This is a genomic window from Paenibacillus sp. R14(2021) (genome assembly GCF_019431355.1).
Taxonomy (GTDB): Bacteria; Bacillota; Bacilli; order Paenibacillales; family Paenibacillaceae; genus Paenibacillus_Z.
The window spans coordinates 3,030,172-3,087,265 of sequence record NZ_CP080269.1 but is presented as its reverse complement, the minus strand read 5'-3'; the positions used below and the strand labels follow the sequence as shown (position 1 = coordinate 3,087,265).

Sequence of the window (57,094 nt, the reverse complement as noted above, 5' to 3'; positions counted from 1 at the left end):
TAACGCATTCATTTCATGAATGAAACGGGGGAGCGACAATGAAGTTGACGTTAGAAACCGCATTGTGCGAACAATTTCGCATTCGATATCCGATTTTCCTCGCTGGTATGGCGGGAGGGCCGTCGACGCCTGAGCTGACGGCTGCAGTATCCGAAGCCGGCGGATTGGGAACACTCGGCGCTGCCTATATGGAGCCGGAAGCGATTCGCGCTGCGATCTTACGAATCCGTGAATTGACCGCTTCGCCTTTTGGCGTCAACCTATTCGTCGTGCGAGCGGACGATGATTATACGGGGATCCGGGACGTGCAGCGCGAACTCGATAAAGTTCGCGACCGACTCGGCATCCCGCGCGCGGCGGAAAGCAACGTAACGTCGCCGAACTTGTTTCATCAGCAAATCGCCGTTCTGCTTGAAGAGAAAGTGCCGGTTATCAGCACGGCTTTCGGCGTGCTGCCCGAGCCTTACATGAGTGAGGCCAAGTCGGCGGGTCTTCTAGTGGTCACGATGGTTACCACCGTCAAGGAAGCACAGCTTGCGGAGCAAGCGGGCTCTGATGCGGTAGTTGCCCAAGGCAGCGAGGCCGGCGGTCATCGGGGGACATTCGACATTGACGAACAACCGATGGGCGCCAATATCGGGACGATGGCATTGGTTCCGCAAATCGTGGACAAACTATCGATTCCGGTCCTTGCGGCTGGAGGCATCATGGACGGTCGAGGACTGGCGGCATCGCTAGCGCTTGGCGCGCAGGGCGTGCAGCTCGGAACTCGCTTCTTGACGGCGGCGGAATCAGGGACGAATCCGGCTTATCGGAAGGCGCTCCTTGCGAGCGACGAACAAAGCACGGTGCTCACGAAGGCCTTCTCGGGAAGACCGGCTCGCGGCATCGAGAATGCGTTCATTCGCGAATGGAATGCAAGCGGGATCGCTCCGCTCGCATTTCCAACGCAGAATACGGCTACGCGCGATATCCGCAATGCGGCCGCCAAGCAGCAGCTTGATGGGTATCTGTCGTTGTGGGCAGGGCAAGGAACACGAATGCTGACCGACGGTCAGCCAGCAGGCGAGATCGTAGCAGAAGTTTTGGAACAGGCTGCGTCAATCATCCATTAGGGGGAATGAGCGATGGATACTTTCAAAGCAGTTGTGGTTGATAAACAAGGCGACTCATTCTCGCTTGGGCTGCGGGAGTTAAGCATGACTGACCTGCCCATGGGAGATGTGACCGTACGTGTCGCATATTCCAGTATCAATTACAAGGATGGTCTTGCTGCGACCCCATCCGGCCGTGTTGTTCGGGCCTACCCAATCATTCCGGGCGTTGACTTGGCTGGAACGGTGATCGCATCTGCAGATTCGCGTTGGCGTGAAGGCGACGAGGTTTTTGCTACCGGCTGGGGCATGGGAACCGATGTCTTCGGCGGCTACAGTGAATATGCACGTGTATCCGGTGATTGGCTGACGGCACGGCCGTCTGGCTTGTCGCTGCGCGAAGCGATGATTGTCGGCACGGCTGGGTTCACGGCAGCGCTCTCGATCCATCGACTTGAAGCGAGCGGCTTGACGGTTGATTCCGGCAAAGTGCTCGTGCTTGGCGCAACCGGCGGCGTCGGCAGTCATGCCGTGGCCATGCTCGCTCGGGCCGGTTACGAGGTAACGGCCAGCACCGGCAAAGCTTCCGAGCATGCGTATCTCCGAAGCCTCGGCGCGAAGGAGATCATCGGTCGTGAAGCACTGCTTCCGGCGGAAGGCGACCGTAAACCGATGCGCTCGGAGCAGTGGGCGGCAGCCGTGGATCCTGTCGGCGGAGCATCGCTGGCCTATGTACTCAGCACGCTCCGATACGGCGGTTCGGTTGCATTAAGCGGCGTGACCGGCGGCGGCGAATTCCCAGCAACCGTGTATCCCTTTATTCTCCGAGGCGTCAATTTGCTAGGAATCGACTCCGTATACGCCTCGCCTCAGCTGCGTGAACAGCTATGGCTGCGAATCGGCTCCGATTGGAAGCCGCCGCAGCTCGAAGCAATGGTGTCGTCCGAGATTTCGTTGGAACAGCTGCCGGGTGCGCTTCCTGCTATTCTCAGCGGCGGCGTCCGCGGCAGAACCATTGTGCGTATTTCCCGTTAGCTGAGGGGCTTGCAGTGTCCGCTTCGTTTTATACACATTGGCTCTGTATCTAAATGCTTACTAAAACAAACAACATTGGAGTGATAATACATGAAAACATTGATTATTGTTACGCATCCTAACCTTACGGCTTCCCGCATCAACAAGGCTTGGCTGGAGGAGCTGCGCAAGCATTCCGAGCTTACGATTCACGAGTTGGCACAGTCATATCCGGATGAAGTCATTGACGTGGCAAGGGAACAGAAGCTGATCGAAGCGCATGACCGCATTATTTTGCAATTCCCGATGTTCTGGTACAGCACGCCTTCGCTGCTAAAAAAATGGTTCGACAACGTGCTTGAATACGGGTGGGCTTACGGTCCTGACACAACGGTCATGCCTGGCAAAGAGTTCGGCGTCGCTGTCTCCACCTACGGATCGACGGCATCGTATCAACCCGGCGGAGCTAATCGTTTCACGCTGCAAGAAATTTTGCGTCCGATCGAAGCAACCATTTATTTCATGGGCGCAACTTACTTGCCTCATTTCACGCTAAACGATGCTCCGAACGTAACGGACGAGCAGCTCGAGCAAAGCAAAAAGGCGTATGTCGCTTATATAAAATCCGAGTCCAAATAAATAACAGGGGGAATAAGTTTTATGAAGATCACAGGTAAAGTATATGTCGTTACTGGCGGGAGCAGCGGGATCGGTAAAGCAACTGCAATCGAGCTCGTGAAACAAGGCGCAAATGTCGTCATTAACAGCCGGACCGAGCAATCGCTCGCTGCAGCAGCGAAAGAAATTGATCCAACTGGCGCGCACGTACATTATGTAGCCGGCGACGCTTCGGATCCAGAGGTTGCAAAGCGTCTCATTGACGAAACCGTGAAACGGTTCGGACGTATCGATACGCTCGTTAACAACGCCGGTATTTTCATTGCTAAACCGTTCACGGGCTATACGCAGGAAGAGTTCACGACGTATCTGTCTACCAACGTCATCGGGTTCTTCCATGTCACGCAGCAAGCAATGAAGGAGATGGAAAAGCAAGGCTCGGGCCACGTGGTCAGCATTACGACAAGCTTGGTCGATAACCCAAGCGTTGAAGTGCCTTCCGTGCTTGCTTCGTTGACCAAAGGCGGCTTGAACGGTGCAACCAAATCGCTGGCAATCGAGTATGCCGCGCGGGGTATCCGCGTGAACGCCGTATCGCCGGGCACGATCAAAACGCCGATGCATCCGGAAGAGACGCATGCGGCACTAGCTGTCATGCACCCAATGATGCGCATGGGCGAGATGCATGAAATCGTGGATGCAATCTTGTATCTTGATGGCGCGCAATTCGTAACCGGCGAAATTCTTCATGTAGACGGCGGACAAGCTGCCGGACATTAATCGAAACGTAGAGGAGGCAAAGCTATGCCAGTCGTAACCATTCAAGTTACCCGTGAGGGTACTGTTCCAAGCCGCGACTCAGTTACGGCTGAAGAGAAGGCCGAGCTGATCAAAGGCGTAAGCGAGCTTCTGCTCAAGGTGCTGAATAAGCCGATGGAATCGACTTTCGTCATTATCGAGGAAGTCGATACGGACAATTGGGGCTGGGGCGGACTGCCTGCCCTTGAATTCCGGAAGCAGCGCGCTGCGAAATCCGAGTAAAGCAAAGCTGCGATTGTGAACTGTCCTTCGATAAAACAAACCCAGTGCCTAACGGCACTGGGTTTGTTGCATAACTACTTATTGATGCTTACATCAAGCCAATGATGAGTCCGCTGAGCAGGTATGATGTCAGGTGATACCCGATGGTGATGAAATAGAGCGAAAGCTTACGGCCTTCGAACAGGTAGTTCATGCCGATCTTGACGGCGATGGCAAGTCCGATGATCAAGCCGAGCAACAAACCGGAAGAGACACTCTGTCCGCCATCAACGGTCATCAAGAGCCCGAGCAGGAACACGCCGATCAGTGCCGTCGCCGCAGTCAGTACGTAGGTCATTGCACCGCCGGACATGTCCGCCATGTTCAGGCCAACCTGCTTCGCCCAAGCTTTGCCGAATAACACCGGCGAATACCATAGAAAGCCGAGTACCATCGTGACCACCGTCGCGACCAAGATACCCCAATAATGAATAGCTCCGAAATCCAGCATGTTTCGCCCCCGAGATTATATTTTATATTTGCCTTTTAATCGAAGTCTATCATAAGCTTGAAGGAGTGACTACGATAATTGCGCAATACGCGTGCAGGAGGCGATTTCCATGCAAGTAACGACACTCACCAAGCAAGGCGTTGGCAAATGGAACGAGGATGCGCTCGTACGCGGCGGGGATGGCCGCCTCTTCGGCGTGATCGACGGCGCGACTTCGCTGGCGGCTTATCGCGGCCCTGGCGGCGAGACCGGCGGATATTTGGCGGCGCAGCTTGCTGCCGGGGCTTGTGAAGCGCAAGGGGACCGGAGCTTACTGGAGCTGTTGACGGATGCCAATGCGAAGCTTCGGTCCGCCATGGAAGGCGCAGGCATCGCCTTAGATCAGCCGGAAGCGCTATGGAGCGCTTGCGCGGTGCTGGTGCGCATAAGCGACAAGTGGATTGAATACGCGCAGCTTGGCGACTGCATGCTGGCCGTTTATTACGTCGACGGCACCATTCGCGTCGTTACGCATGATCAATTGGCGCATGTCGATGATCGAAGCAAGGCTGTTTGGACGGCAGGCATCGCCGCCGGTCTGATGACTGCAGAGCAATTATGGGCGCATGTGCGCCCGCAAATTATCGCCGGCCGAGCCATTGCGAACCGGCCGGGCGGATACGGCGTACTGAACGGCGACCCCGGCTTCGCGGATTTCGTGGAGTTCGGGCGCATAAGCAGCTCCGGCGTCGCTGCGCTGCTGTTGTTCTCGGACGGTCTCTACATCCCGAAGCCTGCCGGGGAATCGGACAAGGACAGCGCTGCCGATATCGCGGCTCGGGTCCGGGATATGGGCTTGGACAGCTACGCGGCATGGCTGACAGCGCTGGAAGAGTCGGACCCGGACTGCACGCGGTATCCGAGAATGAAAAAGTCCGATGATAAAACAGCAATATGGCTCGATTTGACGGTCTAGAAGCCGTGCTCGGCCGCATAACGGCCCCAGTGCGGCCGTCTCCCGTCGGCATCAGCGAACCCGTATTCCTTGGACAAGTCCCAGGAGGTCAGCGCCTTGCCGCGTATGCAGTGAATGCGACCAGAACGGCTCGCCCCAGACGGTCAGCGGATCGCCGCCCCAAATATCGTTCACCAAGATGTCCAGCTGTCCATCCTGTTCAGCGGCGACCCGTTCAAACAGCGCCTTCACTTCATTCTCGACGGCATAGTCGGTTCGCACGGCAATGCCAAGTCCCCCCGCGGCCGTGACGAGCCGCGCCGTTTCCTCGATCGTTTCGCTGCGTCCCATGTCGGACAAGCTGCCCTCCGTGCTTCTCCCCGTTACGTATACCGTTGCACCTGCCGTACCTAGCTGTACGGCAATTCCGCGTCCAGCCCCTCGCGTCGCTCCGGCGACGACGGCAATTTTTCCTTCTAATGGTTTCCTCACGATTCATGTGTCTCCCTTCTTGTTTGGATGTAACACCCTCACGTCCTTCAGTGTATCCTCAATCCACTGACAACTACTGACATGGAAGGGAAATCATCATTTACGATTTTTAAACAGAACATTAACTTCACGTGCACAATACTTTTATAAACTTGTACCTACACGTGTTGCGACATTTTCCAACAAAATCCGCTACGTTGCAGCATTTACATAGTAGAACAGGGAGTGTGTTTATTCAGTGAGTAAGAAGAAGGTTCAAAAGCTGGCACTCGGCGCGTTGATCGGCAGTTTGCTGGCAGGCCTGATCACGCCTTACGGCGCAGGCGTCGCGAACGCAGACGTGTCGGTAGAGGCGCTTGATTTCTCGAAGGTGCCCAAGTTGTTAATAACGGAGCTTGTGCCGGATAGCACGAATGTATCTGGTGTATCGTCTGATGCATATGAGTTCGTAGAAGTGTATAACAATTCTACCGTCCCTGTTTCCCTTGACGGGAACAGTTTAGTTTATCATTACAATGATAACAGTAAGCCGGATGCTGCATGGCCATTAACGCGCTCGACCGATCATCCTGTCATTCCGCCTAAGCAAGCCATCGTCCTGTGGATTATGAATGCGGATAATACTGCTTATTCGGCGAGCCAATTCAATACGATCTACAGCACAACGCTCACGGAAGGGACCAACTTATTCCGCGTCAACGGCGGCGGCGGTATGGCAAATGATGCTACACGTGAGCTGTTTCTTAAAGATAGTAGTGGAAATAAATTATCATCTGCAAGTTATGATTCGGTCGCTAATACAGGCTATTCGAATCCCAATAAAGGGATGTTCTATTCTTACCCAACCGACGGAAGCGCGAATAGCACCTTGGTTACGGACGGTATTTACGCCGCAGGCGTCCACGCCGCTACGCCAGGCACTGTCGAAAGCATTTTCATGCCGACCCTGGCATTCGATGAGCTTCCGCAGCCTGCGCTCGGGATCAATCATACGCCTGTAACGGATGTCAACGAAGGCAGCGACGTAGCCCTGAACGCTACGGTATCCGCGTCGAACGGCGCAGATCTAACAAAGGCTGCCGCAACGCTCTTCTATAAATCGGATTCGGAGAATGCGTTCACTTCCGTTCCTATGACGATTAATGCAGGTAACTCCACATCGGAGCTATCCGTTTTCGAAGGGTCCATTCCGAAGGAGAAGCTGCTGGACAGCAAACTGGAATATTATATTGAGGCAACTGACGGCACGACGACCAAAGACACGGCGCACTATACGGTCAATGTTCACTTCAGCGTGCCGCAGCCTGCCATTGCGATCGACCATACGCCTGTGAAGGACGGTATCGACGACAGCAATCTGGAGATGATCGCGTCGGTATCCGCATCGAACGGAGCGGACCTATCCAAGGCTACGGCCAGCATCTACTACAAACTGGATTCGGAATCAACCTACACGGCAGTTCCGATGACGTTGAACCCGGACAAATCGACGCCGGAGAAATCCGCCTTCGAAGGCGCCATCCCGAAAGATAGATTGCTGCAGAAGAAGCTGCAATACTATATCGAAGCGACCGACGGTACGACCAAGAAGGATACGGACGTCTATAACGTCGATATTCGCCCGAGTTTAAACTATAACTACGTGCCAACGATCCTGATCACGGAGCTGAATCCAAATTCTGCGAATAAGCTGGATCCGGTCGGAAATTCCCTTGACGGATATGAGTTTATCGAGGTCTACAACAACTCGGATCGCACAATCAACCTGAAGGATTACAAGCTGATTTATCTGTATACGAACCAAACGAAGGAGACGCAGTGGGAGACAGGCGATGTCGTCATCCCTTCCCAGAAATCCGCGGTTCTTTGGATAGGCAATGCCGCGAGCAAGCTCTTGACGGCGGCGGACTTTAATAATCATTTCGGTACGAGCCTGACGATGGGGCAGGATCTGGTTCAGATCGCAAACGACGGCATGGCGAACGGCGGCGCGCGCAGTATCGTTATTCGTAATGGCGCTAACCAAGAGATCGTCTCGGCGCACTACGAAGCGCAAGTAAGCAGCATCGAGGACAAGCCTCTGCTCTACAAATATCCGGATGACGGTACGACGGCTATGCTGCTCGATTCGTTCGGCACGCAGGCGGCAACCCCTGGTATCATCGTTAAGAATCAAGTGCCTAAGATGCCGGCTTCGCTTCCGGGCGAAGGGCAGAACGAGAAACCTGTTATCAACCACACGCCGGTCACGCATGCAGAACCTAACGTGAATCTGCAGATTACCGCGGAAATCACGAACAAGGAAAGCGACGAGGGAATGGTTGATCCCGTAACGGCAAACGTTTTTTACAAAACGGCTTCGCAGACCGCATTCACGGCTGCGCCGATGAACGTGACCACGGGGCATACGTACTTGGCTGATATTCCGAGGCAAGAGCTGAAGGAAGCCACGCTGCAATATTACATCGAAGTCAAGGATGCTAAGAATACAGTCGTTTCGGATACGTACACAGTCAGTGTCAACGTGCCGGATTTCGACACGCAGAAGGTCCCGCAGCTTCTAGTAACTGAAGCAGTTCCCAATACGGTGAACGTTGGCAGCGCGGACGGCTACGAATATGTAGAGCTTTACAATAACACCGATAAAGCTATCAATCTGAAAGATTACAAGCTGTATTACCGTTATACGGACTCCGGTCCCGATGCGGACATCGTTTGGCCGACGGACAGCGAAAGCATGATGATCGGCTCAGGCAAGACGATCGTGTTCTGGATTATCAACAGCGCGAACACTGCGAAGACAGTAGTAGACTTCAACAACACTTACCAGACGAATCTGGTAGAAGGTCAGGATATTTTCAAAATGTATGCGGACGGTATGGCGAATACCAGCAAACGCGGTATCGTGATCGGCACCAATACGCATGTGGATATTTCGTCTGCATACTACGACGGGTCGCAGACGAACGAAACCAAAGACAGCAAAGCGATTGTTTATGGCTTCCCGACCAACGGAAGCACAACGATGATCAAGCAGAGCGCAGGTATCGAAACACCAACGCCAGGCAGCGTAACCCAAGCTCAAGTGCCATCTGTACCGGTAATCGTTGCGGATGACCAAACAGCGCCGACCATCACTGACCTGACTGGCGTGACTAACATCGACCAGTCCAAGGATCTGGCGATCGAAGGCGATGCACAGGACAGCCAAGGCATTAAATCGGTTAAACTGTTCTACAAATCCAACAAGGATGCGAACTATGCAAACCGCTACCTGTATCGGGATTATAACGATTTTATGTACCACTTCAAGCTCTACTCGCCCGACCTGATCGGCAAAGCGTCGATTCAATACTATTACGTGATTTCGGATGGCACCCATGAAGTGACTTCCGCTACGTATACGGTCGCGATTACAGGCGGCGGAGATCGTTCCAATCTGCGATTGAACCTGAAAGACGGCGATATCATCGGCGGAACGAAGGTCATTAAAGGTACAGCCGAATCTGCAGTTCCGGATACGCTGACGCTCGGCATTGACGGACAAGCATTGACCGGCAATACGTACCATGCCCTGGAGAAGGACGCATCGTTTGCGTTCGAGGCGAATGCCGTCAACTACTACTTCAAGAACGGCGTTACGATGGGTCAAGAAATTTTGCATATTTTCATGGATCCGATTAATACGTATCAAACGTTGACCATTCCGATTACGGCCAATCGGTTGAAGCTTGGCGGAAACGTCATTTCGATCCGGGCAGGTACGAAATCCTCGCCATTCGATGACCGTCCGGAAGAGAACAAAGACGATTTCACGGTTAAAAATGTCCGTCTCGTTTTTGCCGACGGTACTGTAGTGTACGATCCGAAGTACAGCAATCCGGTAACGGAGCTTAAAATGGGCGACAGCGCGGGTAAAAACCCAGTAGTCGATTTTAACTTTAATTTACCGGCGAGCGCGCTGAATTCCAACGCGTACGACTGGAACACAGCGACAATGGCAGACGGTCCGCATCAAGTGACTGTCAGCAGCGCGGCGTTTGGCCAAGTGAAAGCCAATATCAAGGTCGATAATACGGCTCCTGCCGTTACGCCATCGATCGAGAACGGCAAAACGTACCGCGGCGCATTTACGCTCGATGCACAGGTGACGGATGCTATTGCAGGCTTAAAATCGTCCGAGGCTTCCCTGGACGGCAAAGTAATCAAGCTGCCTTATGCAACGTCTTCATCGAAATTGAGCCCAGGTTCGCATATTTTTACGATCAAGGCAGAGGATAACGTCGGCAACGTAACGGAGCAGAATCTGTCGTTTACCGTACCGAACGAGAATCCGGTTAAACCGGAGCTGGTTACCCCAGGCAACGAAGCAAACGATGCAGCTCCGAATCTTTCCGTTAACGTACAGGATCCAACGGAAGATCCGATGAACGTTAGTTTCTATAAAGGATATCTGTTCGACAGCAGTCACCGTACAGGATTTACGGCTTATAAGAATGCAACGGACACCGAGCCGCCGAAGATACTGAAGCCGGATGGTGAAACGGCATTGGATCAGGACGAATATAACCTGGTCGGCAAGGCAGACGGTCAATATTTAAACAATGATTCCGACGAGAAATTCCCGTACCACCGTTTCGAAGTGAAGCTGGACCGGACGGTGAAAGAGACGGATAAAGTGGAAATCGATTGGCAGGGCAAATCGCTCGAAGGACGTCAGGTCACGATGTACGCTTGGAGTCCTGCGGCGGGCAACTGGAAGAAGCTCGACGAGAAGCTTGCGGGCAATGAAGCATTCAGCCTGACGGCGGAAGTACCGGCTGGTGATTTCGCCGTCGATGGAACCATTCACGTTATCGTGCAGGATCAATTGCCGGTTAAGCAGGATGATTACGACTTCAGCTTCGTCTGGATGTCGGACACGCAGTACTATTCCGAAAGCTATCCGGAAATCTACCAAGGCAACGTGAAGTGGATCGTCGATCACAAAGACGATATGAAGATTAAATATGTTATCCACACCGGTGATATCGTCGATGAAGCGGATAAAGAGTACCAATGGAAAGAAGCAAGCAAAGACATGAAGGTGCTTGAAGATGGCAACGTGCCTTACGGCGTTCTCGCTGGTAACCATGACGTTTCCCATCAATATGCCGATTATACGAAGTTCGATGAGTATTTCGGCGAAGACCGCTTCAAAAATCAACCCACTTACGGCGGTTCGCATGAGAACAATCGCGGTCACTATGACCTGATCTCTGCCGGCGGTAATGATTTCATCATTATTTATATGGGCTGGGATATCCGCGACGAGGATATTCAATGGATGGACGATGTTGTAAAAGCGTACCCGGACCGCAAGGCGATTCTCGATTTCCATGAGTATTTGCTCGTGTCCGCGAACCGGGCGCCGATCTCCGAGAAAATCCATGAGAAAGTCGTTGTGCCGAATAAGAACGTCATTGCCGTGCTTTGCGGTCATTATCACGATGCCGAGAAGCTGGTAGACAAGATCGACGATAACGGAGACGGTGTTCCGGACCGCAACGTGTATCAGCTGCTGGCTGACTATCAAGGTGCGGAGAAGGGCGGCCTCGGTTACATCCGACTGCTTCAGTTCGATGTGAAGAATAACAAGATTCACGTGAAGACGTACTCACCGTACTTGGATGACTACAATTACTATGATCCGACTACGTACCCGGGTAAGGACGAATTTGATCTTGACGTTGATTTGCAGCCGATGCACAAGCAGGTTGCGACGGATTACTTCGGCGTGAAAGTGTACACCAGTGAATTGATTGGCAAGCAGGACAATGTAGTCAGCGGCTCCTCGGCGTCAGCGAAGTGGAGCGGATTGTCGCAAGGTAAGTATTATCAATGGTATGCCGTAGCTGAGGATGCATTCAGCGGCTATACCCGTTCCGATATTTGGGGGTTCACGGCAGGCAGCGACGATAGCGGCAATGGCGGCAATGGCGGCAATGGCGGCAACGGCGGCAATGGCGGCAATGGATCGCCAACGGCACCAACAGACCCGGGCAAACCGACGGACCCAGTTACACCAACCGATCCGGGCAAACCGACGGACCCAGGTAAGCCAGTTCCTCCGGCCACAACGCCGTTCAAGGACGTGGACAAGCATTACGATTGGGCTAAGGATGCAATCGGTATACTATCTGCCGAAGGCATCATTAACGGCACCTCCGAGAAAACGTTCGAGCCGGCCAAGAACATGACGAGAGCCGACTTTATGGTCATGCTGGTCCGTCTGCTGGATCTCAAATCAACAGGCAGCACCAGCAGCAACTTCAGCGATGTCAAAGCATCGGATTACTACTATGAATCGCTCGCCATTATGAAACAGCTTGGCATTGCCACAGGCGTAGGCGGCAATAAGTTTAATCCGAAGGCGAGCATCTCGAGACAAGAGATCATGGTGCTTCTGCAGCGGGCGCTGCAAGCGACCGGCAAGCTGAAGCTGAGCGGCTCCGATGCCGATCTTGACGGGTTTAAGGATACCTCTAAGCTGGCCGAATACGCGAAGGACGCTGCGGCGGCCATGGTCAATGCAGGCATCGTTCAAGGCAGCGATGACGCGCTGAACCCGGCGGGCAAAGCGACAAGAGCGGAAACCGCGCAGATGATCTACCGCGTTTACCTGCTGCTGCAGCAGCAAGGAAGCAACTAATGATGTATGAAGCGAGGCGCCCGGTTCACTAAGCGGCGTATTTCGCCCATGAAGATGGAAGGAGCCGTTCCTGGTCACCGCTGGTGATTTGGGACGGCTCCTTTTTGATTGGCAGACACTGTCATTACTCGTTATACTGGACAGAAACAATCAATAAGGTGGGTTACGATTTATGTGGTTTGTATTATTCATTCTTGCCATTGCGGGATTCGAAGGATTGTCCATTCTGGTGTCCCGCGATGACCTCAAGCGATTCGACGCTTCCATCATCGGCATGGTGCAGGGCTTGGAAAACGATTCGCTCACGCATACAGCCAAATTTCTGAGCAAGATCGGTACTTCATCGGTCGTCATCCCGCTGCTGCTGATCGTCTCTGCGGTCTTGTTTATCGTGCTGAAGCACCGCAGGGAGCTTGTGCTGCTGATCGGCGGGATGCTAGGCTCTACACTCCTGAACCACCTGCTGAAGGCGATATACAAACGCGCCCGCCCGGACATTCACCGCATCGTGGAGGAGCAGGGGTTCAGCTATCCGAGCGGCCATTCCATGGCGGCGTTCACGTTTTACTTTCTCCTCACTTACTTGCTGTGGCGGCATCTGCCGAACCGGGGATGGCGCGCCGTGCTGCTGCTGTTCAGCGCGGGCATGATCGTGAGTATCGGACTAAGCCGAATCTACCTCGGCGTGCATTACCCGTCGGACATTCTTGCCGGCTATTGGGTCAGCGCCTGTTGGGTGGCCCTGTGCATCCGCTTGTTCCGTTATTGGAGGCGTGCGCGCAACTAGGCATATGGACCCTTTGACGCATTGTAAGCAGCTGCCTCTATCGTATACGATTAAGAGTAATAATGATTATTCTGGTCATAGGGAGAGGGCTGTTATGAAACGTTGGATTGGACTCGCCATCGCGCTTGTCGTCGTTTTTGCATCTCTGGCAGGAACGGCGTCTGCAGCAACTGGAAGCACCGAGATTAAAGTAAAGCTGAACGGGGAATGGGTGATTTTCCCTACGCCGCCCGTGCTGCTGAATGGCAAGACATACGTGGAATTCCGTACGCTCTTCACGAAGCTTGGTTACAGCATCGATTACGATGCCGCAACCAAAACCATTAAAGCCGCGTCCGACGCGCGCAGCATTCAGATGACGCCGACTGGCACGTCCGCGCTCGTTAACGGCACGAAAGTACCGGTAAACGGCGAAATGAAGCTGCTGAATGGCCGTACTTTGGTCGGCGTTCGCTTCATCGCGACGCTGTCCGACAAGAAAGTCGCTTGGGACGGCGCCAAGAAACTGGTGACGATCGAGGACAAAGGGCCGACAGCGCAGCAGCAGGCGGAACTGTTTGCTGTCATCAAAGGACTCGGAGCCGCCGAGGATAAGCAGGATGCGGATGCCTTCATGGCGCTGTTCCATTCGCAGTCTCCGATTCGCGATGCGCTGAGCGCGACGATTCACAGCGAATTCGCGAAGCTTCACACTCACACCGATTACATGGAAATGTCGGTCGACGAATATTCGGCGACGCAAGCGGTTGTCTACGCCGTGGAAGACACGAAGAAAATCAGCGGCACAGGCTTCTATCCTAACGTGGAGAACGAAATCATCTACACGCTCCGCAAGGAAGCAAGCGGCCAATGGGCCATCTACGACGTGGAGCAGCTTTCGGTAGAAGCGCTTGACGAGGATAGCCTGTGGGCGCAGGAAGTGCAAGCGCCGGATGCGGACAAAACCGCGATCAACGCGATTCTGGGTGCCCAGAACGCAGCGCTGACTGCGAACGACAAGGAAGCGTTCAAAGCGACGTATGTGACGTCTGCACCCGGCCTGGACGATGAATTCGCTTCGTGGGAGGATTTCTTCAGCGATGATACATCCGTCTTCTCTTCGAAGGTGACGCGCACGGCCATCGTCGAGCTGAACGAAGACAGTGCCACGCTATTGGCCGACGAAGTGTTCACCATTACCTCCAAGGATGATCCGACCGATACGTCCTCGTTCCGGTCGCTGACCGCTTATAAGCTGCAGAAGCAGGATGGCAAATGGCTGTTTGCGCCAGGCGCAGCCGAGCTTGCCGGCAATGAGGTCGAAGACGGGAAATAACAAGGGAAGCCTGCTCGTGTCCTTCATGGACGCGGGCAGGTTTTTTTATATACAGGACGATGCACTCGCCGTTCATGCATGCAAGAACGGCGAGTGCTGCCAGGTGGGTAGCATTTCCTGCGGAATCCGGCTTATTTTCACATGGTGTTCATAATGGCCTGCTAGACTACAGGTGAACATGACATTTCACACAAGCTAGGGGGGCGAAAGCATGAAGCCGTGGACCGAGTTCGAGGAAGCCGTTACGCCGCATTTGAAGCAAGTGCGGGCTTATTGCGGGTATCTCACGTCTTCACAATGGGAGGCGGAGGATTTGCTGCAGGAAGCGCTGCTTCGGGCGTTCAAGCATTACCGGGATACGGGGAACCTGCGACACCCTCGATCGCTGCTCTATAAGATCGCCCGCAACGTGCATATCGATGCGCACCGCAGGCGGCGCGGCATCACCGTGCCACTTGACGAAGCGCTCACACAGCCGCATTATGACGCCGACTATGCCTCCGTGCGGGGGCTGCTCGAATGGGTCACGGAGCATCTATCGGAACGGGAGATGGAGATGCTGCTGCTGGCGGAGGTCTTCGACTACACCTACCAGGACATTGCGGATTCGCTGCAATGCACCGTTCCAGCGGTCAAAATGGTACTGCACCGCTGTAAATCCGCACTGCGCAAACGAGCGGTTCCATCCGAGCCGCCAAGTTCCCGCAGCCGTGCCGTGAAGCGCAAGAGTGCGCAGCTGTCGTATTTCCTTGATCGCTGGACATCGGCCTTAATGACCGGTGAATTGTAAATGGAGAGGGCTCCTTTGATGCCAAAGGAGCCCTGTTTTTATAGCTGTGCGCGGATTAAGTAGTTCCTTATGACTATTTATGAGCGTTGTAAATCAATTCCATAGGACAATAGCTGTACGATCATGGTATTGTATATGCATACAGTAAAGATTTTCCTTGGAAATTATAAAAAGTACAACTTTTGGCGGAGGCGCTATGCGACAATTTATAGGAAAAATCGTAAAACATGATGTAGTAAATGCATTTGGCGTAACCGTGCTTCCGGCTGGCATCGTCCTTCGGGAAGAGCATGTCGAGCTTCTTGAGAAGCATAACGTTGATTTCATTTCCATCGAGCGAGATATCATCGAACATACGCCGCCTCAGGCCAAGACGCCGCGCGCCGCTGTCAGCCAAGTCGTGGAACGCGCGAAAGCGCTGTATGAATCGATCCGGGAATCGGGCGAAATTCCGATGAAGGAATTGCAGACGGAAGTCATTCCGGCGGTTCAAAGCGTCGCGAAGCATCCTAATATTTTTGAACTGTTTGAAGCGGTTAAGGCGCAGGGAGATTATACGTACCAGCATAATATTGGCGTGGGCGTACTCTCGACGATGATCGGCAAATGGCTGGGCATGGATGGGGAAGAATTGACAGCGCTTACGCTTGCTGCCACTTTGCATGACGTCGGGAAGGTAAAGGTCCCGCCCGAAATCATTAATAAACCCGGCAAGCTGACGGACGAGGAATTTGAAATCGTGAAGAAGCACGCCATCTACGGCTACGAGCTATTGAAGCGGACGCCGGATATCAGCTACCGCGCCGCGCTCGTTGCCCTGCAGCATCACGAGCGCGAGGATGGACGAGGGTACCCGCTTGGACTTGCTTCCGACGCCATCGACATGTTCAGTAAAATCGTGGCCGTCGCGGATATATTCCACGCCATGTCTTCCGACCGGCCGTACCATAAAGCACTGCCGTTCTACGAAGTCGTCCGCCAGCTGCGCGACGGGTATTTCGGTCAGCTGGATCCGCATATCGTATCCGTGTTTCTGGACAACATCACGACGAAGCTGGTCGGACAGAAGGTCGTCCTGACCGATGATCGGGTCGGCGAAATCGTGTTCATCAATCCGCATGACGAGGAAGCGCCGCTGATTAAGGTCGGCGAAGAGTTCATTGACCTCTCCTCCCAACGCAAGCTGCAAATCAAGCAGATAATCGGGCTGTAGAGAGGGTCAATTACTGCTCGCGATAAGCATTAGGTCCACTTGGCCGCCCACAGCTTCATCTCGTGCAATATGCAGTGCAAGTCAACGCCCTTCGGCGTAAGGGAATATTCAACGGTGACGGGGACGGTCGGGAAAACATGCCGCTCAAGGACGCCTTGGCTTTCCAGGTGGCGGAGCGTACTCGTCAACGCTCTCGGGCTGACATTCGGAATCAGCCGCTGCAGCTCGCCGAACCGGCGTTTCTCGCAGAACAGCTCCCGCAGCACGAGAAAGGCCCACTTTCCGCCGATGACATCTAAGGTTTTCTCAATATTGCATTCGATAATGGCAGGTTCCTTCGGAATGTAATTGCTTAGCGTCATTGCGTCATCGCCTCCATAATTCGTAGTTACTTCCAGTATAGCAGATATAATTCGTATCATATAATGAGGATTTTTTCACTACTTTCCAAATGATAAGCGTCGATTTAGAATAGGCTTTAGGCTTGGATAGGCCGAGCTTGTCTTCGAACGATACTTTTACTCTCGGGAGGTAATCAAGTGAATTATCGAAAACTGGGCGGAAGCGGACTTAAAGTGAGTGAAATCAGTCTGGGCAGCTGGCTTACATATGGCGGTTACGTAGAGAAGCAAAATGCGGTGCAGGCGATCGAGAAAGCCTATGATCTCGGCGTTAACTTCTTCGATACGGCGAACGTGTATGAGAGAGGCGCGGCGGAAGTGCTGCTCGGCGAGACGCTGAAGGCCTATAAGCGCGATTCTTACGTGCTCGCGACGAAGGCTTTCTGGCCGATGGGCGATGGCCCCAATGACCGCGGCTTGTCCCGTAAGCACGTCATCGAGCAGTGCAACGCCAGCTTGAAGCGCCTCGGCGCGGAATATGTGGATATTTTCTACTGCCACCGTTATGATGCGGAAACACCGCTTACGGAGACACTCCGCGCGATTGACGATCTGATTCGCTCCGGCAAGGTGCTCTATGCGGGCGTCAGCGAATGGACAGCCTCGCAAATGGCGGATGCGCTTGCGACAGCCGACCGCTATCTGCTGGACCGCATCGTCGTCAGCCAGCCAGTCTACAACATGTTCGATCGTTATATCGAGAAAGAAGTCATTCCATACGGCGAGAAGAACGGCATCGGTCAGGTCGTCTTCTCTCCGCTCGCGCAAGGCTTGTTGACGGGCAAGTACACGACGCTTGCGGATATTCCGGCAGACAGCCGCGCCAATAAATTGGAGTGGATGCGCAAAGGGATTACGGAAGAGAAACTCGCGAAAGTGCGCGCCTTGTCCGAAATCGCGTCGGAGCTGGAAATTTCCACGGGCAATTTAGCCTTGGCCTGGATTCTTCGTCAGCCGAACGTGGCGAGCGCGCTGGTCGGCGCAAGCCGTCCGGAGCAGGTCGTGGAGAATGTCAAAGCATCCGGCATCGTGCTGAGCACGGATGTGCAGGAGCGGATCGAGAAGGTTTTGGCGTAAGCAGGCAGTTTATCCTTAAACAGATCGGCACTCGGTGCCGGTCTTTTTTTTGTGGCGCTTGACATGGAGTTGACTCCATGGGCTAGCATGCAGAGGTAAGATATGTACCACAACAACGAGGAGGAATTTTGAATATGCAGCCGAATCAACCCTATAGAGCTACACCGCAGGAGCCGATCTCGTCGGGCTTTGGTCCGACAACTACTGCACGAGAGGTGCTGGAAGGTCTTGATCTAAGCGGCAAAATTGCGATTGTGACCGGCGGATACGCCGGTCTTGGACTTGAGACAACTCGGGCGTTGGCAGAAGCCGGGGCGAAAGTCATCGCCCCCGTTCGTTCGCCTGAGAAAGCGCGTGCTGCGATTGCCGATATCCATGGCGTAGAGCTGGAACAACTGGATCTGATCGATCCGGCTTCCATTGACGCATTCGCGAAGCGGTTTCTGGACTCGGGCCGGCAGCTGGATATGCTCATCAACAATGCGGGTATCATGGCACCGCCGCTTGAGCGCGACGCGCGCGGCTACGAATCCCAATTCGCGACGAATCATCTGGGCCACTTCCAATTAACAGTACGCTTATGGCCGGCGTTGAAACAAGCAGGAAGCGCGCGGGTTGTCTCGCTCTCCTCGACAGGCGTCCGCTTTGGAGGCGTTGATTTTGACGATCCGAGCTTCGAGCATCAAACGTATCAGAAATGGAAGGCGTATGGTCAGTCCAAATCCGCTAATGCGCTGTTTGCTGTCGAGCTTGACCGTCTGGGCCATGCGCATGGCGTTCGTGCCTTCTCGGTCCATCCCGGCCGGATTATGACCGATCTGGGACGATTCTTGACGAAGGACGAGCTTGCGATTGGCGGGGAATACAAAACGACCGAACAAGGAGCCGCGACGAGCGTATGGTGTGCGGCGAGCCCGCAGCTTGAAGGCAAAGGCGGGGTGTACTGTTTGGATGCCGACATCGCCGAGATCATGCCCGAGTTTACGCTGCAGGGGACTGGGCAAATGCTGACCGGCGTACTGCCGTGGGCAGTCGATCCCGGCTTCGCGGAGCGGCTGTGGAAGCTGAGCGAAGCGATGACCGGTGTAAAGTTCGAAGCATAAGTGAAAGCAGGAAAGTGGTAATTTCGCGATCGGCCGGAGACAATAGATTGACAGAGGTGATCCATGGAAACGATATTTTCAATTGCAGATATCTCGAAGCGTACAGGTCTCAGCTACGATACCATTCGGTATTACGAGAAAATCGGGCTCATGCCGCCTGCGAAGCGCACAGGTAACGGTCAACGGGAATATGACCAGCTTGCCCTTAATCGATTCACATTTATTGCAAGACTTAAAAGGACGCATATGCCGCTTAAGGATATCGAGCGGTATCTGACACTGGCGGCAGCTCAAAATTACGAGGCGTGCTATACCATCCTTCACAAGCACAAACAAGAAATCGAGGCGCAGGCAGAGGATATCAATGCGACGCTGCAAGAGATGAGCTATAAGCTCAATCATTTTGAAGCATTGATGGCGCGATCGGGATTAGGAGGAGATGGCATGCTGGAAGGAAGCCGCGGTTATACGATAACCGCACAGGAGCCGATTTCATCAGGCTTCGGTGCAGGCACAACGGCGAGCGAAGTACTGGCGGGACAGGATTTAAGCGGCCGAATCGCCATCGTGACAGGGGGATATTCAGGCGTCGGCCTTGAGACGACACGCGCGCTCGCTGAGGCAGGGGCAACCGTTATTGTGCCCGTGCGTACGCCGAGCAAAGCCAGCGCTTCGATTGCAGGCATTCCGCGCGTGGAGCTGGAGGAGCTGGATCTGTTCGAGCCGGCTTCCATCGACGCGTTCGCGCAGCGTTTCTTGGGAACCGGCCGGCAGCTGGATATGCTCATCAATAACGCGGGTATCATGGCACCGCCGCTTGTGCGCGATGCGCGCGGCTATGAATCTCAATTCGCGACTAATCATTTGGGGCACTTCCAGTTAACGGCACGTCTGTGGCCCGCGTTGAAGCAGGCTGGGCATGCGCGAGTCGTCTCCGTCTCGTCAACCGGCGTTCGTTTCGGAGGCGTCGATTTCGAAGATCCTAACTTTGAGCGTCAGGCGTACGATAAATGGAAGGCTTACGGCCAATCCAAATCGGCCAATGCGCTCTTTGCCGTAGCGCTCGACCGTTTAGGCTATACGCATGGTGTCCGTGCCTTCTCCGTTCATCCTGGGAGAATCATGACCGATTTGGTGCGTCACTTGTCGGAGGAAGAGAAGAACGCGGCAAGCGGCGAATTCAAGTCCACAGCGCAGGGAGCGGCGACGAGCGTGTGGTGCGCGGCGAGCCCGCAGCTTGAAGGCAAAGGCGGGGTGTATTGCATGGATTGCGATATTGCAAACATCATTCCGGGAGAAGCTTTGCAGGGACTCGGCCAAGTGATGGCCGGCGTACTTCCGTGGGCGGTGGACCCGGGCTTGGCGGAGCGGCTTTGGAAGCTCAGCGAGTCGATGACAGGCGTTACGTTCGACATGGGCGTAACGCTCGCATGAGCGAACCAGCCAGAAGCTGAGCCTCGTTATAATAAGCATGTATAAAGGCGTTCCGAACATGATATTCGGAACGCCTTTTTTGCAGGAAGCGAGCAAGGCGGTCCGAACTTCAGGACTCAATCTGGTCCAAAGGCCGTTCACCTTCTGCCGCTGGTGATAAACGTAAGAATCGACCGCAGCGACTGCGGCGGAACGAGGTCCAGCAGATCGCCTTCACGCTGCAGACGCGCTTCGATATTGAGCAGGTGATAGTCCGTGATTGCCGCCCCGCGGCGCACTTCGTCCCAGTGAAGCGGCGTGGAGACACTGGCGCGCGCGCGTGCCCGCGGCGAATAGGGGGCGATGATCGTCTTGCCTTGGTAATGCTGCAAATAATCGACGTAGATGAGGTCGCCCCGATGCTTCTTGAGCCGCTCCACCGTGAACAGCTTCGGGTGCTTGTCCGCCAGATAGGTGCCAACGAATTCGCCGATGCGTCGCAGCTCGTCGAAGGTCAGCTCCTGCACCAGGGGCACAATGAGCTGAACGCCGGTGGCGCCGGAGGTCTTAGGCGTGGAAGGGATGCCGAGCGAGCGCAGCAAGTCTCCCGCTATAAGGGCAGCTTCCATGATCCGCGGCTCTTCCTCCAAAGAAGGATCGAGATCGAGCACCCATTCCGTAGGATGCGGTGGATCGCTGACCCGGTCAAAGGAAGCGTGATATTCCAGGCAAGCCAAATTGCCGAGCCAAAGCAGGACCGGCAGGGAAGCAAGCTTGACGTAGGAGATCGCTTCTCTTGTTACGGTCTCCACGAACGGCGGTGCGGGAGAGGGACAGTTCTTCTGATAGAAGGATTTTCCCGTCACGCCGTCGGGAAACCGGATCGTTGTCAGCAGCCGGTCCTGGCAGTGCTTCAGCAGCCAAGGAGACAGTGCGGCGAGCCGCTGCAGGAAGATCGCCTTCGTGATGCCCATCTCCGGCCAGAGCAGCTTCTCGGGATTGGTGACGGTCAGCTCATGCCCTTCGATAAGAATGGTGCCTTTCACAGCGCGGCTCAAGACAAGCCCTCCTTCGGGAGGAAAGTGACCAGCTTAGGATGGCGCAGCTGCCCGGCGGACGTGCGCTCCAGCCCCGTAACCCGGCAACGGAACGGCATCGACAGCCACTGCACGTTCTCGCGCTTCAGATCCTCAGGGACTGCCGCAAACGGACAGGCGACGACGGCGAGATGCGAATGCTGCGGACGGAACGTGGCAGCTAGCACCTTGCGGAGCGCTTCGTTTAGGCCAAGCGATACGCTGCCGAGATAATCGCCTTCATACTCCATGACGAGACTAGCAATGATGCCGCCACGCCACTTCAATCCGACGATATCGACGTCCAACATAATCGCTGTCTTTTTCTTCAGCCAGTCGCGGTGCTTCTTGCCTTCACGGTAAGGACTAGACAGCCGCTTGCTCACGACGCCCTCCCAGCCGCTGCGTTCAACCCAATCCCAGAGCGCTTCGCCGTCTTGAAACAAATCGGTGACAAGCAGCCGGGGATCGCCGGATATCGCAGCGCATTTGGCAGTTAGCCTGAGGTGGCGCTCCTTATAGGGAAGCTGACGCAGATCACCGGTCTCGTCGGCGAGCAGATCAAAGAGCACATAGACGAGTGCGCCGCCCGGTTTGGCCAAAGCATGCGATACGCTTGAAGGCTGGGCAGGAACGGAAGAGCTATCAAGCAGCTCCACGTTCTGCACTCCGGCGGGATCGGGGGGTACCGAACCAGCCTCCGCCGGCATCGCCTGCACTGGAGCGGGGCGTACCGTCTGCGGCTGGTCCGCTTGCGGGGGCAGCGGCTGCCGGAGGCCGCGGGACCTTTCCCGTTTCAGCACATGCTGGAAGCTCGGCCGCACGCCGTCCCACCAGACGATCTCGCCGTCAAGCAAGCAGGAGCCGAGCGCGGCGGCCTTCGATTCCAGCAGTCCTTTGATTTCGGGATACGTACCGTTCTTCAAATACAGCTTGCGCGAGAACAGCTCCACGTGCCCGTGCCCATTCAGCCGGGCTAGTATGCGAACTCCGTCCCATTTCAGCTGATAGCCCCAATCGTCGCCGGCTGGAAGCTCTTCTGCAGAGACGGGAGCCATGGGCTCGGCTGGAAGCGGGATGGCGAAATCTTCGGCTGCAAGCCCGGCGTGCGGTTGCAGCTGCTCGGGCGAGGTTTCCGACCAATGCTCCATTTACGACACCGTTTCTTCTTTCTTCGGTTTGCGCGCGCGGGGTGTTTTTACCTTGGTTGTCGCTGCCCCGTCACTGCCGCTTACCCCATCGGAACCCGCCTGCTCCGAACTCGTATAGGCGGCCGCTGGCGCCGCGGTACCCGTATCGAGTCCGCCCGGCGCGTCCGGCGCCAGCTTGACCGCTTCCAGAGAGGCTTGAAGCGCCGCCATAAGATCGAGCACGTTCGTCCGCTGCTGCTCGGGCGCAATCGATACTTCCTCGCCTGTAATCTTATGCTGGATGAGGTCCATCAGTCTCGTTCTGTAATCGTCGGTGTATTTGGCCGGTTCGAAGGGAGTGGACAGCTGCTCGATGAGCATCCGGGCCATCATCAGTTCCTTCTCGTTCACATTGACGCTTTCCGGGAGCCCGGGTACTAGGCTGACGGGCCGGATTTCGTCGGGGTAGAAAATCGTTTCCATGGCCAGGCAGTCGTCAATGATACGAATGGCCGCGAGCGAGCTCTTGGAACGGATGGATACCTTGGCGATACCGATTCGCCCCGACTGGCGCATCGCTTCGAGCAGCAGGTTATAAGCATTGCTGCCTGCTTGGTCGGGTGAGAGGTAGTAGGTTTTCTGAAAATAGACGGGATCGATTTCCTCCAGCGCGACGAAGTCCAGAATGTTGATTGTCTTCGTGACTTCCCCCGACAGCTGCTCCAGCTCGTCCTTCTCGAACAAGACGTAACGGCCTTTCTCGTATTCATAGCCTTTGACGATATCGTCCCATTCGACCTCGACCTCGCAGGTTGGGCATTTGCGGATGTAGGAAACGTTGCTGCCGCACGTCCGGTGGATCAGCTTCATCGAAATATCCTTGTCCTCCGTGGCGGAAAACATCTTAACGGGCACATGCACGAGACCGAAGCTGACGGCCCCTTTCCAAACGGTATGCATAATCGGGTCCTCTCCTTTTGGATGGCGCTTTATTTACTCCTAGTGTTCCCCAAGTGCATGAAGTTAAGCCCTTTCGGGCATATTTTCGGGTAGCACAACAATCAATCATCATAAGGAGGTGTTGAAATGATTGAGGCCGGCAATTCCCCGACGGGATCGAGTAATGACAAGAAACACGAAGGCCGCGATGATTTTTTTATGGATATCGACCGAATGGTGAATGAAGGCTTGGGCGGCGGCCAAGTCACCTTGGACAACGGGTTAATTGAAGAAACCACGACGGATACGATGGAGATCGAAGCGAAGGAGTAGGACATGAAGACGCAGCGCGCAATGGAGATTTACAACTCGAAGGACACGTTCGCCGTTCAACTGGGCGAAGATTCCGTCTGGATCGAGAACGTGGATGAAACGAACGGTATGGCGACGGTGCAGGTAGGCTCAGACCCGCTCAATACGCTGACTGTTTCGATCGACCGCCTGAAAGAAGAAGGCGAAGAGTAAGACCCGTTCAGAACCTCAGGCACCGCAGGTGCTTGGGGTTCTTTTTTGCTGCCGCTGCTCCGACAGTCGAGAGAATGCATGTAAGAATTGAATGATAATTGAAGATAACGCGATTAAAGTATTAAAAAGAACGCGATAATAAGCGGTTTCATTTTGTAATTGAGCTAATTTCCGTTATAATGGAAGAAGAAGCTGAAATTTAGCCATTCAGCATTAAGGGGGAGAAGATATGGCGAAACAGCATTATAAGATCACAAAGCTTGAACTGCTGCGGCGGATCGTATTTATTACGATCGGTGCGGCGCTCGTATCGGTTGCTCTTGAAATATTTCTCGTTCCGAACAATATCATCGACGGCGGCATTGTCGGGATATCGATTATTTTGTCCAAAGTCACGCACGTGCCTCTCGGCCTCTTCTTGTTCTTGCTTAACGTTCCGTTTCTCATTATCGGTTATAAGCAAATCGGTAAGACGTTTGCCCTATCTACGTTATACGGCGTATCGGTGATGTCGATCGGCACGACGCTGCTGCATCCCGTGCAAGCACTCACGTACAGCACCTTCCTCGCGCCCGTTATCGGCGGAGTCATTCTCGGGATCGGGGTCGGTCTCGTCATCCGGTTCGGCGGCTCGCTGGACGGTACGGAAATCATCGCGATTCTATTCACGAAGAAAACACCCTTCTCCGTCGGCGAGATCGTCATGTTCTTCAATTTATTCATTCTCGGCAGCGCGGGCTTCGTCTTCTCTTGGGACAGCGCGATGTACTCGTTGATTGCCTACTACATCGCATTCAAAATGATCGATGTCACTTTGGAGGGCTTCGACCAGTCGAAGTCGGTCTGGATCATCAGCGAGGAAGCGAAGGAGATCGGCGATGCCATCATGAATCGGCTGGGCCGCGGCGTGACGTATCTGCAAGGCGAAGGCGCTTACTCCGGCGGGGTGAAACGCGTCATCTTCTGCGTCATCACGCGATTGGAAGAGGCGAAGATGAAATCGATCGTGCAGGAGCTGGATCCTGCTGCCTTCCTCGCCGTTGGCAACATTCACGATGTGAAAGGCGGCCGCTTCAAGAAGCGGGATATTCACTAACCTTAGACTGGCGGGCAGAAGCGTCTGCATGAACGGCTGGCGGGCAAAAATAGAGGCAAGGCAGTGCGGGATAAGCACAGCCTTGCCTCATTTGTTGCGGGTATGCGGGCTGACCGATATAATAAGGTCAATTAGAGGGCTGCGAGAGAAACAGCCGCGGGAGGTTGTCAGGTGGACGAGTTTGCGCGTATCCGTCATTGGACGGAGCGCCGTCAGAGCCCGTCGCTGCTGGAAGCGCAGGGCGTTGTGCTCGGCATCGGCGACGATGCCGCAGTTATCGGGCAGCCGCCGGGCGAAGCCGGCGGACTGGAATGGCTGCTGGCGGTCGACACGATGGTGGAGACCATCCATTTCAACGACGCAACGATGACGGAGGAAGACATCGGATGGAAGGCGCTTGCCGCGAATGTGAGCGATATCGCGGCAATGGGCGGCGAGCCCCGGCACGCGCTGGTATCGGTCAGCGTGCCGAGATCGTGGGGGCCGGAGCGCGTGCGCCGGCTGTACGACGGGCTGTACGCGTGCGCCGGGCATTACGGCGTCGCGGTCGTTGGCGGCGATACGACATCGTCGCCGCTGCACTTGGTCGTGGCCGTTACGGTCGTGGGCACCGCCCCGGCCGGGAAGGCGATCCGCCGCGCGGGGGCGCAGCCCGGCGACGCCGTGTTCGTGACCGGCGCTGCGGGGATGTCCGCGGCCGGTCTGCATTTCTTGCTCGCCGCCGGCGAGGCCCCTTCGGCGCAGCCGAGCGTAGGCGGCGGCGCGGATATGCCGCCGCCGCAGGAGCCGCCGGCTGCGGCAAGCACGCAGCCGGGGCCCGTGCCGCTGGCCGCGGCAGAGGCGGCCGGCACGGCGGCGCTGGTGCTGGCGCACCGCCGGCCGGCGCCTTCCGTCCGCGCGGCGGCGCTGCTTGCCGCGCGCGGCACGGTCTCGTCGCTGAATGACGTCAGCGACGGACTGGCCAGCGAAGCCTGGGAAATCGCCGAGGCTTCGGGCGTGACGCTCGCGCTCCGCGAGTCCATGCTGCCGAAGAGCGGCAGCATGACCGCTTACGCGCATCGCGTCGGCAAGGATCCGCTGGAGTGGATCCTTTACGGCGGCGAAGACTACGTGCTGCTCGGCACGATCGCTGCCGAGGATGCGGCTGCCGCGAAGGCCGAGCTGGAAGCGGCGGGCCTGCCGATGTTCTTTATCGGCGAGGCGGGGCAGGGTCCTCCCGCCGTTGAACTGATCCGCGACCTTGAAGGCCGCGGAAACGGCAGTGACGGACGCGGCAGCTCCGCCGCTTCGCGGCGCGAGCCGCTTGTGAAGCGCGGGTATAATCATTTTGGCGGTCAGGAGCGTTGTTGATGAAGGATAGCATAGAGCTCGTATGGACGGCGGAACGCGAGTCCGACACGATACGGTTGGCAGAGATGCTTGCCGGTTGGGCAGAGCCCGGAACGGTGCTGGCACTCGACGGCGATCTCGGCGCGGGCAAGACGCGGTTCTCGCAAGCGTACGCCCGCGGAATCGGCGTGCCTGGCATCGTGAACAGTCCGACGTTTACGATTATTAAGGAATATCGCGGCGCGCAGCTGCCGCTCTACCATATGGATGTATACCGGCTTTCGGAGCAGGAAGCGGACGAGCTGGGACTCGACGATTATTTCTTCGGCGACGGGGTGACGATCGTGGAATGGGCCAGTCTAATCGAGGCCTTGCTGCCGCCGGAGCGGCTTCAAATGTACATCACGCATTTGGGCGGAGAAGCACGGCGAATCACGATTACCGGGATCGGCCCGCGGTATGCGGCGTGGTGCCGGCAATTACAGGGAATGGGAGCCAAGTAAGCCATGAATGAACATACAACGGAGGGCGGCCATAACGGACCGCTCGTGCTTGCGGTCGATACGTCGACGGCGGCATTGGCGGCTGCGCTCGTACGCGGCGGCGAGGTGCTGCGGGAGGTTCAGTCGCTCGCAGAGCGCAATCATTCCGTGCATACGGTGTCGGTCGTGCAGACCATGCTTGCAGAGAGCGGCGTGAAGCCGGAGGAGCTGGACGGCATTGCGATTGGAAGAGGTCCGGGCTCCTACACGGGCATGCGCATTGCGGTATCGCTAGGCAAAACCTTAGCCTGGGTATGGCAGAAGCCGCTTGTCGGCATTTCCAGCTTGGAGGCACTGGCTTACGGCGTGCAGCAGCCCGATGAAGCTGGCATCAGCCAGCCGGTCTGGATCATCCCGATCATGGACGCCAGGCGCGGACAGGTGTACACGGCTTCTTTCGCTTCGTCGAAAGCAGCTGGCAGCTGGACGCGGCTCGCGCCCGACGGCATTCGCCTGATACACGATTGGGTGGACGAGCTCGCTGCGGGCGTTCGCCAGGCGGACGCGGCATCTCGTCCGGCATCGATCTGGATCGTCGGCGAGCTGCCGCAGCACGAAGCGGAAGGGAAGCGACTGCAAGAGCTGTGCGCGGAGCTTGATGTACGGCTTATTCCGGCGCTTCTTGAAGGTACGGCAGTCGCCGCGCTGGGTGCGAAGCGCATAGCTGCGGGGGCATTCGACGATGTGCACACGTTTAGCCCGAATTACACGCAGCTGACGGAAGCGGAAGTGAAGCTGCAGGAGAAAATCGCGCTGCAAGCCGCTGCGGAAGGAGCCGTAAACGATGACGCCAATTGACGTGAACCAACTTGTTTTTCGTTCGATGACACTCGATGACGTGCCAACGATCGTTGCGATCGAGCTGGAGAGCTTCGCGACGCCGTGGACCGAAGAGGCGTTCGTCAATGAGCTGACCAACAATCATTTTGCGCGTTATATGGTCATGGATCTAGACGGGCGTATTATCGGCTATGCAGGCATGTGGACGATTATGGACGAAGCGCATGTGACGAATGTCGCGGTGCGCGAGCCTTATCGCGGACAAGGTCTCGGCGAACGGCTGATGGTGGAGCTGCAGCGTACCGCCGTTATGTTCGGCTCGCGCCGAATGACGCTTGAAGTGCGCGTCAGCAATAGCATTGCCCAGCGGTTGTACAAGAAGCTGGGATTCGAGCCGTCGGGCATCCGCCCCGGCTATTATTCGGACAATATGGAGGATGCCCTTATCATGTGGGCGGAGCTGCCGGTGTCCGCTGAAGTGGAGCAGTTGTATGACGACAAATGAAACCAATGAACTTATTCTCGCCGTAGAGACAAGCTGTGACGAAACATCTGTGGCGATTATTCGCGGCGGCAAACATATTTTATCAAACGTGATTTCCAGCCAGATCGAGACGCACCGCCGATTCGGCGGCGTTGTGCCGGAGATCGCGTCGCGCAAGCATGTGGAGTCGATCACGCTGATTATGGAGCAGGCGCTGACCGAGGCCGACGTGACATTTCGCGACCTGTCGGCCATCGCGGTGACGCAGGGACCGGGCCTTGTCGGCGCGCTGCTTGTTGGGATTGTCGCAGCCAAAGGCCTGGCAATGGCGCTGAATTTGCCTCTCATCGGCACGCATCATATCGCGGGCCACATCTACGCCAACCAGCTCGTACATGAGCTGAAATACCCGTGTCTTGCACTCGTTGCCTCAGGCGGCCATACGGAGCTTGTTCTGCTCGAGAGCGAAGGGAAGTTCCGCATTATTGGGCGCACAAGGGATGACGCGGTTGGGGAAGCCTACGATAAAGTGGCGCGGACGCTGCATTTTCCGTATCCGGGAGGTCCGCACATCGATCGGCTGGCACAGGAAGCGGAGGACGAGATTCCAATGCCTCGTGCTTGGCTGGAGCCCGATTCCTATGATTTCAGCTTCAGCGGCTTGAAGTCGGCCGTCCTTGCAAGCATCAATTCCGCCACGATGAAGGGCGAAACGATACGCCAAGCGGCGCTCGCCCGCGGGTTTCAAGCGTCCGTCATCGACGTGCTGGTGACGAAGGCGCTGCGTGCCGTGCGGGAATTCGGCGCGAAGCAGCTGCTGCTCTGCGGCGGCGTTGCCGCGAACGGCGGCTTGCGTTCGACGCTCACCGCGCGCTGCATGGAGGAAGGTATTCCGCTGCTAATTCCGCCGCTAGTGCTTTGTACCGATAACGCGGCGATGATCGGCGCGGCGGCCCATCTGAAATGGACGCGCGGCGCGTTTACCGAGCTCGATATGAAAGCCGAGCCGGGGCTGTCGCTGGAAGAGTGGTCGGTCTAGCCGCGATTTCCGATTTTTGCAAAATCAGAATTGACAGACGATTTACGTGCGCATATAATAAGCAACAACACTTCAATCTACGAAACGCAACGAACAGGAGCAGTAGAGCGAACGCCGGGAACAACAGAGAGCTGCGGGTTGGTGCAACGCAGTCGATGGCAGCTTGAACCTCGCCTGGGAGCGGAACGGCGGAATGGGTTTCAGTGACGGCCGAAGGCCAAGGCTGATGGAAACTCGCGTACGTCGTTACGGTTAGCCGCCGTGATCGGGTGCATGGCTTCGATTTCTAGAGTCGCTTGTCATGCTTAAGGTGGACGCCGCTCTTCGGGCTGCGTCAACAAGGGTGGTACCGCGCCGGACTATACAGTCTGTCGTCTCTTGCAAATAGAGACGGCAGGCTTTTTTGATTTTTTCGGAAGGCTGACCGGCGGGCTTCGAGGTATACGAAGTGGTTATTGACGAAGTCAAACATTAACGATGCGAGTATATAAGGACAACGCGAAGAACAGGAGCAGTAGGATTCATCCGGGAAGTCAGAGAGCTGCGAGACGGTGCGACGCAGCCGAAGGAGATCCGAACTCGCCTGGGAGCGGAACGAGGGAACGCGAACGAACGTCAAGGTCCATCCGGACAAGGGCGGCTTCGCGGGTACCCCGTTACGGCTAACCCCCGTCATCAGGTGCAGCTAGTGCTGGCGCTATCGCCCGGTGCTGGATGCTTAAGCGGGTCCGGACGTGCAGCGTTCGGGCAACGAGAGTGGTACCGCGGCATGCCTAATAAGCCTGTCGTCTCTTGATTGATCAAGAGACGGCGGGCTTTTTCTGTATTCAGAAACCAATAATCAGGAGGGGTATATCCCATGACAGCTTCCCATTCGAACGTAAATGCCGGCACGATCGTCCAGCCTGCAGGCAAAATCATCCGCATCTTCGACACAACGCTTCGCGACGGCGAGCAGTCGCCGGGCGCAACGCTGCGTCCGGAGCAGAAAATCGTCATCGCCCGCCAGCTGGCGAAGCTGGGCATCGATATTATTGAGCCGGGCTTCCCGATCTCGAGCCCAGGCGAGTTTGCCGCTGTGCAGCAAATTTCCCGCGAGCTGCAGGGCGTTGAAATTACCGGCTTCGCCCGCGCCATCAAAGGCGACATTGATGCCGCGGTTCAGGCAACGATGGACGCGGCCCGACGCCGGCTGCATCTGTTTATCTCCGCGTCCGATATTCATCTGGACTTCCAGCTGAAGAAATCCCGCGAGCAGGTGCTGGCCATCGCCCGCGAAATGGTTGCCTACGGCAAGCAGTTTGTCGACGAAATCGAGTTTTCGCCGATGGATGCGAGCCGGTCGGGGCGCGATTTCGTCATCGAGATGGTGGAGGCGGTTATCGCTGAAGGCGCCACGATCATTAATTTGCCGGATACGCTTGGCTATGCGCTGCCCGAGGAGTACGGCGAATTGTTCCGATCGGTCAGAGCGGGAGCGCGCGGCGGCGATAAAGTGCAGTACAGCGCGCACTGCCATAACGATCTGGGACTTGCGGTGGCGAACAGTCTGGCCGCGATTTCCGCAGGCGCCACGCAAATTGAAGTGACCGTGAACGGCATCGGCGAGCGTGCGGGCAACTGCTCGCTGGAGGAACTGGTTATGGCGATCGAGACTCGGAAGTCCGCGATCGGCGCGGAGACGGGTATCGTGATCGGCGAGATTTACGAAACATCGCGCATGGTGAGCCGGGCCATGAATTTTCCGATTGCCTACAACAAACCGATCGTGGGCCGCAACGCCTTCCAGCATGAGTCGGGCATTCACCAGGACGGCTTGCTGAAGAACCGCAACACATACGAAATTATGGATCCGGAAGCAATGGGCATTCCGCGGAGCATGATCGTGCTCGGCAAGCATTCCGGCCGCCATGCCATCAAGCATCGTCTCGCGGAATTCGGCATCGAATTAAACGAGGAGCAGCTGCTGGATGTGTATAACCGATTCATTGCAAAAGCAGATGAGCTGAAAATCGTACCGGACGACGTGCTGGTCCGACTGGCCAGCGAAACGACGGAGACGCAGCATGATCCGTATACGCTGGTTGATCTGCAGGTACTGGCTGGCACGCAGCGTTCCCGCATCGCATCAGTGACGATTCGCGAGCGGGATTCCAAGGAAGAGCGCACGCTGACGGGAACGGGAAGAGGGCCGCTTGAAGCGGTGATCCACTGCCTGCAGCAGGCGATTCCGGTCGGCGCGGCGTTCGAGGATCTGGAGCTTCATTCCTTATCCACAGGCGAAGACGCGCGCGGCGAAGCGATTGTCAGCATTGTGCATAACAATCGGAGATACACGGGCACGGCTGTGCACAACGATATTATTTTGGCATCGGCCGAGGCGTACGTGGCGGCGTGCAACCAAATGCTAATGAGCACGCAGGAAGTGAAAGGCGAGAACGAGAAGCAGGCGAAGTCGAGCTAAGCAGCCTGAGGCAGTGTCACAAAGCTCCAACAATCCATGCAACTGCGAGGAGGTTGACGCTATGAAGCATGAAGATGCCAATCGCGAAGCGGTAATTACCTATTACACGGGCTTCGGTGAGCGGGAATGGAACCGGCTCGACTGGGAGTCGCTCGAATTCACGGTTAACCTTCATTATATGAAGCAATACTTGCCGCCTGCGGGAAGCGTACTCGATAATGGCGCCGGTCCTGGCAAATATGCGATGCACTTTGCCGCTCTCGGCTATGAGCTGACGCTGACGGATTTAACGCCTTCACTCGTTGCGCTTGCGCAGGGGAAGGCGGAGGAGCGAGGCTTAACGGCAAGATTCTCCGGCGGATTTCATGTCCGCGATGCCTGTGATCTCTTCTCATTTGAAACTGAGCGCTTCGATGCGGCTTTCATGATGGGGCCGCTCTATCATCTGCAGGAGGAGCAGAGCAGAATACAAGCCGTGCGCGAGCTGCACCGCGTCGTGAAACCGGGCGGCATTGTCTGCGTGGCTTTCCGAAGCAGAGCCAATCAGCTGATGAACGCGCTGCGTATGCCGGAGCATTGGAAACCTTTGAACAATATAGAGCGGCTGGAGGGTTTTATGGCCGACGGCCGATTCGACCATGAGGATGCGGGTCGCTATACGGGGGCGTATTTCTACCCGCTGGCCGAGATCGAACCCTTCATGACGACAAACGGTTTTGAAACGTTGGAGCTGATCGGTTCTACGAACTTAGGGGCGGTACTGAGGCCGGAAGAGTGGCAGTATTGGGAGAGCAAAGGAGAAGCATCATACAAGAAGCTGATCGATCTGCTCATCCGGCAGGCGCGGGACCCTTCGCTTCTCGGCATGTCTTCGCATTTGCTGTACATCGGACGCCGCGTTTAGTGAAGGTTCAAGTATGCCGTGAACCCACGAAGTCGTAAACATGATGTGATTGTGGGTAGCCTATGCCGTATTGTGCGATAGTGCTTCAATTCACAATGTAATAGCGAGAGAGAAGAGCTGTCTCTAAGCCCTTTGGGTGTAAGAGACAGCTCTATTTTTCTAATCTGGCCTTTATACATTGTTATTAGATACTTGTCCACAGTTCTATCCACAACATTCAAGGGAAATGTGCAAAAGAGGGTCAAACCCGCAAAATTCGGGCATTTACAATGTGAATAAAAGTCGAATAAGTTTTTCACAAACCGGCTGTGGATAATGTGGATAATGGGAATAAAATAAGCGGCATTCGTAGGACAAAAGATCGAATAATAAATGAACGGTAAATTTATTGATGTTTTTCGACAAAATAGGTGCCAGAATTGCCGCACAATTCATCCACTGCTGTGGATAATCCTGTGGATTGGGGGGATAGATTGCGAAAGTATCCCACAGCAAACTTTTTTCCGGTAATCTGTAATCCAAAATTATCTGCCCCGTCGCACCCTATAGAGCCGTTTAACACAAACGGACCTAATCGAACGATAGGAGTCGAAGATAACGAGAGGATTACGAGGAAAGCTACCATCTTGATGCTTTGCTTCAGTATTTTGCTGCCGCTATTTCGTGGATTACGTGAACGTTCGGCGGCGAAGAATGAAGCAGGACGCCATCGGCAAATCGTACATAGAGTTTGACGGCAAGCGCATGGGAATCGGTACGCCTGTCGTTCTGAAGGACGGCCGTACGCAGCTGCCGCTTCGCTTCATCCTTAAATGATAGTTGGGTTCATATGCAGAAGGAAAAGGCGCAGCCGGTTCAACGGCTGCGCCTTTATTTGTTCCTTGCATGTACGCGGAGCTGCGAGTTATAGCTATAGCAGTTGTGCCGCAGAGGCAGCCTCTACGCGAGCAGTTCTTCCCAGGCATCATATACGCTCTGAAGCTGTGCCTTCTTAGTATCGATGTCGGATTGAATCGTGCCGACACGAACGTAATCATTGTAGACCTCCGGATCCGTAAGCTGCTCTTCCAGCGCCGTTATTTCGCTCTCCAAGCGAGCGATGTCGTTTTCCAGCTGTTCCTGCTTACGCTGTCTGGATCGCTCGTCACGCTTCGCCTGTTTGTCGGCTTCATAGGAGGAAATCGGCGCTGTTTCCGGTGTTGGAGTAGGTTTTCCCTGTTTTCCTTGCGGAAATGACAGCGTTTCCATGAGGATCTCTTCGTTTTCATGTTTTTTCTGGATCATTTCGTCATAATTTCCCAGGAAATGATTGGTGCCGTCCGGATGCAGTTCGACAATGCGCTCCGCCATCTTATTTAGGAAGTAGCGGTCATGGGAGATAAACAACAGCGTACCGTCATAATCGATCAGCGCGGCTTCCAGCACCTCTTTGCTGTAGAGATCCAAATGGTTGGTGGGCTCATCGAGAATGAGCATGTTTGCTTGCGCCAGCATCAGCTTCGACAGAGAAACACGGGCACGTTCGCCGCCGCTCAGCGTGCTGATACGCTTCTTCACATCGTCGCCGCTGAACAGGAAATTGCCAAGCACGGTACGAATACGTGCTTCTTCCATGTGCGGGTAGGTGCCCCATAGCTCTTCCAATACGGTGTTCCCGTGGTTCAGACCCGTATGCTCCTGGTCGTAATAGCCGATTTTGACATTGGTGCCCCAACGGATAGTGCCGTGCTCATGAGGCTGCTGGCCGACAAGCGCCTTCAGCATCGTCGATTTTCCGATTCCGTTCGGTCCGATCAGCGCGACATTCTCTCCGCGTTCCAATCGGAAGGTCACATTGCGGAAGAGCGGCTCGGCTTTCTCGGCGAATTGGATCGACAAATCACGGACGTCGAGCACGTCATTGCCGCTCTGACGCTCGATTTCGAAGGAGAAATGCGCCTTCTTCAGATCACCTTGGGGCTTGTCGAGACGGTCCATCTTATCCAGCGCCTTGCGTCTGCTCTGCGCGCGTTTCGTGGTTGAGGCGCGCACGATATTGCGCTGAACAAAATCTTCCAGTTTTGCGATTTCCTCTTGCTGTTTATCGAATTGTTTCATCTGGGCTTCGTATTCCGCGGCTTTAATTTCAATGAAACGGGAATAATTGCCCGTATACCGTTTGGCGTTATGCCGCTCAATCTCCACGATTGTTCCGACGACGGCATCAAGGAAGTAACGGTCATGGGAAACGACAAGAATGCCGCCTTCGTAGCCGCGCAGAAAATCCTCGAGCCAAGTCAGCGTTTCGATGTCGAGATAGTTCGTCGGCTCATCGAGCATCAGCAGGTCCGGTGCTTGAAGCAGGATCCGGGCCAAAGCGAGGCGCGTCTTCTGGCCGCCGCTCAGCGTTGAAATGATTGTATTCGGAGGAAAATGCCCAAAGCCCATGCCATGCAGAATGCTGCGGATGCGCGTCTCCATCTCGAAGCCGCCCTTCTCGCGGAACCATTCCGACAGCTTAGCGTACTTGTCCAGCACGGCGTCATATTGCTTGGCATCCCCGTGCAGCGCGGGATCGGCGATTTGCTGCTCCAGTGAGCGAAGCTCGCGCTCCGCATCGATGAGCGAGGCGAATACGGCTCGCATCTCGGCTTCGATCGTTTTGTCCGACTGCAGGCCGCTGGACTGGGCCAAATAGCCGATTGTCGTTTCCTTGGATTTATAAATGGTGCCGGAATCCGCTGACATTTCGCCTGCGATAATCCGGAGCAGCGTCGATTTGCCTGCTCCGTTGACGCCTACCAGACCGACCCGCTCACGGGGCTGGACTTGGAAGGTGATCGACGCCAGCACGCTGCTTACGCCATAGCTTTTGGATACATCGGAAACTTGAAGAAGCATGGTTCTTGTTACCTCCAACCTTAAGAAAATGCCTTTGTACCAGTTTACATGAAATCGTGCTTGAACGCGATATGCCGCGCCTATTCGGCAGCAGGAATCGAATGCCGGCTTATTGGCGAAATCTGGGCAACAGTGGTAAACTAAATAACAACTACAAGCGGAACTGGCATCGGGGCAATCAAGCGGTAAAGCGGGGAATGGGATGAATCTGTCGGAAGAGAAGACGACGGCGCGGCATGCTGCGATCAGGAAGCGTGACGGCCTGCCGGAGCACTTCAGGATGGCATGGTCCGACACGGCCTGCCAGAAGGCTGTTGACTGGATTCGGGAACAAGGCGATTCGCCGATTCGCAGCGTCATGGCCTATGTGCCGTTTCGCTCTGAGCTGGATACAACGCTGCTCATCGAATGGTGCTGGCGAACGGGAGTGACGGTAATTATGCCGCGCTGCATCCGAAGCGACCGCTCCATGACGCTGCATGTCGTTCGGGCATGGGATGAGCTCTCCCCCGGTGCGTACGGCATCCGGGAACCGCATCCTGAATCGGCTGAACGTTGTCCGCCTGCTTTTATTCCGGATGTCGTCTTTGTGCCGGGGCTGGCTTTCGATCGGCATGGGGGAAGACTCGGCTACGGCGGCGGCTATTACGACCGGTTTCATGACCGGCTGAAGCGGCTTGCCGGCGAGTCGGGGCGCGCAATGCCGCACTGGATCGGTCTCGGCTTCGAGACACAGGCGGTTGCAGCGGTACCGATGGACGAGCATGACGCTCGTATGCATGCGGTTATTACGGAAGAAGGATACAGAGGAGGCGTGCAGCATGGATCTGACGCATTTTAACGATCAAGGCCGGGCGCGCATGGTGGACGTGTCGGATAAGGAAATAACGGCACGCATCGCAGTAGCGCGGACGACCGTAACGATGGCGGAAGAAACGCTTGCCCGCATCAAGGCCGGAACGATCGGCAAAGGCGATGTGCTTGCCGTCGCGCAGGTGGCCGGCATCATGGCGGCGAAGAATACGTCGAACTGGATTCCGATGTGCCATCCGCTTCCGCTGACCGGGATTAATCTGGTTTTCGGCGATAATGGAAAGAATGAACTTTACATAGAAGGAACCGTCAAGACGACGGGCAAGACCGGCGTAGAGATGGAAGCACTGACGGCTGTATCCGCGGCGGCGTTGACGGTGTACGATATGTGCAAGGCGCTGCAGAAGGACATGATCATCGGCCCTACGCTCCTGACAGCCAAGAGCGGCGGGAAGAACGGCGATTATTCCGTTAATGGCATTTAAATTTCATGCTGTACGAGACCAATCTTTCATAATAGATGTGATCGGGGGAGAAGCGCATGCGGTGGAAAGTGGCGCTATTGACGGCCAGTGACAAAGGCTCGCGCGGCGAGCGTGAAGATACGAGCGCTCAAGTTATCCGTGAGCTGGTTGAGGAGGAACTCAGCGGTGAAATTGTCGATTATCGGATTGTACCTGACGAACAGGACGAAATTATGGCGGCTCTTATTGAAATGACGGACTATTATCAAGCCGATCTCGTCATAACGACAGGCGGAACGGGACTGGCCCCCCGCGATTTGACGCCGGAGGCGACGCTGAAGGTTATCGACCGCCTCGTGCCGGGCCTTGCCGAAGCGATGCGCATGGGCGCCATGCAGCGAACGCGCAAGGCCATGCTGTCCCGCGGCATTTGCGGCATTCGCGGACGCTCGCTCATTATCAATTTGCCGGGAAGTCCCAAGGGCGTTCATGAGAATCTGATGGCGATTATGGACCAGCTGCCGCACGCGCTCAACATTTTATCCGGCCGGACAGGAGAGCATGCGGAATGAAAGATTCGAAGCTGGGAACCGTGTTCAAGGAAGTGCCGGTACAGGAAGCAGTTGGCCTTGTGCTGGCACATGATTTAACGCAGATCCTTCCGGGTACGTTTAAAGGAAGGCTGTTCAAGAAAGGCCACGTTATCGTGGAAAGCGATATTCCGAAGCTCCTTGATATCGGCAAGGAGCATATTTATATTTTGGAGCTTGGCGAGGATGAGCTGCACGAAGACGATGCTGCGAAGCGAATGGCAGAGGCACTTGCTGATGACGGCCTTCTGCTGTCAGAGCCGCATGAGGGCAAGGTCGCTGTGAAATCCGGGCTCGATGTTCCTGCGCTGGCTGTAATTGATCCGTCGATCGTTCACGCCATTAACGAGCTGGGCGAAATTGCTTTGGCGACGCTGCAGACGCATGCCGTCGTTATGCCCGGCGGACAGCTTGCTGCCACGCGCGTCATTCCGCTTGTCGTGCCGGAGGACAAGGTGATTGCCGTGGAGAAGCTCGTCAGCGACTATAGGTCGAAGCATGAAGGCCGGGGCCCGCTCAGTCTGAAGCCGCTCCGTAAATTCAGAATCGGCCTGCTGACGACAGGCGGCGAGGTATTCTCCGGCCGGATCGAAGATAAATTCGGGCCGGCTGTGAGACGGATCGTGGAAGCGCTTGGATCAGAGGTGGCGGAACAGCGCTTCTCGCCGGACGAGCGACAAACAATTGTCAAGGAAATACACTATTTGCGCGATCAGTCCTATGATATGATAGTGGTAACTGGGGGAATGTCTGTAGATCCCGATGATCGTACGCCTGCTGCGATCGCAGATGCAGGTGCCGAGATTGTCAGCTACGGAACGCCGATGCTGCCAGGCTCCATGCTTCTAATGGGGTATCTGGGCGGAACGCCCATTATGGGATTGCCGGGCTGCGTGATGCATGATCCGCATACGTCGTTCAATGTGCTGCTGCCCCGCGTGCTCGCAGGCGAGACCATTACGAGAGCGGATATTGTAGCTATGGGTTACGGCGGTTTGATCACTCGCTGAATCGACGAGTGACGGGAACAGCGCTGAAATACAAAAGATAGGCTGAACTCTTCTGCTCCGGCAGATTTTTCGCGATAGGGAAGCTCAATTGACGAAGGAGGATGAATTATGTTTAGTGGAATCGGCGTTACAGGTTTTCTGCTGATCGCGCTGGTCGCGCTGCTGTTATTCGGACCTAACAAGCTGCCTGAGCTTGGCCGTGCATTCGGACGCACGCTGAAGGAATTCAAGGCAGGCGCGAAGGACATCATGGAGGACGAAGACCGGGATCGTAAGGAAGCAAAGCGGGTTGAGGTCAACCGTTCGGAAGATCAAGGCGACAACAAGCGGCTCCCAGAGTAAGTGGGGCCCGCTTTTTTCAATTTTACAGGGCCGTAAGCGTGCAGCATGAGCTGCATTGTGGCGGTAGAGGATATGCACGGGAAGAGAGGTGAGGACAGGCGTGGCTGAACACGATGCACCGGGCTCCAAGGAGTCTATTCGCGGTGATCAAATGATGACGGTGTTCGATCATATCGGCGAATTGCGCAAGCGCATCATCATTATCCTGGTCGTGCTCGTTATCGGCATGATCATCGGTCTCTGGTTCGCGGATCCGGTGTACAATTACTTGATTACGCAAGAGCCGGTCAAGGGGATGAAGCTGAATGCCTTTTCCTTGTGGGACGGAATCGGCATGTACATGAAATTTGCACTTGTGATCGCACTGATATTTGCACTTCCGGTCACGGCTTACCAGCTGTGGGCGTTTGTTAAGCCTGCACTCGGTGTCAAGGAGCAGAAGGCGGCGCTGCTGTTCGTTCCCTTCGTGCTCTTCATGTTTCTGGTTGGGCTGGCTTTCTCTTACTACGTTGTGTTTCCGATGGCGTTTAATTTCACGACGGATGTTGCGAAGCATTTGAACCTTGTCGAAACGTACGGCGTCATTCAATACTTCTCGTTTCTGTTCAATATCGTCATTCCGATTTCCCTGCTCTTCGAGCTGCCAATCGTCATTATGTTTCTGACGAAGCTTCGGATTCTGAATCCTGCGCGTCTGAAGAAGATGCGGAAGCTGGCGTATTTTATCCTCATTATTGTTGGAATCGTCGTCACGCCGCCGGATTTCATCTCGGATTCCCTCGTGGCGGTGCCGCTCATTTTACTTTATGAAATCAGCGTCATTCTCTCAAGTGTCGTCTATAGAAAACAGCTTCGGGCCGATCAGGCATGGGAAGAAGAATATGGAACGTAAGCAAAGTCGGCGAACAGCCGGCTTTTTTCTTTGCGCGTAAAACGGCCTTAGAGACGGACATGTAAAATTCCTATGAAATCGATGACCAAGGACTTGAAATTCGGCTGGGAAATCGGTATTATTAAAAATGGTTATTAGCACTTGAGGTGATTGAGTGCTAACGAAATTGCAGCACCACTATTTAAAGGAGGCTATTTTCATGATCAGACCTTTGGGTGAACGCGTATTGATCGAACCAATCGCGAAAGAAGAAACGACTGCAAGCGGCATTTTGCTGCCAGACACAGCGAAAGAAAAGCCGCAAGAAGGCAAAGTAATCGCAGTAGGCAGCGGTGCGGTTAAGGACGGCGTGCGCATTGCGCTTGAAGTTAAAGAAGGCGACCGCGTATTGTTCTCCAAATATGCAGGCACTGAAGTGAAATACGAAGGCAAAGAGCTTTTGATTATGAAAGAAAGCGACATCCACGCGATCTTGGGCTAAGCCGCAGCGCTTTGGCTCCACATACATGGTTAAGCTTTTGTACCTAAACTAAATCAATATTCAGGAGGTTATCAACGATGGCGAAAGAAATTAAATTCGGCGAAGACGCTCGTCGCGCAATGCTGCGCGGTGTAGATGCACTTGCTAACGCTGTTAAAGTTACACTGGGTCCTAAAGGCCGCAACGTGGTTCTTGAGAAAAAATTCGGAAGCCCGCTGATCACGAACGATGGCGTGTCTATCGCGAAAGAAATCGAGCTGGAAGACGCATTCGAGAACATGGGTGCACAGCTAGTTAAAGAAGTAGCAACCAAAACAAACGATGTTGCCGGTGACGGTACAACTACAGCTACCGTTCTTGCGCAAGCGATGATTCGCGAAGGCTTGAAAAACGTAACTGCAGGCGCTAACCCAATGGTTATCCGTAAAGGGATCGAGAAAGCCGTTCGCGCTGCTGTCGAAGAGCTGAAAGCAATCGCAAAACCAATCGAAGGCAAACAATCGATCGCGCAAGTTGCTGCGATTTCGTCTGCTGACGAAGAAGTCGGCCAACTGATCGCGGAAGCGATGGAGAAAGTCGGCAACGACGGCGTTATCACGGTTGAGGAATCCAAAGGCTTCGTTACGGAGCTGGAAGTGGTTGAAGGTATGCAATTTGACCGCGGCTACCTTTCCCCGTACATGATTACGGACACGGACAAAATGGAAGCCGTTCTTGACAACCCGTACATCCTGATCACCGACAAGAAAATCTCGAACATCCAAGAGATTCTTCCGGTTCTGGAGAAAGTGGTTCAATCCGGCAAACAATTGCTGATCATCGCAGAAGATGTGGAAGGCGAAGCATTGGCAACATTGCTCGTTAACCGTCTGCGCGGTACGTTCACTTGCGTGGCAGTTAAAGCTCCTGGCTTCGGCGACCGCCGCAAATCGATGCTTGGTGATATCGCTGCTCTGACAGGCGGCCAAGTGATCACAGAAGAGCTCGGCCTTGAGCTGAAAGCGACAACTGTGGATCAACTCGGTTCCGCGCGTCAAATCCGCGTTACGAAAGAAAACACAATCGTTGTTGACGGTGCTGGCGTGAAGCAAGATATCGACGTTCGCATCAACCAAATCCGTGCGCAGCTGGAAGAAACGACTTCCGACTTCGACCGCGAGAAACTGCAAGAGCGTCTGGCTAAATTGGCTGGCGGCGTAGCGGTTATCAAAGTCGGCGCAGCGACTGAAACTGAACTGAAAGAGCGCAAGCTCCGCATCGAAGATGCTCTGAACTCCACGCGCGCAGCTGTGGAAGAAGGTATCGTTTCCGGTGGCGGTACTGCACTCGTGAACGTATACAGCGCAGTAGCGGCTGTAACTGCAGCAGGCGATGAGAAAACGGGTGTAAACATCGTGCTTCGCGCGTTGGAAGAGCCTGTTCGCACAATCGCGGCTAACGCGGGTCAAGAAGGCTCCGTAATCGTTGAGCGTCTGAAAAAAGAAGCAATCGGCATCGGTTATAACGCAGCGACTAACGACTGGGTGAACATGTTCGACGCTGGTATCGTTGACCCTGCGAAAGTTACGCGTTCCGCATTGCAAAACGCAGCTTCTGTTGCAGCGATGTTCCTGACAACTGAGGCTGTAGTAGCTGACAAACCAGAAAAAGACAAACCAGGCATGCCTGATATGGGCGGCATGGGTGGCATGGGCGGAATGGGCGGCATGATGTAATAGGCTGAAAAGCTTATAGCATCAAGTGTTTCCTTAAGAAGAAACACTGCATGACCACATCGTGCAAAAATGAGAGACCTTTCAAGAGTTCATTGAACTTTTGAGAGGTCTCTTGTTTTTTCACAGCAAGTCTTTTTAATCATGCACAGGTCGATATTCATTCTAATTCTTCTAAGACAGGTTTTACTAAACGACGTACTTCATCTATTGACGTGGTATCCATTAATTGGTTTCTTAGCTCGCCTGCGCCTCTAAAACCTCGAACATAGATTTTGAAAAAGCGAAGAAGGGGTTTAAATGGACGTGGTTCGTTTTCCTTGGAATATTTTTCGTGAAGATCCAACTGTAAAAGCAGTAAATGGAGAAAGTCCTTCGCGCCATGTTCTTTAGGTTCTTTTTCAAAAGCAAAAGGATTGGTGAAAATGCCGCGGCCAATCATGACACCATCAACGCCGTATTGCTCTACTAATTTCAATCCTGTTGCGCGGTCAGGAATATCTCCATTAATGGTTAACAACGTATTTGGTGCAATTTCATCGCGTAATTTTTTTATTTCAGGGATGAGTTCCCAGTGTGCATCTACTTTACTCATCTCTTTTTTTGTACGAAGGTGAATGGAAAGATTCGCTATATCTTGTTTCAATATATGTCCTAACCAATCGCGCCACTCGTCAATTTCAAAGTAACCCAATCTTGTTTTAACACTAACCGGCAATCCCCCTGTTTTTGCTGCACGAATAATTTCGGCCGCAACTTCAGGATGTTGTATTAATCCAGCCCCTTTTCCATTGGATGCGACGTTTTGTACAGGGCATCCCATGTTTATATCGATACCACGAAAACCAAGTTTTTTCATATCCCTACTCATCTGTTCAAAAAATGCAGGTTTATTGCCCCAAAGATGAGCGACGATCGGTTGCTCATCTTCTGTGAACGTTAACCGGCCACGCGTACTGTGTATTCCTGCAGGGTTACAATAACTATCTGTACTTGTGAATTCTGTGAAAAACACGTCGGGCTTTGCAGCTGTACTAACGACGTGACGAAATACAACATCTGTGACATCTTCCATTGGTGCTAATATAAAAAACGGCTTTGGCAAATCAAGCCAAAAATTTTGTTCGTTACTCATATGATCTCCTCTTGTTGCAATATATAAAAACGATAAAAGCTATAGCAAAGTCCTTTATCCATCATCCATAGTATCATTTTTTTTCGTTTGATGCACAGAATCAACTGTGCGAGCGATAGACAGCGACTCGAGGTCGACGTCGGCGGGTCCAGTCGATGACCCAGATAAAGCGATGTCAATTAACAATAAAATAATCTTTGTTAAAGAAAACTAATTATGTTAAATTTATAAGGTTCCCATCGGTTTGGAATAAATTAGGATGGAATATACGTTAGAAGTATAAAATTGTTGAATGTTTTAATATGTCATAGACGGAGTTCGATAGTTAGGGCATAAGCCTTTATACTATAAATATATATTTAGGGGAGTGTTCGTTTTTGCAAACACCAACACAGTCACAGTTCTCGCAAGTACCCGTAGTACTAAACGGCACAGAAGTAAAGAGCGTTAAATCTTGGCTCGGAACGTTGCTTCTTCTCATGATTCCGATTGTCAACCTTATTTTGTTGCTCGTATGGGCTTTTGGCGGCGGCGCGAATCAAAACCTTCGCAATTATAGCCGTGCCAGCCTGCTCCTTATTCTGATTGTTGGCGTTCTATATGCAATCATCGCGCTCTTTATCTTCGCTGCGATCGGTTCGGCGATTTCGGATAGCACGTATTAATACCCTTTTCATAGCGATGGTGCAAGCAAGCATAGAACAGGTCCTCTCGGGGACCTGTTTTTGTTTACTTTATCCGATTCTCAGCCATTCGGTCAGGTCGGCTTGAACGTTGTCCAGCCGGTCGACGTGATCCGTGTTCAATTTACAGCGACCGTTACCATCCTAATCCCCAGCAAATCTGCTGAGGGAAGCATCAGCCATGCAAGTGGCTCGAGGCGAACTGCCGACCGATCCCGTCGTGTATAGCGGCATTATTTTGGAAGCGTTCGTGGGGTCGACGATCATACGCACGTACGATTACAGGCGCTGATTTTGACGTGCCTGCACCGCCGACGGATCAACTGAATTACACGACGTTTGCTATAAGTGCTGTGCACCTTTGTTCTGAAGGGTTTTGTAGCATACAAATGCAAACCCTACCCCGACGAAAGAGAATAGAATTCCACCTGAAAAGCCTAATGTCCTTGGTGTAATTACTTCCAACAGAAAACCGGATACAAACATAGAGATACCTAATATCGTATTTTGCAGCGTAGCTAGCATGCCAAAAAATTGACCTTGAAAGTGGGAAGGAATTTCGTTCATCAGAATTGTTCTATTACAGGCGTTCCCGATTGCAGCGCAGCTTGCTGTTAGGGTCAAGAATAGGACAACCATAATAAAATAGCTGGATTGGCTGATGATGATATTCAAAATCCCCTCCAGTAACAATGCAGAAATTGCAGTAACCTTCATACTCGTTGAAAATTTACCTATAATTCCTGAACCCAATACAAGTCCCAATCCAAGAGCCCCATATAGGATCCCTATACCGATATCCCCCATCTTAAATACCTCTACGGCATACACGCTAATAAGAATGTTAAAGATCCCATCACCAATGGGCCATAGGACGAACACGATGATCATGGCTCGAATGAAAGCAGACCCCGACATCAATTTTCGAAACTCACGCATGCCTTTCCAGGGGGATGTACTGGGCGATTGTTTTAAATTATCAGCCATGCTTTGCCTTGGAATCGTTATTCGAGCAAGAAGAATGGCTGACAATAGAAATGAGACAGCGTTCATTACAAACGTTGCATGGACCCCCACAGTTGAAGCGACCATGCTTCCAGTAAGGGAACCACCGATTAACACGATCCCGAGCATGGCTTCCTCAAGTCCGTTTACATGTAATAAGCTTCCCTTTTGGACGATTTGCGGAATAGCAGACATTCTTGCCGGCGCATAAAATGCTTCTCCCGCTGATAATAGAAATGAACTCGCATAAATAATCCAAACATCAGAAGCCTCTCGTACTAACAAAGGTAATAAGGCAAATAGAATACGGAGTAGATCAGCTAGGATCATGATGCTTTTTTTTGAAAAGCGATCGGCCAACATGCCTCCCAATGGACCGAATATGAAGTAAGGGACTAGCCTAACAGCAAAGGTAATTCCAATCGCCACACCTGAACCGGTAAGCGATAATAACAAACTGAGTACTGCAACTTGACTGAATCGATCTCCGATTCCATTGATAAGTCCTGCCCAAAATAAGCGCCTATACTGCTTTTCCTGTTTGAAAACAAGTACATTATTCATTAAAACGCCCCCCTTAGGTTCGAATACGAATTACTAATTAGACATATATCTAATTCGGTGTCAAAAGAAGAGGCAGTTAAACTAAGCGTTAACTGCCTGCATCTTCTTGCTTTATTGGTACGTAGTCGATTATGCTGTAAAGGATCAATTGATTTGACATTAGTCTAATTAGATGAATGTATTATTACATACGGTATGGCCGATTGTAAATAGTGTGAACGCCAATACGAATTACAATAAGCGAAGAGACCTCTCCGAAACGAAACGGAAGAGGAGAGCTGTTTGTACATACAGAAATCAGCTGTCATGCGGCGTACAAGAAACGAAAATATAGAAAGCGCATGTTTTAAATCGTACTGAGCTGCGTTATAATGGATACAATAACAAAAGAGGCGGTTCGCGGCCGCCTCCTGCACAACCTTTCTTGAGTGGTCGAATCCCTCGAGATGTCAAGGAAAGAATGGCCCCTCACGTGCGATCAACAGGAGTGGGGCTATTTCTTTTTTAAGAAGGTCAGCAGCGCCAGAACAAACATGGCAAACAGCATGATATCTTCAAAAGAATAGGTCGCCATACGCATCACCTCCCTTCAGAGGGATGCGCCACTCAAGTTGTGTTGTACAAGTCTATTATAGCAAGCCTCCGTCTTCGGAGGCTTTTGTTTTTTTTAGAGACGGATGATAGTAACACCGAAGCAATGGCTATACGTGAAAATTGGTCAAGTATGCCTAATGCAAGACTATTGGCATATCAAATCTGATAAATTTTCTAGACAAGGGTTAATTTTCCTTGGTAGAATAGTCCTATGCTGTACTTCAGGTAAGCGAACTGCGATTTGCGATATCCCGAACTAAGCAAATACATCAAGTTGAGGTCTTGCCCCTTATGGAAAGAAGCTTAGTTTACAATCGTGCAATTCCGTTTCAATCCATTATTTCTGCATTATTTTTTTTCATTTCCAGTTTATTTTTGTTTGACGTTATACTTGGATTTAATGGCAGGCTGCTGTTAATAGGTGACATTCCTATACGGATGGTGCTCTATGGGGCTTTCTTTGTAATTCTTGTGGTAATGATTTTCTACGCGGTTGCTACCAAGAAGAGTTCGGCCGCTGGCATGCTGAAGTTGGTTAAGCCCATTGATATAGCGGTTGCCGCCTTCTTGGCTCTTAACGCGATATGGGTATTCATCGTGCCAAGCCTTTCCGGCTACGGTATTACGATGGCAATAAAACAAACGATTGCGTTTAGTGTACTCCTTCTATATTTCCCACTTATTCTGCTTATACGGCTAGGTTACATCTCTTGGGTGAAAAGCCATCGCTTGATAAAGTGGAATCTGTTGGGTTTAGCCGCCTTACACATCTTCTTGTACATTGGCGAGGAGATATCCGGAAATTGGAAATTTGCGCTGAACTTTTTTGATCTATTCGATACCATCAGTATGGGGCACTCCGTGCCTCCTGCCGTTATCTATACTGAAATGAATCCCAAGCATTTCGTGAGAATCATTTACCCGAACTCGATATTCCTACTTGCCATGTTTTATTATTTCATCATACATAAACTGAATTGGAAGATGGCAGTCTTCTTTTTAATTGGTTTTACTGCTCTGCTGACAACGCTGACCAAATCTTTATGGTTGGGCTTCGCGATCGGTATGGTATTTATTCTCCTCTTTTGTCTGGTAAATAGGAGACGGTTTCTGTCTTATTGGCGCCCCATCCTAGCTTGCTTGACTCTAGTCATTCTAACAACCCTTGTTTTAAATAGTGTTTTATTTCATAACTATATTTTCGCAAGAGTAAACAGCTTCTTTTCAGTTCAGGAAGGCTCTCAGAGGTCCTTCGTCAATAAGAAGGGTATAGATGTTTCACAACAAAACCGTGGAATCAGAATTGCTGATGAACTCGATGTCACGAAGCGAGCAAACTTAACCCGGGTGACGCAAACCACGAAGTTGCTTGCTAAGTGGAAGAAGAGCCCTTGGTTCGGTTTTGGTTACGGCAGCTATGCGGATCATTATTTGCGCAGCGGTACTCAAACACCATATTTATATGAAATGCTGCTCCCGTCTTTACTTATGAACGTTGGGGTGCTGGGCTTACTTGTGTGGGCGGGCTTCTTTCTATTTGTCCTGTATGTATTGTATCGAAGTTACTCCAATAACCGAAGAAACACAGTAGCTATTGTATATTTGTTAATTAGTTTGTTCGTTGCAGCCCAATTCAACCCCTTTCTGTTCGGAACATCATCTATGAGTATCATGCTGTTTTGCTTTATCCAAATGCAGCACGTATCGAACGAAAGGATCTGAAGCAATACTGTCAGTGCGCGCCGGTTTCAATCGGCGCGTGTTGTTTTATATATTTGGTTAGGTTTTACAATAAGAACTGCCTCCAACCTTCATGAACGCATGGCGGTTTTTTAGTGTTTACTAGAAGAGAATGATAGTACGTATCAAGCGCTTACCACTTTAAGCAGAACGAGGAAAAAACTGAAATTTTTAAAAAAAAAAGAGGATTATTACCAAATATGTATAATTTGATAATAAATAGATTTTCTATTCTCGAAACGTGAAAGTTATCTCCTGGTAGACGTGCTGGCGCCGAGCTTTAAGAAGGACGAGGCTCTCTTCACGTAGTAGAAGGTCATGATACCCGCTGTATCAATGAGAATGTCGTACACGCGGCCATCGCGGTAGAAGTACAATTGCAAAATTTCGGTCAACACGGCGAATCCGGCAGCAATGCAAGCTGATACACGTCCGTTTCGGATCAGCTGATACAGCAGCGCTTCCATGATTAGGAATCCGGTAAAATGCCCAAATTTAATCACTATCCAATATTTATGGATAAGATTGATATCCGACCAGCTCCATAAGGCACCGTAATCGGGGCTAGGATTCCAGTCAAAGTGTATGTCATGGGTAAAATAAAGCTGCCGCAAGCTGTCCGTACAGGTAAGAATGGCTAGTAATACCGCCCATGCAATTGCAATTCCCCATTTCAACATAAAGGCACCTTCACTTTGCAAATAATACAAAATGTATCATATTTTCAAGCATCACAAAAGAGAAATTTTCAAAACTTCTGCTCGGGATAGAGCACATAGAAAGAGCTGCAGGCAAAAGACCCGCGAACGCGGGTCTTTTGTGCTGGAGCCGGGAAGAAGTCGGACAAAAGTCCGAATTTTCAAATAGAGAAGGATTAGGCAAGCGTAGGATGAATTGTTAATACGAGAACGTATGGAAAGGTGAGTGGCATGCAGAAGACGAAAATCGGCATCATCGGATGCGGCGTAATCAGCAGCATTTATCTAGAGAACGGTACGAAGACGTTTGGCATGCTTGAAGTCGCGGCTGTCGCGGATCTGATTCCGGACATGGCGAGGCAGCGGGCAGCGGAATACGGCATTCCTAAGGCTTGCACGGTCGAGGAATTATTGGCCGATCCCGAAATTGAGATCGTCGTGAATTTAACGGCGCCTCAAGCGCACACGGAAGTGAATCTGCAGATTCTGAACGCAGAAAAGCATGTCTACGCCGAGAAGCCGTTCGCGCTCAGCCGTGAGGATGCGGACCGCGTACTGGCTTTGGCTGAGCAGAAAGGGCTTCGTGTCGGTGTCGCGCCGGATACCTTCTTGGGGGCTGGCCTGCAAACCAGCCGGAAAATCATCGATGACGGCTGGATTGGAACGCCCTATGCCGCAAGCGGCTTGATCCTTATGGGAAACGCTTACGATGCGATGCATCCGAACTTCCATCACTATCTGCAGCTCGGATGGGATCCGCTGCTTGATATGACGCCTTATTACTTAACCGCTTTCATTCATCTGCTCGGACCGGTGAGCAGCGTTAGCGGCTCGGCCGGACAAGTAAAAAGCGAGCACACGGTAACAAATCCGCGCTCGCCGCGTTTCGGGGAAACCGTTCCGATCGGCGCGCCAATGCATGTGACGGCCATGCTTGAGTTCGAGAATGGCGTCACCGCGAGCCTGCAAGCGGCCAAAGAGAGCTTCGGTTACACGCCGCGTCTCGAAATCTACGGAACGGAAGGCATTTTGCATGTGCCGGATCCGAATATGTTCGACGGCGCGCCTAGGATACAGCAGCGGAACGGAGAGACGCATACCTTCCCGTATTCGCATGATTTTGCGCAGAACAGCAGAGGAATCGGCATTGCCGATATGGCCCATGCCATTCGTTCCGGCAGACAGCACCGCGCAAGCGGCGGGCTGGCCAGACATGTATTAGATATCCAAATGGGCATTCTGGATTCCTCCAAGGAGCAGCGCCGCATAGCCGTCGAAGCCCGCTGCGAGCAACCCGCCGCCTTGCCGCTGGGACTGAAGTACGGGATGTTGGATTAAGTTCACCGTCGGATGACGGGGAATAAAGCATTCAGCCGCTCCCGTGTATCCCCACCCCACTATACGAAATGAGAAAGGTTGCGAGAACTATGAAATTTCCGATCGCACTACAGCCTTATACCATTCGAGAAGAATTGAAACAAGATTTCCTCGGCAGCTTCACGAAAGTGGCCGAGATCGGCTATCAAGCCGTCGAAGCGGGACCGCCTCCGGCGGGCATTACCGTGGCCGAGATGAAGGCGCATTTTGACCGGATAGGACTCGGGGTCATTGGGTGCCATGCGGGGCTTGATCAATTGACAAATGATTTGGATGCGCTGCTCGATTACTTGGACGTATTCGGCGGACGCTATGTCGCGTTGTCCTACAATTTCGCCTCCAGAGAGGCTGTGCTCGAAGCGGCGGCAGCCTTCAATAAAGTAGGAGCGGCCTGCCGGGCGCGGGGCGTGCAGTTTCTGTATCATAATCATGATTGGGAATTTCAGAAGTTCGACGGCGAATACGCGCTGGATATTTTGCTCCAGGCTACCGACCCTGAGCTCGTTAAGCTGGAGCTTGACGTCTACTGGGCCAAGAAGGGCGGGGAAGATCCAGCCGCCTATATGCGCAAGCTGAAGGGACGTTGCCCGCTCTTGCATGTGAAAGACATGGAGCCGGGAGAAGAACGCTTCTTCGCGGAGGTCGGCGAAGGAATTCTGGATTTCGCGGACATCCTTGCGGCTGCCGAAGAAATCGGAACGGAGTGGCTCGTGGTGGAGCAGGATGCCTGCCGCCGTTCGCCGTTTGAGAGCATCGCCATCAGCTTCAACAACCTGAGCGGGATGGGGGTTACAGCAAAATGAGCGATCCGGTCAGAGTCGGTTTAATCGGCTATGGATTTGCCGGTAGCGTCTTCCACGCACCGGTTATTACTTCCGTACCAGGCATGGAGCTGACCAAAGTCGTGGAGCGCAGCGGCAACCGATCGCAGGCGCGTTACCCTGGTGTGGAGGTACTTCGCGACGTGAGGGAGCTGTACGCCGACGACTCGGTCGATCTGGTCGTCGTGACGACGCCGAGCACGGACCACTTCGACTTCGTGAAGGATGCCCTGCTTGCAGGCAAGCATGTCGTCGTCGAGAAGCCGTTCACGCCGACTGCGGAGGAAGCGGAGGAGCTGATCGCTTTGGCCAAAGACAAAGGCAAGGTGCTGAGCGTCTTCCATAACCGCCGGTTTGACGGGGACTTCCTGACGATGCAAGAGGTGCTCCGCCTAGGGCTGCTCGGTCAAATCATGGAATGCGAGTTCCGTTGGGACGGCTTCGATCCCGTGATGCGCTCGACCAATTGGAGGGAAGGCCATTTGCCCGGCACGGGCGTCTTTTACGATCTTGGCGTCCATCTGATGGATCAGGCGCTCACGCTGTTCGGCATACCGGACTCGATTTGCGGCGATGTCCGCATTCAGCGCGAGAACGCGGAGGCACATGATTATTTCGACGTCTCGCTGCTTTACGATAATGGGCCGAAGATCCGGCTCAAATCGTCTAAGTTCGTGCGAGAACCGTTTCCGCGCTATGTGGTGTACGGCTCGGATGGGACATATACCAAGTATGGAATCGACCCGCAGGAAGCGGCGCTAATCGCCGGCGCGCAGCCCTCGAAGACGCGTAGCTGGGGCAAGGAGCCCCGGGAGCTGTGGGGCAAAATCAACACGTCCATCGGCGGACTGCATGTGGAGGGTGTCGTCGAGACGACCGCGGGCTCGTATATGGACTACTACCGGAACGTAATGGAGCATATCAAGGGGCAGGCCGAGCTGGAGGTCAAACCGGAGCAAGCCGCGCTGGCCATCAGGTTGATCGAGCTTGCGCTGCAAAGCAGCAAGGAAGGAAGAACGCTGCCGGTTCAGATTCCTGCGGCGGCTTCGGTGAACGGATAGATTCCAGGGAGGAGTGATAAGCATTGTTTCCATTCAAAACAGCATTAAATGCGTCGACCCTGTTTCCCTTTCGGCTAAATGTGCTGGAGCAGGTGGAGGCTGCGGCCAAGGCGGGCTATGAAGGCATCGAGCTGTGGGTGAAGGATATCGAGGCGTATCTTGCGGACGGAGGAACGGCCGAGGCGTTAACGGAATGCTTGACGCGTACAGGCATCGTGCTGGCAAATGCCATTGCCTTCTTCAAATGGGCGGACGAGGACGAGGCCGTGCGGGAAGATGCCTTCGCCCAAGCGGAGCGGGAGATGCGCATGCTTGCAGCCCTTGGCTGCTGCGGCGTAGCGGCGCCGCCGTTTGGCAGCGTCGAGCACGTCACGCTTAGCGATATGGCACGGCATTACGCCCGACTTGCGGCGCTTGGACGGGGCATCGGCATCGAAGTGTATTTGGAATTCTGGGGCCGGGCCAGCAAGCTGTCGCGGCTGGATGAAGCGATTGCGGTACAGCAGGAAAGCGGCGTCGAAGGCGCGAAGCTGCTTCTCGATCCCTTTCATATGTATACCGGAGGCAGCAGTATTGACGACCTGAAGCGCGTGAATGGCAGCGGCATCGGTATTTTTCATGTGAACGATTACCCTGCGGATCCGCCGCGCGCGACCATTACCGATGCGGACCGGGTGTTCCCGGGCGAAGGCGTTGCGCCGACGGCGGCGATTGCGCGGCAGCTGTATGATTCGGGCTACCGGGGCTTCCTGTCGCTGGAGCTGTTCATCGACGATTTCGGCGGTATGACTGCGGACGAAGTGGCTGCAAAGGGGCTAGCTGCGCTAAAGAGCGCTTATGAGGTCGAAGGTTAAATCTTATATAGACAAAGCAAAACCGGGACGCTGCGTCGTCCCGGTTTTGCTTTGTTTGAAGCGGTGCCGGCTGCGGCGGCGTACGCGTCCAAGCCGGCGTTAACCTTCTGCACGCACCTTCGGGTTAGCCGGTGAGTATTGAACGGGACTCCATGTCAGCGGCATGGCGTTTCTCATTAGCCGCCCCCGTTCCAGATGGAATCGGACGATACGTTCCGTGCCGAGGAGATCATGCGGGCTTCCCTCGACGTCCCATTCGATCTCGACCGTACCTGTCAGCTGCAGCAGGCTGCCTGAATCGAAATCGATAAAGAGGAGCCCCGCTTGCGGGTACTCGTTCAAGTTGCCAAGCGTGTTGAACATAGCGTTGCCCCTATAGTCGGGGAACGCGAGCGTTTCGTTGTCCTCGGCGACGACGAACCCGGGCATGCCGCCCCGGTGGGACACATCCGCCCCGGATTCCGGATGATGGCTGGCGATGAAGAATGTATCCGCCCTGCTTATGAGCGACAGCGCTTCTTTCGTCAGTGTCATGAACCCAGCAGTGGAAGACTCCGCCTGGATGCCTTCGCGCAGTGTCCATTCCCGCGCCTGAATGTATTTAGGGCAATTGCCGTAAACCTGATCGGTCTGCAGCGTGAATGACGCTGGGCCGACGGCTGAAATCATCCCGTTCGTGCGCATCCGGCGTCTGGTCGCGAAATCCATCGCAATCGTCGCGACGGGATTGCCCGCGAATAGACAGCGAAGGAGCGGGTCCCCGTCAGCAGGCAGGCTGCCGACGATAACGGTGCGCGGGTCTGACGCCCGTACGAAACCGGGCACGCCGAACACGGCCGAAGCCCACATCGTGCCATCTTCCTCGGCTGCGCCGAGGAAGAGGAACGGCTGTGAGGATAGAAAATCCATTGCGACGTCCGGCATCTCGCGATAGACCCCCTTGTTTCGTTCTGCGATAAGTCTGACGCCTGCCCGCTCCTGCACCTCTATTTCGCCGGGATGATAGCTCATCAGAAGAAGCCGCAGGCGGAGCCGTTCGCGCTGGAATGGTCGTGTCCGCTGACGCCCTGCGCCGTGTAGATCTCCACGCGGATACCGTCCGGATCCTCGAAGAAAATACCGCCGGAATCGCCGCCTTCTCTGTGCACGACCAAGCCTTCGTAAATAAACGAAGCCCCGTAGGCTTTCAGCTTCTCTTCATACGATTTAACAGCCTCGGCGGAATCCGCTTCGAATGCCAAATGATGAAGGCCGGGCGTACGCTTTGAGAACGTGCCTTCGCTCTGCTCCCACAACGTAACCGTATTCTTCGTGTCATCGCCAAGATAGGCGAATCGCTTCCCCGGTTCCTCGGACAGTGTGCGCAGCTTGAGACCAAGTACCTCAGTGTAGAAAGTAATGGAGCGGTTTAGATCCGAAACATTCAAGCCAATGTGGCCAATTTGCATAACCTTCGTCCCCTAACAATCAAAAGTTTATTACAGGTATTATAATACCCAGTCATTTGTAACTTGTAAACAGTTATTTAGCCTATTATAATTTTGGGGAAAAGGAACAATTCGACATCCAAGGTTTTACAAATTATTCATCCTTTGTTTACGTAGGATTAATACTGCTTCCCTATACTTGGACATATGAGAGATCGTATCCATAAACGGGGAGAGATGATGAAATGAAGTCAGGTTCCAAGAAGAAGTGGATCGCGGCGGCGGCGCTTGTATCCGTCGTTGCCTGCAGCACGCAAATCGCGAATGCGGCCGAAGCCGCGCTGAAAGCGATCGTCGTTCATGCCAAGCTGATCGCGGACGACAAAGAAGTGAAGCTCGATAAGGATGCCGTTGTCATTAACGGAAGCCTCTATGTACCTGTGAAAGCGATGGGCGATGCGCTTGGCCAACAGGCATCTTGGGACAATACGACAAAAACGCTGACGCTGAAAGCTTACCCGTTTGTAAAAGCAAAATATACATGGAACAATGCGCCAAGCTTGGGCAGCAATATTAAAGAAGGCGGCTTCTCCGGCCTGCTGCATATGCCCGGCGACCCGGACAACGTATTCTATACGCTGGCAGACCGCGGTCCGAACGGACAAATTACAATCGATAAATCGGTCAACCGCACATTCCCGGTGCAAAGCTATGAGCCGCGTTTCTACAAAATCGAGCTTGTCGGCGACCAAGTGAACGTTCTCGCGACGACGAAGCTGACGCTGCCTGCAGGCAAGACAGGCCTCGTATCGAAGAATCAGTACCTGACGGGCCTAAGCAACATCGCTGCGGATGAGAAGTCCTATGATAACACGGGCAAAACCTTGCTGCCGCTCGATCCGGACGGTCTCGATCTGGAAGGCATCACATACAGCCCATCCGATGATACGTTCTGGCTCTCGGATGAATACCGCCCTTCGCTTATTCATATCAAACGCGACGGAACAGAAATTGCCCGTTATGTACCATTTGGCGACAAAGCGCTGCTGAAGGATGCACAAACGCCGATTATCGAAGCCATTCCGGCGATCTATGCGAAGCGCATCGCGAACCGCGGCTTTGAAGGCGTAACGATCAGCCCAGACGGCAAGTTCCTGTATGCTTCCATCCAAAGCCCGATGGCCGTGCCGGATCAAGCGACAGGCGAAGCGTCCCGCAACCTGCGTATTCTGAAGATGGACCTCAAGGCGCAGCAAATCGTCGGGGAGTATGTCTACGTAGCTGAGGATGCCAAGTCGTTCGTCAAAGTCAATCAGAAGGATGTCGTCATCTCCGACCTGTCGGCGATTTCGAGCGACGTGCTGCTGGTGGACGAGCGAGACAAGAACGAAGGAGCAGCCGCGCAAATCAAACGCGTATACAAGATCGACCTGTCCAAAGCAACGAACATTCTTGGCAAAGACATCAGCAATACGGTTGAAGGCGCAACGGCGGATCAATTCAAAGCGGCAAATATTACGACAGCTCCGAAGGAATTAGTTGTGGATTTGACGAAGCTCGGCTACCCGTTCGAGAAGTTCGAGGGTCTGACGGTCGTGAACAAGAATCGCATCGCGATTGCGAACGACAACGACTTCGGCGTAACGGAGTACGATGCGAACGGCGTGCTGAAGATCGTCGATAAGCCAACCCAAGTGTGGGAAATCGAAGTTAAAGATTTGTGGTAAGCGGCAGGTAACAGAAAAGGCAGGTTCCAGAATCATGCGAATGATTCCGGAACCTGCCTTTATTTTGCGAAGACGGCGGTATATGAATTCGGTTTGAACCAGTTGGCGCCTGTGCCGTGGAATCTTACAATTTCTTCACGCCCTGAAAACACCTCCCTAACAAGGCATGCTTATCCTACTAGGGAAGCTGGAAGGAAGAGGTGGTTGTCATGAATACGACGGATGCGGGAATCGCGCTGCGTTCCGGCAGACGCATGCGGAGCAGGAGACGCAGTTTGCCTGCTGCTTGGAAGGAAACGGGCGTCGGCTATCTGTTTATGCTGCCTTCGCTGCTGCTGTTCGCGGTGTTTTTATTTTATCCGCTGCTGAAATCGGTCTACTTAAGCTTCTTCTTAACCGATCCGCGCGGCAGAGTCGCCGAGTTTGTTGGACTGGACAATTACACGGGGCTGTTTGGTTCCCCCGACTTCTGGAACAGCATCAGCATCACGCTGAAATTCACCGCCTTCACCGTACCGGCCGGCTTGCTTGCCGCGCTGGCGCTTGCCGCCTTGACGCATGTCAAAACTCGCGGCATGCGGCTGTTCCAATTCATCTTCTCCCTGCCGGTTGCGTTGTCCGTCAGTACGGCTTCCGTCATTTGGTCGATGCTGTATCATCCGACGACAGGGACGCTGAACTACTTCTTATCCGCGCTCGGCCTGCCGCCCGTCCAATGGCTGACAGATCCGTCTTGGGCACTTGTTTCGGTGTCCATCATGACGGTTTGGATGAATTCAGGCTTCACGTACATCGTGCTGCTGAGCGGCCTTCAGAGCATTGGCGACGATATCTTCGACAGTGCGCGCATGGACGGCTCCGGTCCGATCCGAACCTTCATTCAAATCATCATTCCGCTGCTGTCTCCGACACTCTTCTTCTTATCCGTCGTTTCGATCATGAATGCCTTCCAGTCGTTCGGACAAATCCATATTTTGACCAAAGGGGGCCCGGCGGGTTCCACCGACGTATTCGTCTATTCCATCTATCAGGAAGCGTTCGTCAACTATCAGTTCGGCACGGGCAGCGCGCTGTCGCTGGTGCTGTTTGCCTTCATCATGCTGCTGACCTTCCTGCAGTTCCGATTCGCGGAGAGGAAGGTGCATTACCATTGAGAACGTCTAGGGTGGTTCAACGCTCGCTGCAGTATCTGCTGCTTGCAGCCGCTGCTGCGGCCGTGCTTTATCCCGTCATCTACACATTCCTCGCAGCATTCATGACGCCGGATGAATCCAATCAGTATCCGCCGAAGATGGTTCCATCGCATCTCTACCTCGGCAGTCTGCGGGAAGTGCTGGAGCTCGTGCCGCTGCAATCTTTTCTGCTGAACAGCTTCTTCATCTCGACCCTCGTCATGCTCGGGCAGCTGATTACGGCAAGCATGGCGGCCTATGCTTTCGTCTA

The 57,094-nt window shown here is 53.7% G+C and carries 53 protein-coding genes and 1 pseudogene (1 of these 54 cut by a window edge); 42 read left to right on the top strand and 12 right to left on the bottom strand.

Features of this window, described 5'->3' with window-relative positions; translation table 11 throughout:
* Positions 1-38 precede the first annotated feature (38 nt).
* The 5 genes from KXU80_RS14420 to KXU80_RS14400 all read left to right on the top strand — a co-directional run bounded on the left by KXU80_RS14420 (position 39) and on the right by KXU80_RS14400 (position 3,767).
* Positions 39-1,115: an NAD(P)H-dependent flavin oxidoreductase gene (locus KXU80_RS14420; RefSeq protein ID WP_219833973.1), complete on the top strand. Its 1,077-nt coding sequence runs from the start codon at positions 39-41 to the stop codon at positions 1,113-1,115.
* A gap of 12 nt (positions 1,116-1,127) precedes the next feature.
* Positions 1,128-2,129, top strand: a complete 1,002-nt coding sequence (locus KXU80_RS14415) for an acrylyl-CoA reductase family protein (protein ID WP_219833972.1) — start codon at positions 1,128-1,130, stop codon at positions 2,127-2,129.
* 90 nt (positions 2,130-2,219) lie between these two features.
* Positions 2,220-2,747 (top strand): NAD(P)H-dependent oxidoreductase, encoded by a 528-nt coding sequence (locus tag KXU80_RS14410; RefSeq protein WP_219833971.1) that lies wholly within the window; start codon positions 2,220-2,222, stop codon positions 2,745-2,747.
* 21 nt (positions 2,748-2,768) lie between these two features.
* Positions 2,769-3,506 (top strand): SDR family NAD(P)-dependent oxidoreductase, encoded by a 738-nt coding sequence (locus tag KXU80_RS14405; RefSeq protein WP_219833970.1) that lies wholly within the window; start codon positions 2,769-2,771, stop codon positions 3,504-3,506.
* Positions 3,507-3,530: 24 nt separating this feature from the next.
* A complete protein-coding gene (locus KXU80_RS14400) occupies positions 3,531-3,767 on the top strand; it encodes a tautomerase family protein (RefSeq protein ID WP_219833969.1) in 237 nt (78 codons plus the stop codon).
* Positions 3,768-3,855: 88 nt separating this feature from the next.
* Here the strand turns inward: KXU80_RS14400 and KXU80_RS14395 are convergent, their stop codons facing one another.
* Positions 3,856-4,257 (bottom strand): DUF1761 domain-containing protein, encoded by a 402-nt coding sequence (locus tag KXU80_RS14395; RefSeq protein ID WP_219833968.1) that lies wholly within the window; start codon positions 4,255-4,257, stop codon positions 3,856-3,858.
* A 109-nt stretch (positions 4,258-4,366) separates the two neighbouring features.
* Here KXU80_RS14395 and KXU80_RS14390 point away from each other — a divergent pair, with 109 nt between their 5' ends.
* Positions 4,367-5,212, top strand: coding sequence for a protein phosphatase 2C domain-containing protein (locus KXU80_RS14390; RefSeq protein ID WP_219833967.1), 846 nt, complete (start codon positions 4,367-4,369; stop codon positions 5,210-5,212).
* 105 nt (positions 5,213-5,317) lie between these two features.
* Here KXU80_RS14390 and KXU80_RS14385 read toward each other — a convergent pair.
* Positions 5,318-5,686: pseudogene (locus KXU80_RS14385) on the bottom strand (SDR family NAD(P)-dependent oxidoreductase); the annotation flags it as partial.
* Positions 5,687-5,921: 235 nt separating this feature from the next.
* Here KXU80_RS14385 and KXU80_RS14380 point away from each other — a divergent pair.
* The 5 genes from KXU80_RS14380 (at position 5,922) to KXU80_RS14360 (ending at position 16,479) form a co-directional block, all read left to right on the top strand.
* Positions 5,922-12,374 carry an S-layer homology domain-containing protein gene (locus KXU80_RS14380; protein ID WP_219833966.1) on the top strand — a complete coding sequence of 2,151 codons (6,453 nt, stop codon included), beginning with the start codon at positions 5,922-5,924 and terminating at the stop codon, positions 12,372-12,374.
* A 172-nt stretch (positions 12,375-12,546) separates the two neighbouring features.
* Positions 12,547-13,161 (top strand): phosphatase PAP2 family protein, encoded by a 615-nt coding sequence (locus KXU80_RS14375; RefSeq protein ID WP_219833965.1) that lies wholly within the window; start codon positions 12,547-12,549, stop codon positions 13,159-13,161.
* A 94-nt stretch (positions 13,162-13,255) separates the two neighbouring features.
* A complete protein-coding gene (locus KXU80_RS14370; RefSeq protein WP_219833964.1) occupies positions 13,256-14,476 on the top strand; it encodes a stalk domain-containing protein in 1,221 nt (406 codons plus the stop codon).
* A gap of 211 nt (positions 14,477-14,687) precedes the next feature.
* The gene (locus tag KXU80_RS14365) at positions 14,688-15,266 is read left to right on the top strand and encodes an RNA polymerase sigma factor (protein WP_219833963.1); all 579 of its coding nucleotides are present in this window, start codon (positions 14,688-14,690) and stop codon (positions 15,264-15,266) included.
* A 196-nt stretch (positions 15,267-15,462) separates the two neighbouring features.
* Positions 15,463-16,479, top strand: a complete 1,017-nt coding sequence (locus tag KXU80_RS14360) for an HD-GYP domain-containing protein (RefSeq protein ID WP_219833962.1) — start codon at positions 15,463-15,465, stop codon at positions 16,477-16,479.
* A gap of 29 nt (positions 16,480-16,508) precedes the next feature.
* Here the strand turns inward: KXU80_RS14360 and KXU80_RS14355 are convergent, their stop codons facing one another.
* The gene (locus KXU80_RS14355; protein WP_219833961.1) at positions 16,509-16,841 is read right to left on the bottom strand and encodes a winged helix-turn-helix transcriptional regulator; all 333 of its coding nucleotides are present in this window, start codon (positions 16,839-16,841) and stop codon (positions 16,509-16,511) included.
* 177 nt (positions 16,842-17,018) lie between these two features.
* Between KXU80_RS14355 and KXU80_RS14350 the strand changes: the two genes are divergently transcribed.
* The 3 genes from KXU80_RS14350 to KXU80_RS14335 all read left to right on the top strand — a co-directional run bounded on the left by KXU80_RS14350 (position 17,019) and on the right by KXU80_RS14335 (position 20,494).
* Positions 17,019-17,957, top strand: coding sequence for an aldo/keto reductase family protein (locus KXU80_RS14350; RefSeq protein ID WP_219833955.1), 939 nt, complete (start codon positions 17,019-17,021; stop codon positions 17,955-17,957).
* Between the two features lie 134 nt (positions 17,958-18,091).
* Complete coding sequence (locus KXU80_RS14345) at positions 18,092-19,060, top strand: oxidoreductase (protein WP_219833954.1); 969 nt, start codon at positions 18,092-18,094, stop codon at positions 19,058-19,060.
* Between the two features lie 63 nt (positions 19,061-19,123).
* Positions 19,124-20,494, top strand: a complete 1,371-nt coding sequence (locus tag KXU80_RS14335) for an oxidoreductase (protein ID WP_308858091.1) — start codon at positions 19,124-19,126, stop codon at positions 20,492-20,494.
* A 137-nt stretch (positions 20,495-20,631) separates the two neighbouring features.
* Here the strand turns inward: KXU80_RS14335 and ligD are convergent, their stop codons facing one another.
* Genes ligD through KXU80_RS14320 form a run of 3 tightly spaced genes read right to left on the bottom strand, consistent with a single transcriptional unit; the run spans position 20,632 to position 23,639 of the window.
* Entirely contained in the window at positions 20,632-21,531 is a 900-nt protein-coding gene (gene ligD / locus KXU80_RS14330; protein WP_219833953.1) for a non-homologous end-joining DNA ligase, read from the bottom strand.
* Entirely contained in the window at positions 21,528-22,700 is a 1,173-nt protein-coding gene (locus KXU80_RS14325) for an ATP-dependent DNA ligase (protein WP_219833952.1), read from the bottom strand. Before KXU80_RS14325 ends, ligD begins: the two co-directional genes overlap by 4 nt.
* Complete coding sequence (locus KXU80_RS14320) at positions 22,701-23,639, bottom strand: non-homologous end joining protein Ku (RefSeq protein WP_219833951.1); 939 nt, start codon at positions 23,637-23,639, stop codon at positions 22,701-22,703.
* 126 nt (positions 23,640-23,765) lie between these two features.
* Here KXU80_RS14320 and KXU80_RS14315 point away from each other — a divergent pair, with 126 nt between their 5' ends.
* From KXU80_RS14315 to KXU80_RS14265, 11 genes are all read left to right on the top strand, one after another.
* Positions 23,766-23,951, top strand: coding sequence for a hypothetical protein (locus KXU80_RS14315; RefSeq protein WP_219833950.1), 186 nt, complete (start codon positions 23,766-23,768; stop codon positions 23,949-23,951).
* A 3-nt stretch (positions 23,952-23,954) separates the two neighbouring features.
* Positions 23,955-24,143 (top strand): H-type small acid-soluble spore protein, encoded by a 189-nt coding sequence (locus KXU80_RS14310; protein WP_219833949.1) that lies wholly within the window; start codon positions 23,955-23,957, stop codon positions 24,141-24,143.
* Between the two features lie 229 nt (positions 24,144-24,372).
* Positions 24,373-25,239: a YitT family protein gene (locus tag KXU80_RS14305; protein WP_219833948.1), complete on the top strand. Its 867-nt coding sequence runs from the start codon at positions 24,373-24,375 to the stop codon at positions 25,237-25,239.
* A gap of 171 nt (positions 25,240-25,410) precedes the next feature.
* Entirely contained in the window at positions 25,411-26,589 is a 1,179-nt protein-coding gene (locus tag KXU80_RS14300; RefSeq protein ID WP_219833947.1) for a thiamine-phosphate kinase, read from the top strand.
* Complete coding sequence (gene tsaE / locus KXU80_RS14295) at positions 26,589-27,071, top strand: tRNA (adenosine(37)-N6)-threonylcarbamoyltransferase complex ATPase subunit type 1 TsaE (RefSeq protein WP_219833946.1); 483 nt, start codon at positions 26,589-26,591, stop codon at positions 27,069-27,071. Before KXU80_RS14300 ends, tsaE begins: the two co-directional genes overlap by 1 nt.
* Before the next feature lie 3 nt (positions 27,072-27,074).
* Complete coding sequence (tsaB, locus tag KXU80_RS14290; protein ID WP_219833944.1) at positions 27,075-27,908, top strand: tRNA (adenosine(37)-N6)-threonylcarbamoyltransferase complex dimerization subunit type 1 TsaB; 834 nt, start codon at positions 27,075-27,077, stop codon at positions 27,906-27,908.
* Positions 27,895-28,395: a ribosomal protein S18-alanine N-acetyltransferase gene (gene rimI / locus KXU80_RS14285; RefSeq protein WP_219833943.1), complete on the top strand. Its 501-nt coding sequence runs from the start codon at positions 27,895-27,897 to the stop codon at positions 28,393-28,395. Before tsaB ends, rimI begins: the two co-directional genes overlap by 14 nt.
* The gene (tsaD, locus tag KXU80_RS14280) at positions 28,382-29,413 is read left to right on the top strand and encodes a tRNA (adenosine(37)-N6)-threonylcarbamoyltransferase complex transferase subunit TsaD (RefSeq protein WP_219833942.1); all 1,032 of its coding nucleotides are present in this window, start codon (positions 28,382-28,384) and stop codon (positions 29,411-29,413) included. The genes rimI and tsaD overlap by 14 nt, the downstream gene beginning before the upstream one ends.
* 859 nt (positions 29,414-30,272) lie before the next feature.
* Positions 30,273-31,877 carry a 2-isopropylmalate synthase gene (locus KXU80_RS14275; RefSeq protein WP_219833941.1) on the top strand — a complete coding sequence of 535 codons (1,605 nt, stop codon included), beginning with the start codon at positions 30,273-30,275 and terminating at the stop codon, positions 31,875-31,877.
* Positions 31,878-31,938: 61 nt separating this feature from the next.
* Entirely contained in the window at positions 31,939-32,781 is an 843-nt protein-coding gene (locus KXU80_RS14270) for a class I SAM-dependent methyltransferase (RefSeq protein ID WP_219833940.1), read from the top strand.
* Between the two features lie 693 nt (positions 32,782-33,474).
* The gene (locus KXU80_RS14265; protein WP_219833939.1) at positions 33,475-33,597 is read left to right on the top strand and encodes a copper amine oxidase N-terminal domain-containing protein; all 123 of its coding nucleotides are present in this window, start codon (positions 33,475-33,477) and stop codon (positions 33,595-33,597) included.
* A 123-nt stretch (positions 33,598-33,720) separates the two neighbouring features.
* Here KXU80_RS14265 and KXU80_RS14260 read toward each other — a convergent pair whose 3' ends face one another.
* Entirely contained in the window at positions 33,721-35,661 is a 1,941-nt protein-coding gene (locus tag KXU80_RS14260) for an ABC-F family ATP-binding cassette domain-containing protein (RefSeq protein WP_219833938.1), read from the bottom strand.
* 202 nt (positions 35,662-35,863) lie between these two features.
* Between KXU80_RS14260 and KXU80_RS14255 the strand changes: the two genes are divergently transcribed.
* The 8 genes from KXU80_RS14255 to groL all read left to right on the top strand — a co-directional run bounded on the left by KXU80_RS14255 (position 35,864) and on the right by groL (position 41,968).
* Positions 35,864-36,502, top strand: a complete 639-nt coding sequence (locus KXU80_RS14255; RefSeq protein ID WP_219833937.1) for a 5-formyltetrahydrofolate cyclo-ligase — start codon at positions 35,864-35,866, stop codon at positions 36,500-36,502.
* Positions 36,483-36,959 carry a cyclic pyranopterin monophosphate synthase MoaC gene (moaC, locus tag KXU80_RS14250; RefSeq protein ID WP_219833936.1) on the top strand — a complete coding sequence of 159 codons (477 nt, stop codon included), beginning with the start codon at positions 36,483-36,485 and terminating at the stop codon, positions 36,957-36,959. Before KXU80_RS14255 ends, moaC begins: the two co-directional genes overlap by 20 nt.
* Before the next feature lie 56 nt (positions 36,960-37,015).
* Positions 37,016-37,510 carry a MogA/MoaB family molybdenum cofactor biosynthesis protein gene (locus tag KXU80_RS14245; RefSeq protein ID WP_219833935.1) on the top strand — a complete coding sequence of 165 codons (495 nt, stop codon included), beginning with the start codon at positions 37,016-37,018 and terminating at the stop codon, positions 37,508-37,510.
* Entirely contained in the window at positions 37,507-38,538 is a 1,032-nt protein-coding gene (locus tag KXU80_RS14240) for a molybdopterin-binding protein (RefSeq protein ID WP_219833934.1), read from the top strand. The genes KXU80_RS14245 and KXU80_RS14240 overlap by 4 nt, the downstream gene beginning before the upstream one ends.
* A 108-nt stretch (positions 38,539-38,646) precedes the next feature.
* Positions 38,647-38,880, top strand: coding sequence for a twin-arginine translocase TatA/TatE family subunit (locus tag KXU80_RS14235; protein WP_219833933.1), 234 nt, complete (start codon positions 38,647-38,649; stop codon positions 38,878-38,880).
* Between the two features lie 151 nt (positions 38,881-39,031).
* Entirely contained in the window at positions 39,032-39,772 is a 741-nt protein-coding gene (gene tatC / locus KXU80_RS14230; protein ID WP_219839046.1) for a twin-arginine translocase subunit TatC, read from the top strand.
* 199 nt (positions 39,773-39,971) lie between these two features.
* Positions 39,972-40,253, top strand: coding sequence for a co-chaperone GroES (gene groES, locus KXU80_RS14225; protein ID WP_161743217.1), 282 nt, complete (start codon positions 39,972-39,974; stop codon positions 40,251-40,253).
* A gap of 77 nt (positions 40,254-40,330) precedes the next feature.
* Positions 40,331-41,968, top strand: a complete 1,638-nt coding sequence (gene groL / locus KXU80_RS14220; RefSeq protein ID WP_219833932.1) for a chaperonin GroEL — start codon at positions 40,331-40,333, stop codon at positions 41,966-41,968.
* Positions 41,969-42,125: 157 nt separating this feature from the next.
* Here the strand turns inward: groL and KXU80_RS14215 are convergent, their stop codons facing one another.
* Positions 42,126-43,100 carry a tRNA dihydrouridine synthase gene (locus tag KXU80_RS14215; RefSeq protein WP_219833930.1) on the bottom strand — a complete coding sequence of 325 codons (975 nt, stop codon included), beginning with the start codon at positions 43,098-43,100 and terminating at the stop codon, positions 42,126-42,128.
* A gap of 377 nt (positions 43,101-43,477) precedes the next feature.
* Between KXU80_RS14215 and KXU80_RS14210 the strand changes: the two genes are divergently transcribed.
* Entirely contained in the window at positions 43,478-43,765 is a 288-nt protein-coding gene (locus tag KXU80_RS14210) for a hypothetical protein (RefSeq protein ID WP_219833929.1), read from the top strand.
* 360 nt (positions 43,766-44,125) lie between these two features.
* Here the strand turns inward: KXU80_RS14210 and KXU80_RS14205 are convergent, their stop codons facing one another.
* Positions 44,126-45,352 (bottom strand): MFS transporter, encoded by a 1,227-nt coding sequence (locus tag KXU80_RS14205; RefSeq protein ID WP_219833928.1) that lies wholly within the window; start codon positions 45,350-45,352, stop codon positions 44,126-44,128.
* 885 nt (positions 45,353-46,237) lie between these two features.
* Between KXU80_RS14205 and KXU80_RS14200 the strand changes: the two genes are divergently transcribed.
* Positions 46,238-47,668: an O-antigen ligase family protein gene (locus KXU80_RS14200; protein WP_219833927.1), complete on the top strand. Its 1,431-nt coding sequence runs from the start codon at positions 46,238-46,240 to the stop codon at positions 47,666-47,668.
* Positions 47,669-47,934: 266 nt separating this feature from the next.
* Here KXU80_RS14200 and KXU80_RS14195 read toward each other — a convergent pair whose 3' ends face one another.
* Positions 47,935-48,366 (bottom strand): VanZ family protein, encoded by a 432-nt coding sequence (locus tag KXU80_RS14195; RefSeq protein ID WP_219833926.1) that lies wholly within the window; start codon positions 48,364-48,366, stop codon positions 47,935-47,937.
* 249 nt (positions 48,367-48,615) lie between these two features.
* Between KXU80_RS14195 and KXU80_RS14190 the strand changes: the two genes are divergently transcribed.
* From KXU80_RS14190 to KXU80_RS14175, 4 genes are all read left to right on the top strand, one after another.
* Positions 48,616-49,722 (top strand): Gfo/Idh/MocA family protein, encoded by a 1,107-nt coding sequence (locus KXU80_RS14190; RefSeq protein WP_219833925.1) that lies wholly within the window; start codon positions 48,616-48,618, stop codon positions 49,720-49,722.
* Between the two features lie 89 nt (positions 49,723-49,811).
* The gene (locus KXU80_RS14185; RefSeq protein ID WP_219833924.1) at positions 49,812-50,564 is read left to right on the top strand and encodes a sugar phosphate isomerase/epimerase family protein; all 753 of its coding nucleotides are present in this window, start codon (positions 49,812-49,814) and stop codon (positions 50,562-50,564) included.
* Entirely contained in the window at positions 50,561-51,643 is a 1,083-nt protein-coding gene (locus KXU80_RS14180) for a Gfo/Idh/MocA family oxidoreductase (protein ID WP_219833923.1), read from the top strand. The genes KXU80_RS14185 and KXU80_RS14180 overlap by 4 nt, the downstream gene beginning before the upstream one ends.
* Before the next feature lie 23 nt (positions 51,644-51,666).
* Complete coding sequence (locus tag KXU80_RS14175) at positions 51,667-52,497, top strand: sugar phosphate isomerase/epimerase family protein (RefSeq protein WP_219833922.1); 831 nt, start codon at positions 51,667-51,669, stop codon at positions 52,495-52,497.
* A 99-nt stretch (positions 52,498-52,596) separates the two neighbouring features.
* Here KXU80_RS14175 and KXU80_RS14170 read toward each other — a convergent pair whose 3' ends face one another.
* Together KXU80_RS14170 and KXU80_RS14165 are read right to left on the bottom strand one after the other, a co-directional pair.
* Entirely contained in the window at positions 52,597-53,508 is a 912-nt protein-coding gene (locus KXU80_RS14170; RefSeq protein ID WP_219833921.1) for a pyridoxamine 5'-phosphate oxidase family protein, read from the bottom strand.
* Positions 53,508-53,945, bottom strand: a complete 438-nt coding sequence (locus tag KXU80_RS14165) for a VOC family protein (protein WP_219833920.1) — start codon at positions 53,943-53,945, stop codon at positions 53,508-53,510. The genes KXU80_RS14170 and KXU80_RS14165 overlap by 1 nt, the downstream gene beginning before the upstream one ends.
* A 224-nt stretch (positions 53,946-54,169) precedes the next feature.
* On the opposite strand from KXU80_RS14165, the gene KXU80_RS14160 reads away from it, so the two are divergent.
* The 3 genes from KXU80_RS14160 to KXU80_RS14150 all read left to right on the top strand — a co-directional run.
* Entirely contained in the window at positions 54,170-55,651 is a 1,482-nt protein-coding gene (locus KXU80_RS14160) for an esterase-like activity of phytase family protein (RefSeq protein ID WP_219833919.1), read from the top strand.
* A 209-nt stretch (positions 55,652-55,860) separates the two neighbouring features.
* Positions 55,861-56,805 carry a carbohydrate ABC transporter permease gene (locus KXU80_RS14155; RefSeq protein WP_219833918.1) on the top strand — a complete coding sequence of 315 codons (945 nt, stop codon included), beginning with the start codon at positions 55,861-55,863 and terminating at the stop codon, positions 56,803-56,805.
* Positions 56,802-57,094 carry the 5' portion of a carbohydrate ABC transporter permease gene (locus KXU80_RS14150; protein WP_258171012.1) on the top strand. The gene runs 535 nt beyond the window's last position, so only the first 293 of its 828 coding nucleotides appear in the window; its start codon is at positions 56,802-56,804; its stop codon lies beyond the right edge, outside the window. The genes KXU80_RS14155 and KXU80_RS14150 overlap by 4 nt, the downstream gene beginning before the upstream one ends.

Excerpts from the sequence above, each read along its gene's own strand:
- KXU80_RS14420 (WP_219833973.1), top strand. The coding sequence starts at position 39 with ATGAAGTTGACGTTAGAAACCGCATTGTGCGAACAATTTCGCATTCGA.
- KXU80_RS14415 (WP_219833972.1), top strand. The coding sequence starts at position 1,128 with ATGGATACTTTCAAAGCAGTTGTGGTTGATAAACAAGGCGACTCATTC.
- KXU80_RS14410 (WP_219833971.1), top strand. The coding sequence starts at position 2,220 with ATGAAAACATTGATTATTGTTACGCATCCTAACCTTACGGCTTCCCGC.
- KXU80_RS14405 (WP_219833970.1), top strand. The coding sequence starts at position 2,769 with ATGAAGATCACAGGTAAAGTATATGTCGTTACTGGCGGGAGCAGCGGG.
- KXU80_RS14400 (WP_219833969.1), top strand. The coding sequence starts at position 3,531 with ATGCCAGTCGTAACCATTCAAGTTACCCGTGAGGGTACTGTTCCAAGC.
- KXU80_RS14395 (WP_219833968.1), bottom strand. The coding sequence starts at position 4,257 with ATGCTGGATTTCGGAGCTATTCATTATTGGGGTATCTTGGTCGCGACG.
- KXU80_RS14390 (WP_219833967.1), top strand. The coding sequence starts at position 4,367 with ATGCAAGTAACGACACTCACCAAGCAAGGCGTTGGCAAATGGAACGAG.
- KXU80_RS14375 (WP_219833965.1), top strand. The coding sequence starts at position 12,547 with ATGTGGTTTGTATTATTCATTCTTGCCATTGCGGGATTCGAAGGATTG.
- KXU80_RS14370 (WP_219833964.1), top strand. The coding sequence starts at position 13,256 with ATGAAACGTTGGATTGGACTCGCCATCGCGCTTGTCGTCGTTTTTGCA.
- KXU80_RS14365 (WP_219833963.1), top strand. The coding sequence starts at position 14,688 with ATGAAGCCGTGGACCGAGTTCGAGGAAGCCGTTACGCCGCATTTGAAG.
- KXU80_RS14360 (WP_219833962.1), top strand. The coding sequence starts at position 15,463 with ATGCGACAATTTATAGGAAAAATCGTAAAACATGATGTAGTAAATGCA.
- KXU80_RS14355 (WP_219833961.1), bottom strand. The coding sequence starts at position 16,841 with ATGACGCTAAGCAATTACATTCCGAAGGAACCTGCCATTATCGAATGC.
- KXU80_RS14345 (WP_219833954.1), top strand. The coding sequence starts at position 18,092 with ATGCAGCCGAATCAACCCTATAGAGCTACACCGCAGGAGCCGATCTCG.
- KXU80_RS14335 (WP_308858091.1), top strand. The coding sequence starts at position 19,124 with ATGGAAACGATATTTTCAATTGCAGATATCTCGAAGCGTACAGGTCTC.
- KXU80_RS14325 (WP_219833952.1), bottom strand. The coding sequence starts at position 22,700 with ATGGAGCATTGGTCGGAAACCTCGCCCGAGCAGCTGCAACCGCACGCC.
- KXU80_RS14320 (WP_219833951.1), bottom strand. The coding sequence starts at position 23,639 with ATGCATACCGTTTGGAAAGGGGCCGTCAGCTTCGGTCTCGTGCATGTG.
- KXU80_RS14315 (WP_219833950.1), top strand. The coding sequence starts at position 23,766 with ATGATTGAGGCCGGCAATTCCCCGACGGGATCGAGTAATGACAAGAAA.
- KXU80_RS14310 (WP_219833949.1), top strand. The coding sequence starts at position 23,955 with ATGAAGACGCAGCGCGCAATGGAGATTTACAACTCGAAGGACACGTTC.
- KXU80_RS14305 (WP_219833948.1), top strand. The coding sequence starts at position 24,373 with ATGGCGAAACAGCATTATAAGATCACAAAGCTTGAACTGCTGCGGCGG.
- tsaE (WP_219833946.1), top strand. The coding sequence starts at position 26,589 with ATGAAGGATAGCATAGAGCTCGTATGGACGGCGGAACGCGAGTCCGAC.
- tsaB (WP_219833944.1), top strand. The coding sequence starts at position 27,075 with ATGAATGAACATACAACGGAGGGCGGCCATAACGGACCGCTCGTGCTT.
- rimI (WP_219833943.1), top strand. The coding sequence starts at position 27,895 with ATGACGCCAATTGACGTGAACCAACTTGTTTTTCGTTCGATGACACTC.
- tsaD (WP_219833942.1), top strand. The coding sequence starts at position 28,382 with ATGACGACAAATGAAACCAATGAACTTATTCTCGCCGTAGAGACAAGC.
- KXU80_RS14275 (WP_219833941.1), top strand. The coding sequence starts at position 30,273 with ATGACAGCTTCCCATTCGAACGTAAATGCCGGCACGATCGTCCAGCCT.
- KXU80_RS14270 (WP_219833940.1), top strand. The coding sequence starts at position 31,939 with ATGAAGCATGAAGATGCCAATCGCGAAGCGGTAATTACCTATTACACG.
- KXU80_RS14265 (WP_219833939.1), top strand. The coding sequence starts at position 33,475 with ATGAAGCAGGACGCCATCGGCAAATCGTACATAGAGTTTGACGGCAAG.
- KXU80_RS14260 (WP_219833938.1), bottom strand. The coding sequence starts at position 35,661 with ATGCTTCTTCAAGTTTCCGATGTATCCAAAAGCTATGGCGTAAGCAGC.
- KXU80_RS14255 (WP_219833937.1), top strand. The coding sequence starts at position 35,864 with ATGAATCTGTCGGAAGAGAAGACGACGGCGCGGCATGCTGCGATCAGG.
- moaC (WP_219833936.1), top strand. The coding sequence starts at position 36,483 with ATGGATCTGACGCATTTTAACGATCAAGGCCGGGCGCGCATGGTGGAC.
- KXU80_RS14245 (WP_219833935.1), top strand. The coding sequence starts at position 37,016 with ATGCGGTGGAAAGTGGCGCTATTGACGGCCAGTGACAAAGGCTCGCGC.
- KXU80_RS14240 (WP_219833934.1), top strand. The coding sequence starts at position 37,507 with ATGAAAGATTCGAAGCTGGGAACCGTGTTCAAGGAAGTGCCGGTACAG.
- KXU80_RS14235 (WP_219833933.1), top strand. The coding sequence starts at position 38,647 with ATGTTTAGTGGAATCGGCGTTACAGGTTTTCTGCTGATCGCGCTGGTC.
- tatC (WP_219839046.1), top strand. The coding sequence starts at position 39,032 with ATGATGACGGTGTTCGATCATATCGGCGAATTGCGCAAGCGCATCATC.
- groES (WP_161743217.1), top strand. The coding sequence starts at position 39,972 with ATGATCAGACCTTTGGGTGAACGCGTATTGATCGAACCAATCGCGAAA.
- groL (WP_219833932.1), top strand. The coding sequence starts at position 40,331 with ATGGCGAAAGAAATTAAATTCGGCGAAGACGCTCGTCGCGCAATGCTG.
- KXU80_RS14215 (WP_219833930.1), bottom strand. The coding sequence starts at position 43,100 with ATGAGTAACGAACAAAATTTTTGGCTTGATTTGCCAAAGCCGTTTTTT.
- KXU80_RS14205 (WP_219833928.1), bottom strand. The coding sequence starts at position 45,352 with ATGAATAATGTACTTGTTTTCAAACAGGAAAAGCAGTATAGGCGCTTA.
- KXU80_RS14200 (WP_219833927.1), top strand. The coding sequence starts at position 46,238 with ATGGAAAGAAGCTTAGTTTACAATCGTGCAATTCCGTTTCAATCCATT.
- KXU80_RS14195 (WP_219833926.1), bottom strand. The coding sequence starts at position 48,366 with ATGTTGAAATGGGGAATTGCAATTGCATGGGCGGTATTACTAGCCATT.
- KXU80_RS14190 (WP_219833925.1), top strand. The coding sequence starts at position 48,616 with ATGCAGAAGACGAAAATCGGCATCATCGGATGCGGCGTAATCAGCAGC.
- KXU80_RS14185 (WP_219833924.1), top strand. The coding sequence starts at position 49,812 with ATGAAATTTCCGATCGCACTACAGCCTTATACCATTCGAGAAGAATTG.
- KXU80_RS14180 (WP_219833923.1), top strand. The coding sequence starts at position 50,561 with ATGAGCGATCCGGTCAGAGTCGGTTTAATCGGCTATGGATTTGCCGGT.
- KXU80_RS14170 (WP_219833921.1), bottom strand. The coding sequence starts at position 53,508 with ATGAGCTATCATCCCGGCGAAATAGAGGTGCAGGAGCGGGCAGGCGTC.
- KXU80_RS14165 (WP_219833920.1), bottom strand. The coding sequence starts at position 53,945 with ATGCAAATTGGCCACATTGGCTTGAATGTTTCGGATCTAAACCGCTCC.
- KXU80_RS14160 (WP_219833919.1), top strand. The coding sequence starts at position 54,170 with ATGAAGTCAGGTTCCAAGAAGAAGTGGATCGCGGCGGCGGCGCTTGTA.
- KXU80_RS14155 (WP_219833918.1), top strand. The coding sequence starts at position 55,861 with ATGAATACGACGGATGCGGGAATCGCGCTGCGTTCCGGCAGACGCATG.